The sequence below is a fragment of the Thiohalophilus sp. genome (assembly GCF_034521165.1).
Lineage (GTDB): Bacteria > Pseudomonadota > Gammaproteobacteria > UBA6429 > Thiohalophilaceae > Thiohalophilus.
Genome location: NZ_JAXHMV010000002.1, coordinates 56,791 through 114,461, shown reverse-complemented (window position 1 = coordinate 114,461; position 57,671 = coordinate 56,791). Strand labels below are relative to the sequence as shown.

The 57,671-nt window shown below is 58.5% G+C and carries 45 protein-coding genes, 2 tRNA genes and 1 pseudogene (1 of these 48 running past the window's edge); 31 read left to right on the top strand and 17 right to left on the bottom strand.

Annotation, left to right across the window (positions count from 1 at the left end):
- Positions 1 to 124: 124 nt before the first annotated feature.
- Positions 125 to 209, bottom strand: a tRNA-Leu gene (locus U5K34_RS02285).
- A gap of 87 nt (positions 210 to 296) precedes the next feature.
- Here U5K34_RS02285 and queA point away from each other — a divergent pair.
- The 5 genes from queA (at position 297) to secF (ending at position 5,943) form a co-directional block, all read left to right on the top strand.
- On the top strand, positions 297 to 1,337 hold the full coding sequence (gene queA, locus U5K34_RS02280) for a tRNA preQ1(34) S-adenosylmethionine ribosyltransferase-isomerase QueA (RefSeq protein ID WP_322566897.1): 1,041 nt from the start codon (positions 297 to 299) through the stop codon (positions 1,335 to 1,337).
- Positions 1,338 to 1,577: 240 nt separating this feature from the next.
- Positions 1,578 to 2,693: a tRNA guanosine(34) transglycosylase Tgt gene (gene tgt / locus U5K34_RS02275; protein WP_322566896.1), complete on the top strand. Its 1,116-nt coding sequence runs from the start codon at positions 1,578 to 1,580 to the stop codon at positions 2,691 to 2,693.
- A gap of 40 nt (positions 2,694 to 2,733) precedes the next feature.
- On the top strand, positions 2,734 to 3,075 hold the full coding sequence (gene yajC, locus U5K34_RS02270; protein ID WP_322566895.1) for a preprotein translocase subunit YajC: 342 nt from the start codon (positions 2,734 to 2,736) through the stop codon (positions 3,073 to 3,075).
- 60 nt (positions 3,076 to 3,135) lie between these two features.
- Entirely contained in the window at positions 3,136 to 4,989 is a 1,854-nt protein-coding gene (gene secD, locus U5K34_RS02265; protein WP_322566894.1) for a protein translocase subunit SecD, read from the top strand.
- Positions 4,990 to 5,007: 18 nt separating this feature from the next.
- Positions 5,008 to 5,943 (top strand): protein translocase subunit SecF, encoded by a 936-nt coding sequence (gene secF, locus U5K34_RS02260; RefSeq protein ID WP_322566893.1) that lies wholly within the window; start codon positions 5,008 to 5,010, stop codon positions 5,941 to 5,943.
- 214 nt (positions 5,944 to 6,157) lie between these two features.
- On the opposite strand, the gene U5K34_RS02255 is transcribed toward secF, so the two are convergent.
- The 3 genes from U5K34_RS02255 to suhB form a co-directional block, all read right to left on the bottom strand.
- Positions 6,158 to 6,517: a hypothetical protein gene (locus tag U5K34_RS02255; protein WP_322566892.1), complete on the bottom strand. Its 360-nt coding sequence runs from the start codon at positions 6,515 to 6,517 to the stop codon at positions 6,158 to 6,160.
- A 194-nt stretch (positions 6,518 to 6,711) separates the two neighbouring features.
- On the bottom strand, positions 6,712 to 6,972 hold the full coding sequence (locus U5K34_RS02250; RefSeq protein ID WP_322566891.1) for a hypothetical protein: 261 nt from the start codon (positions 6,970 to 6,972) through the stop codon (positions 6,712 to 6,714).
- Between the two features lie 153 nt (positions 6,973 to 7,125).
- Entirely contained in the window at positions 7,126 to 7,926 is an 801-nt protein-coding gene (suhB, locus tag U5K34_RS02245) for an inositol-1-monophosphatase (RefSeq protein ID WP_416223996.1), read from the bottom strand.
- A 105-nt stretch (positions 7,927 to 8,031) separates the two neighbouring features.
- Between suhB and trmJ the strand changes: the two genes are divergently transcribed.
- The 15 genes from trmJ (at position 8,032) to U5K34_RS02170 (ending at position 22,140) form a co-directional block, all read left to right on the top strand.
- Positions 8,032 to 8,817 carry a tRNA (cytosine(32)/uridine(32)-2'-O)-methyltransferase TrmJ gene (trmJ, locus tag U5K34_RS02240; protein WP_322566890.1) on the top strand — a complete coding sequence of 262 codons (786 nt, stop codon included), beginning with the start codon at positions 8,032 to 8,034 and terminating at the stop codon, positions 8,815 to 8,817.
- 195 nt (positions 8,818 to 9,012) lie between these two features.
- Entirely contained in the window at positions 9,013 to 9,846 is an 834-nt protein-coding gene (gene cysE / locus U5K34_RS02235) for a serine O-acetyltransferase (protein WP_416224003.1), read from the top strand.
- Positions 9,847 to 9,965: 119 nt separating this feature from the next.
- A complete protein-coding gene (iscR, locus tag U5K34_RS02230; RefSeq protein WP_322566888.1) occupies positions 9,966 to 10,460 on the top strand; it encodes a Fe-S cluster assembly transcriptional regulator IscR in 495 nt (164 codons plus the stop codon).
- Positions 10,461 to 10,627: 167 nt separating this feature from the next.
- Complete coding sequence (ndk, locus tag U5K34_RS02225; protein ID WP_322566887.1) at positions 10,628 to 11,059, top strand: nucleoside-diphosphate kinase; 432 nt, start codon at positions 10,628 to 10,630, stop codon at positions 11,057 to 11,059.
- A 30-nt stretch (positions 11,060 to 11,089) separates the two neighbouring features.
- Positions 11,090 to 12,205 carry a 23S rRNA (adenine(2503)-C(2))-methyltransferase RlmN gene (gene rlmN, locus U5K34_RS02220; protein WP_322566886.1) on the top strand — a complete coding sequence of 372 codons (1,116 nt, stop codon included), beginning with the start codon at positions 11,090 to 11,092 and terminating at the stop codon, positions 12,203 to 12,205.
- Positions 12,202 to 12,975 (top strand): type IV pilus biogenesis/stability protein PilW, encoded by a 774-nt coding sequence (gene pilW / locus U5K34_RS02215; RefSeq protein ID WP_322566885.1) that lies wholly within the window; start codon positions 12,202 to 12,204, stop codon positions 12,973 to 12,975. The genes rlmN and pilW overlap by 4 nt, the downstream gene beginning before the upstream one ends.
- A gap of 10 nt (positions 12,976 to 12,985) precedes the next feature.
- Positions 12,986 to 13,441, top strand: coding sequence for a helix-turn-helix domain-containing protein (locus tag U5K34_RS02210; RefSeq protein ID WP_322566884.1), 456 nt, complete (start codon positions 12,986 to 12,988; stop codon positions 13,439 to 13,441).
- 376 nt (positions 13,442 to 13,817) lie between these two features.
- Positions 13,818 to 15,098 carry a histidine--tRNA ligase gene (gene hisS / locus U5K34_RS02205; RefSeq protein ID WP_322566883.1) on the top strand — a complete coding sequence of 427 codons (1,281 nt, stop codon included), beginning with the start codon at positions 13,818 to 13,820 and terminating at the stop codon, positions 15,096 to 15,098.
- 41 nt (positions 15,099 to 15,139) lie between these two features.
- Entirely contained in the window at positions 15,140 to 15,814 is a 675-nt protein-coding gene (locus U5K34_RS02200) for a tetratricopeptide repeat protein (RefSeq protein WP_322566882.1), read from the top strand.
- Positions 15,811 to 17,004 (top strand): outer membrane protein assembly factor BamB, encoded by a 1,194-nt coding sequence (gene bamB / locus U5K34_RS02195; RefSeq protein ID WP_322566881.1) that lies wholly within the window; start codon positions 15,811 to 15,813, stop codon positions 17,002 to 17,004. The genes U5K34_RS02200 and bamB overlap by 4 nt, the downstream gene beginning before the upstream one ends.
- Positions 17,005 to 17,049: 45 nt before the next feature.
- Positions 17,050 to 18,444 (top strand): ribosome biogenesis GTPase Der, encoded by a 1,395-nt coding sequence (der, locus tag U5K34_RS02190; protein WP_322566880.1) that lies wholly within the window; start codon positions 17,050 to 17,052, stop codon positions 18,442 to 18,444.
- A gap of 242 nt (positions 18,445 to 18,686) precedes the next feature.
- Positions 18,687 to 19,835, top strand: coding sequence for a hypothetical protein (locus U5K34_RS02185; protein WP_322566879.1), 1,149 nt, complete (start codon positions 18,687 to 18,689; stop codon positions 19,833 to 19,835).
- Between the two features lie 11 nt (positions 19,836 to 19,846).
- Complete coding sequence (locus U5K34_RS02180; RefSeq protein WP_322566878.1) at positions 19,847 to 20,284, top strand: hypothetical protein; 438 nt, start codon at positions 19,847 to 19,849, stop codon at positions 20,282 to 20,284.
- A gap of 81 nt (positions 20,285 to 20,365) precedes the next feature.
- Entirely contained in the window at positions 20,366 to 21,091 is a 726-nt protein-coding gene (locus U5K34_RS02175) for a hypothetical protein (protein ID WP_322566877.1), read from the top strand.
- A gap of 26 nt (positions 21,092 to 21,117) precedes the next feature.
- Positions 21,118 to 22,140 (top strand): tetratricopeptide repeat protein, encoded by a 1,023-nt coding sequence (locus tag U5K34_RS02170; protein ID WP_322566876.1) that lies wholly within the window; start codon positions 21,118 to 21,120, stop codon positions 22,138 to 22,140.
- Between the two features lie 142 nt (positions 22,141 to 22,282).
- Here U5K34_RS02170 and U5K34_RS02165 read toward each other — a convergent pair whose 3' ends face one another.
- Positions 22,283 to 22,498 carry a hypothetical protein gene (locus U5K34_RS02165; RefSeq protein WP_322566875.1) on the bottom strand — a complete coding sequence of 72 codons (216 nt, stop codon included), beginning with the start codon at positions 22,496 to 22,498 and terminating at the stop codon, positions 22,283 to 22,285.
- A gap of 106 nt (positions 22,499 to 22,604) precedes the next feature.
- Here U5K34_RS02165 and U5K34_RS02160 point away from each other — a divergent pair, with 106 nt between their 5' ends.
- Positions 22,605 to 24,263 carry a coproporphyrinogen-III oxidase family protein gene (locus U5K34_RS02160; RefSeq protein WP_322566874.1) on the top strand — a complete coding sequence of 553 codons (1,659 nt, stop codon included), beginning with the start codon at positions 22,605 to 22,607 and terminating at the stop codon, positions 24,261 to 24,263.
- A gap of 675 nt (positions 24,264 to 24,938) precedes the next feature.
- Here U5K34_RS02160 and U5K34_RS02155 read toward each other — a convergent pair.
- From U5K34_RS02155 to U5K34_RS02145, 3 genes are all read right to left on the bottom strand, one after another.
- Positions 24,939 to 25,784, bottom strand: coding sequence for a peptidoglycan DD-metalloendopeptidase family protein (locus U5K34_RS02155; protein WP_322566873.1), 846 nt, complete (start codon positions 25,782 to 25,784; stop codon positions 24,939 to 24,941).
- Complete coding sequence (xseA, locus tag U5K34_RS02150; RefSeq protein WP_322566872.1) at positions 25,771 to 27,126, bottom strand: exodeoxyribonuclease VII large subunit; 1,356 nt, start codon at positions 27,124 to 27,126, stop codon at positions 25,771 to 25,773. The genes U5K34_RS02155 and xseA overlap by 14 nt, the downstream gene beginning before the upstream one ends.
- Before the next feature lie 91 nt (positions 27,127 to 27,217).
- On the bottom strand, positions 27,218 to 27,520 hold the full coding sequence (locus U5K34_RS02145) for a hypothetical protein (protein ID WP_322566871.1): 303 nt from the start codon (positions 27,518 to 27,520) through the stop codon (positions 27,218 to 27,220).
- 255 nt (positions 27,521 to 27,775) lie between these two features.
- Here U5K34_RS02145 and guaB point away from each other — a divergent pair, with 255 nt between their 5' ends.
- Positions 27,776 to 29,236 (top strand): IMP dehydrogenase, encoded by a 1,461-nt coding sequence (guaB, locus tag U5K34_RS02140; RefSeq protein WP_416224002.1) that lies wholly within the window; start codon positions 27,776 to 27,778, stop codon positions 29,234 to 29,236.
- A gap of 268 nt (positions 29,237 to 29,504) precedes the next feature.
- Positions 29,505 to 34,364, top strand: a complete 4,860-nt coding sequence (locus tag U5K34_RS02135; RefSeq protein ID WP_322566869.1) for an NAD-glutamate dehydrogenase — start codon at positions 29,505 to 29,507, stop codon at positions 34,362 to 34,364.
- Between the two features lie 105 nt (positions 34,365 to 34,469).
- On the opposite strand, the gene U5K34_RS02130 is transcribed toward U5K34_RS02135, so the two are convergent.
- Positions 34,470 to 35,561, bottom strand: coding sequence for a sulfite exporter TauE/SafE family protein (locus U5K34_RS02130; protein WP_322566868.1), 1,092 nt, complete (start codon positions 35,559 to 35,561; stop codon positions 34,470 to 34,472).
- Positions 35,562 to 35,580: 19 nt separating this feature from the next.
- Positions 35,581 to 35,853 (bottom strand): hypothetical protein, encoded by a 273-nt coding sequence (locus U5K34_RS02125; protein ID WP_322566867.1) that lies wholly within the window; start codon positions 35,851 to 35,853, stop codon positions 35,581 to 35,583.
- 216 nt (positions 35,854 to 36,069) lie between these two features.
- On the opposite strand from U5K34_RS02125, the gene U5K34_RS02120 reads away from it, so the two are divergent.
- Positions 36,070 to 36,981, top strand: a complete 912-nt coding sequence (locus U5K34_RS02120) for a LysR family transcriptional regulator (protein ID WP_322566866.1) — start codon at positions 36,070 to 36,072, stop codon at positions 36,979 to 36,981.
- Positions 36,982 to 36,987: 6 nt separating this feature from the next.
- Here the strand turns inward: U5K34_RS02120 and U5K34_RS02115 are convergent, their stop codons facing one another.
- Positions 36,988 to 37,731, bottom strand: a complete 744-nt coding sequence (locus tag U5K34_RS02115; protein ID WP_322566865.1) for a ferredoxin--NADP reductase — start codon at positions 37,729 to 37,731, stop codon at positions 36,988 to 36,990.
- Between the two features lie 497 nt (positions 37,732 to 38,228).
- Entirely contained in the window at positions 38,229 to 39,068 is an 840-nt protein-coding gene (nfo, locus tag U5K34_RS02110; RefSeq protein ID WP_322566864.1) for a deoxyribonuclease IV, read from the bottom strand.
- Between the two features lie 151 nt (positions 39,069 to 39,219).
- Here nfo and guaA point away from each other — a divergent pair, with 151 nt between their 5' ends.
- The 3 genes from guaA (at position 39,220) to U5K34_RS02095 (ending at position 50,093) form a co-directional block, all read left to right on the top strand.
- Complete coding sequence (gene guaA / locus U5K34_RS02105) at positions 39,220 to 40,797, top strand: glutamine-hydrolyzing GMP synthase (protein WP_322566863.1); 1,578 nt, start codon at positions 39,220 to 39,222, stop codon at positions 40,795 to 40,797.
- A 347-nt stretch (positions 40,798 to 41,144) separates the two neighbouring features.
- Entirely contained in the window at positions 41,145 to 49,730 is an 8,586-nt protein-coding gene (locus U5K34_RS02100; protein WP_416224001.1) for a GH36-type glycosyl hydrolase domain-containing protein, read from the top strand.
- Positions 49,731 to 49,934: 204 nt separating this feature from the next.
- Positions 49,935 to 50,093: an ACT domain-containing protein gene (locus U5K34_RS02095; RefSeq protein WP_322566861.1), complete on the top strand. Its 159-nt coding sequence runs from the start codon at positions 49,935 to 49,937 to the stop codon at positions 50,091 to 50,093.
- 58 nt (positions 50,094 to 50,151) lie between these two features.
- Here the strand turns inward: U5K34_RS02095 and U5K34_RS02090 are convergent, their stop codons facing one another.
- Together U5K34_RS02090 and U5K34_RS02085 are read right to left on the bottom strand one after the other, a co-directional pair.
- Complete coding sequence (locus U5K34_RS02090; RefSeq protein WP_322566860.1) at positions 50,152 to 50,478, bottom strand: type II toxin-antitoxin system RelE/ParE family toxin; 327 nt, start codon at positions 50,476 to 50,478, stop codon at positions 50,152 to 50,154.
- On the bottom strand, positions 50,475 to 50,756 hold the full coding sequence (locus U5K34_RS02085) for a type II toxin-antitoxin system Phd/YefM family antitoxin (protein ID WP_322566859.1): 282 nt from the start codon (positions 50,754 to 50,756) through the stop codon (positions 50,475 to 50,477). The genes U5K34_RS02090 and U5K34_RS02085 overlap by 4 nt, the downstream gene beginning before the upstream one ends.
- A gap of 224 nt (positions 50,757 to 50,980) precedes the next feature.
- Between U5K34_RS02085 and serB the strand changes: the two genes are divergently transcribed.
- Positions 50,981 to 52,210, top strand: coding sequence for a phosphoserine phosphatase SerB (gene serB / locus U5K34_RS02080; RefSeq protein WP_322566858.1), 1,230 nt, complete (start codon positions 50,981 to 50,983; stop codon positions 52,208 to 52,210).
- A gap of 162 nt (positions 52,211 to 52,372) precedes the next feature.
- Positions 52,373 to 52,870, top strand: coding sequence for a tRNA adenosine(34) deaminase TadA (gene tadA, locus U5K34_RS02075; protein WP_322566857.1), 498 nt, complete (start codon positions 52,373 to 52,375; stop codon positions 52,868 to 52,870).
- Between the two features lie 37 nt (positions 52,871 to 52,907).
- Here tadA and mltF read toward each other — a convergent pair whose 3' ends face one another.
- Both mltF and U5K34_RS02065 read right to left on the bottom strand, forming a co-directional pair.
- Positions 52,908 to 54,323, bottom strand: a complete 1,416-nt coding sequence (gene mltF, locus U5K34_RS02070; protein WP_322566856.1) for a membrane-bound lytic murein transglycosylase MltF — start codon at positions 54,321 to 54,323, stop codon at positions 52,908 to 52,910.
- 174 nt (positions 54,324 to 54,497) lie between these two features.
- Positions 54,498 to 54,644, bottom strand: coding sequence for a hypothetical protein (locus tag U5K34_RS02065; protein WP_322566855.1), 147 nt, complete (start codon positions 54,642 to 54,644; stop codon positions 54,498 to 54,500).
- A 45-nt stretch (positions 54,645 to 54,689) separates the two neighbouring features.
- Here U5K34_RS02065 and U5K34_RS02060 point away from each other — a divergent pair.
- Positions 54,690 to 54,780: transfer RNA gene (locus tag U5K34_RS02060), tRNA-Ser, on the top strand.
- A gap of 745 nt (positions 54,781 to 55,525) precedes the next feature.
- Here the strand turns inward: U5K34_RS02060 and U5K34_RS02055 are convergent.
- Positions 55,526 to 56,866 (bottom strand): annotated as a pseudogene (locus U5K34_RS02055) (IS4 family transposase).
- A gap of 454 nt (positions 56,867 to 57,320) precedes the next feature.
- Between U5K34_RS02055 and prxU the strand changes: the two are divergent.
- On the top strand, positions 57,321 to 57,671 hold the start of the coding sequence (gene prxU, locus U5K34_RS02050) for a thioredoxin-dependent peroxiredoxin (RefSeq protein WP_322566854.1). 369 nt of this gene lie beyond the right edge of the window; 351 of the gene's 720 nt are visible here — the first part of the coding sequence; it begins with the start codon at positions 57,321 to 57,323; its stop codon lies off the right edge, out of view.

Below are 57,671 nucleotides of genomic sequence, written 5' to 3'. Positions count from 1 at the left end.
CAGCACTACATCGTTGTTGTCAGGTAAAGTGATTATATATCGACGGGAAATTAAAGAATGAATCAGGGGCAGGAGCTTGTTTCCTCGTCCCTCGTCCCTCGTAACTCGTCCCTGTGTTTTAAGTTGGTAGCGCTCCCCGGACTCGAACCGGGACGGGTTGCCCCACGGCATTTTGAGTGCCGCGTGTCTACCAATTCCACCAGAGCGCCATTGCGGCGGCCATTATAGGCAAATCGGGCCGCGGTTGTAAGGGCGTTTGGCGTCGAAGGCGCGCAAATCTGCTACTATGCGCCGCCATGCGACGCCAGGATTTTCATTTTGATCTGCCCGAGGAGCTGATTGCCCAGGTGCCCGCCGCCCAGCGACGGGACAGCCGTTTGCTGTGCCTGGAAGGCGCGACTGGCGAGATAGCGGATCGGCAGTTTGTCCAGTTGCCGGACCTGCTGCAGGCCGGCGATCTGCTGGTGATGAACGATACCCGGGTGATTCCGGCGCGGCTGTTCGGGCGCAAGGCGACCGGCGGACAGGTCGAGGTGCTGGTGGAGCGGTTGCTCGATGACACTGATTTGCTGGCTCACGTGCGTGCCAGTAAAAGCCCGAAGGCGGGCACCACGCTGCACCTGAGCGAGACCGTGAGCGCCACGGTACTGGGACGTGAAGGGGATCTGTTTCACCTGCGGCTCGCCGATCGCGACGATCCCCAACGCCCCTTGCTGACGATACTGGACGAGCTGGGACACATGCCGCTGCCGCCCTATATTCGTCGCGCCGATGAAAGGGTCGATCGGGAACGTTACCAGACCGTCTTTGCCCGCCGCCCCGGCGCGGTGGCCGCCCCCACCGCCGGACTCCATTTTGATGAAGCCATGCTGGTCCAGCTGGCGGCGCAGGGGATCGAGACCGCCTGGGTCACGCTGCATGTCGGCGCCGGCACCTTTCAGCCGGTACGGGTGGAGGAAATTCACGAACACCACATGCACGCCGAATGGGTCGAGGTGAACGAGACCGTTTGCCAGCAGGTGGCACAGACCCGCCAGCGAGGCGGGCGGGTGATCGCCGTGGGCACCACCAGCGTGCGCTGTCTGGAATCGGCGGCGCGCGACGGCCAGCTGCGACCGTTCACTGGCGACACGGACATCTTTATCTATCCGGGCTACGAGTTTCAGATCGTTGACGGGCTGATCACCAACTTCCATCTGCCCGAATCGACCCTGCTGATGCTGGTCTGCGCCTTCGCCGGCTACGACAACGTCATGCGCGCCTACCGCCACGCCGTCGAACAGCGCTACCGCTTCTTCAGCTACGGCGACGCCATGTTACTTACCCGAGCCAGGTGAGTTGGTAGATAGGATGCTGGAAGGAACGCAAAGGACGCAAAGACGCAAAGGTCGCAAAGTTTTGAATGAGTAAGTAAAACAATGCGGAGTTTTTGTTTGGGTTACATGATTAGTCAGTAATGGTCATCAGGGAAAGGAAATGTATAGATATCATTATTATAATTTTGATTTTCTTTGCGTTCTCCGCGTCTTTGCGTCCTTTGCGTTTTTTCCAGTACGCTTAAGAAATGAAGGTTTCAGGTGAAATTTGAATTATTACAATCCGATGGCGAGGCGCGGCGCGGGCGGTTGACGTTTGATCGGGGAACCGTGGAGACGCCGGCGTTCATGCCGGTGGGGACGTACGGCACGGTCAAGGCGATGACGCCGGAGGAGTTGCGTGAGCTGGGCGCGGAGATCGTGCTGGGCAATACCTTCCATCTGATGCTGCGCCCGGGCACCGAGGTGATCGAGGCGCACGGCGATCTGCATGATTTTATGCACTGGGAAGGGCCGATTCTGACCGACTCGGGCGGGTTTCAGGTCTGGAGCCTGGGCAAGTTGCGCAAGATATCCGAAGAAGGCGTGTATTTTGCCTCGCCGGTGGATGGCAACCGGGTCTTTATGGGACCGGAGGAGTCCATGGCGGTACAGCGCGCACTGGGCTCGGACATTGTCATGATCTTTGATGAATGTACCCCCTATCCGGCAGCTGAAGAGGAAGCGCGGGTGTCGATGGAGCTGTCGCTGCGCTGGGCCGAGCGCTGCAAGACGGCCCATGGCGACAGCCCGGCCGCCCTGTTCGGTATCGTGCAGGGGGGCATGTACGAATCGCTGCGCCAGGCCTCGCTCGAGGGGCTGACGCAGATTGGCTTCGACGGCTATGCCATCGGCGGCCTGTCGGTGGGTGAACCGAAAGACGATATGCTGCGGATTCTGGACTATCTGGGCCCGCGCATGCCGACCGCGCATCCCCGCTATCTGATGGGCGTCGGCAAGCCGGAGGATCTGGTCGAGGGGGTGCGCCGGGGCATCGATATGTTCGACTGCGTGATGCCCACCCGCAACGCCCGCAACGGCTTCATTTTCACCTCTACCGGGCTGCTGCGCATTCGCAACAGTCAGTTTCGCACCGACACCCGGCCGCTGGATCCGGACTGCGATTGCTATACCTGCCGTCATTACAGCCGGGCCTATTTGCGCCATCTGGACAAGACCGGCGAGATTCTCGGCGCGCGGCTCAATACGCTGCATAATCTCCATTATTATCAGCGCCTGATGGCGCAGCTGCGCGAGGCGATTGCGGCCGGCCAGCTGGAGGCGTTCGTGGCCGATTTCTACGCCAAACGCTCGCAAGCCGTGCCGGCTATGTCATAATAGCGGGCCTCAAACCTCCAAACGACAAGGGACAGAGATTATGAGCTTTTTCATTTCCGATGCCATGGCGCAGGCGGCGCCGGCAGCCCAAGAACCCAACATCATGTCGCAGCTGATTTTCTTTATCGGGATTTTCGTCATTTTCTATTTTCTGCTGATTCGTCCACAGCAAAAACGCGCCAAGGAACACCGCAATCTGGTGTCGGCCTTGTCCAAGGGGGATGAAGTGGTGACCAACGGCGGTCTGGCCGGCAAGGTGACCGAAGTGGGTGATGAATATGTGAATCTGGAACTTACCGACAATGTCGAGGTCAAGTTACAGAAGCAGTCGGTCGTCAACGTCCTGCCCAAGGGCACTCTGAAGACCATCAATAAAGAATAACGTCGAACGCTTTGTGCGGCCGCCTGGTGCGGCCGCCGCCTCAATTCGGAATCGAGTCTCATGCTCAATCAGTACCCATTGTGGAAATATCTTTTAATCCTGCTGGTCCTGGTCACGGGAGTGCTCTATGCGCTGCCCAATGTCTATGGCACCGACCCGTCGATCCAGATATCGGGCAGCCGGGGTACGACGGTGGACAGTTCGACCCAGCACCGCGTGCGCGAACTGCTGGAAGGGCATGAGATCGCGTATCGCCGGATTACCCTGGATGACTCGGGCCTGCTGGTCCGTTTCTCCGATGTGGACGAACAGCTCAAAAGCAACGATGTGCTGCGCGAGAATCTGGACGACGGTTATGTGGTCGCGATGAACCTGGCACCGGCCGCCCCCGGCTGGCTGTCGGGCCTGGGTGCCTTGCCCATGTATCTGGGGCTGGATCTGCGCGGTGGCCTGCACTTTTTGATGGAAGTGGATACCGGGACGGTCATGGAGCAGACCTACGAGGATTTGAGTAATGAACTGCGCACGATTCTGCGCGAAGCGAAGGTGCGTTATCAGTCGGTGACCCAGCAGGAGGAAGTGATTGAACTGCGGTTTCGCGATGCCGAGGAACGCGAGGCGGCCGATGCGGCTATCAGTCGTGAACGGCGTAATCTGCAATTGCGCGAGCGTGAAGCGGACGGTGCCTATTATCTTATAGCCGCATTGACCGAGGACGCCATCACCGAAATCAAACAGGCGGCGGTCAAGCAGAACGTTACGACCCTGCGTAACCGTATCAACGAGCTGGGGGTGGCCGAGCCGATCGTGCAGCGTCAGGGTGACCAGCGAATCATCGTCCAGCTGCCGGGCGTGCAGGACAGCGCCCAGGTGAAAACCGTGATCAGTGCCACGGCCTCGCTGGAGTTTCGTCTGGTGGATACGCAAAACGATGTGCGCGAAGCCCTGCAGGGCCGGGTACCGTTTGGTTCGCGCCTTTACGAGGAGCGTAGCGGGGATCCGATTCTGTTGAAAAAACGGGTGATTATCACCGGCGAGCGCATTACCAACGCCACCTCCGGTTTCGATCAGGAGACCGGTTCGCCGGCGGTGTTTGTCAATCTCGACGGCGCCGGTTCCAGCCGTATGGCTAACACCACCCAGCAGAACATCGGCAAACCGATGGCCGTGGTGTTCATCGAATACAAGCCGGAAATCATTCGCGAAGACGGCGAGGAAAAAGTCGTCAACCGCAAGGTCGAGGAAGTGATTAATGTCGCCACCATTCGTGGTGTGTTCAGCAAACGTTTCCAGATTACCGGTCTGGAGCCGGAAGAGTCCCGCAACCTGGCCCTGTTGCTGCGTGCCGGCGCACTGGCGGCGCCCATCCGGATTATCGAGGAGCGCACCATCGGCCCATCCCTGGGGCAGGACAATATCGAGCAGGGCACCAGTTCGGTGATCATCGGCATGATTCTGGTGCTGGCCTTCATGGCGTTCTGGTACAAGGGCTTCGGTCTGGTGGCCAATGTGGCGCTGGTGGTAAACCTGGTCCTGATCGTCGCCGTATTATCAATGTTGCAGGCCACGCTGACCCTGCCGGGGATCGCCGGGATTGTCCTGACCGTGGGGATGGCCGTGGACGCCAATGTATTGATCTTCGAGCGTATTCGCGAGGAATTACAAAATGGCAATTCGCCGCAGGCCTCGATCAGTGCCGGCTACGGCAAGGCGTTGTCGACCATCGCCGATGCCAACATCACCACGTTGATCGCCGCGATGGTATTGTTCGTCTTCGGTACCGGGCCGATCAAGGGCTTTGCCATTACCCTCTCCATCGGGATCCTCACTTCGATGTTCACCGCGATTATGGGAACCCGGGCGATCGTCAACCTGTCGGTCGCTGGCAAGAAATTGCGCAAACTGTCTATCTAGGGCAACAGGACACGCGTTATGCAGATTTTTCAGAACACCAACTACAACTTTGTCGACAAACGCCGGTATGCGTTACTCGTGTCGGCGGTCCTGCTGCTGATCGCGATTGGCTCGCTGGCCACGCGCGGCCTGAACTTCGGCCTGGATTTCACCGGCGGGACATTGCTGGAGGTCGGCTACAGTGAATCGAAGGAACTCGAGCAGGTTCGCGACGCGCTTGAGGGTGCCGGATTCGAGAGCGCGGTGGTCCAGCATTTTGGCAGTTCGCGGGATATCGTTATTCGTCTGGCGCCCCAGGCCGAGCAGGTCAGCGCCACGCTGAGTGACGACATTCTCAAGGCATTGCGCGTCGAGGACGAGTCGGTCGAGATGCGACGGCAGGAGTTCGTCGGCCCGCAGGTTGGCGACGAATTACGCGACGATGGCGGCCTGGCGATGATTATTGCACTGGGCTTTATCCTGATCTATGTCATGGCCCGTTTTGAATGGCGCTTTGCCGTCGGCTCGATCACGGCCTTGATCCATGATGTGGTGATCGTGATCGGGTTTTTCTCCGTGACCGGTATGGAATTCGATCTGACGGTATTGGCGGCCGTACTGGCGGTGATCGGTTACTCGCTCAATGACACCATTGTGGTCTTCGATCGTATTCGGGAAAACTTTCTGCGCATGCGCAAGAGCCAGCCGCCGGAAGTCATCAATATCTCGCTGAACCAGACCCTGTCGCGCACCGTCGTCACTTCACTGACGACGCTGCTGGTCGTGCTGGCGATGTTCTTCCTCGGCGGGGAGCTGATTCACTCCTTCTCCGCGGCATTGCTGGTCGGGATCATTATCGGGACCTACTCGTCCATTTACGTGGCCAGCACGGCGGCCCTGGCGCTGAACGTTAACAGCACCAACCTGATCCCGGTGGAAAAAGAAGGCGCCGACCAGCCTGGCCACGAGCTCTGATTTCAGGCTTCTGGAATGAACGCAGAGGACGCAAAGTATAAAATCTATTGATTAATGGCGCTATTCAAGCAAAACGACTGATTATCGTTTTATTCATTTGCGAGTACTGAACCATACAAGAGCAATCTCTGCGTTCTTTGCGCCTTTGCGGACTTTGCGTTACAAACCAATCTGAATCATAGATGCAAAAGCCCGCAGAAGCGGGCTTTTGGTTTTAGCGGGAATGGAATTTTTTGACGTCTTCCATGGGGTCATGTTCGTCAGGCCGGGGCCGGACCATGCGGCAGACGGTGCTGCTGCGCGTTTCGCATTCGGGATCACTTTCGTCCTGTTCGACGCTCTTGATCACGGTTTCCGCCCAGATTGAGGCGATCCCCCACAGCGCCGCGCCCAGTGCCAGGGTGCCAAGGCTGATACCTTCGCTGGCGACCGGGCCGCCGAAAAAGGCGTAGATGATACTGATAATACCGGCAATCCAGAACACGGCAATCGGCGCGGCGCAACAACTGGCACAGCCATAACGACAGACCGCGACCGGCGGTGCAAGCAAGGCAAAAATACTGCGTTTCACCATCCCCCTCCTGATTATTCCTGTGGAATATGCTGGTGTAACGTAAGGTTACTGCCTAGTAAGCATGAATTTTTTATGACGGTCAAATGAATTTTGCATCGCCTGATCGCAAAAGGGAATAAAACCACGAGATTGATAAGGGCGTTAGGGCGTTAGGGCGTAAGAGCGGGGGCTCGTGCTGGAACAGAGGGCCGCGATCAGGCAGCCGATTCGCGTCGAATCAGGTAATCGACAATATCCGCACTGCGTTCGGGGCCCGACAGAGGATGCACGGTGGCGGGCGTGCTGCGTTGCTGATACGGATCCGGGCCGGGGGCCTCAATGGAGAGAATCTCCATATTATCCAGTCCCGGCTGATAGCCGAAATAGCTGGCCGACTCCTCCAGAGCATCGAGAACATCACGCATGGTGATCTCCAGGGCCTTGCTGCCGTTGTTGTTGCGTTTGGGCTGCGCCATCACTGCCGCCGTCTGTGTCCATGAATTGAATGGGCCTGTCCCAATAGCGGACCCGTTCCGGGATATTGAAGGGGGGAGGGGAGAAAATTTTGAATGTTGAATAGTTAATTTTGAATGGGATCACTCCTCAATTCAAAATTCAACATTCAACATTCAAATGAGGTCGTCGGGGACGTGGGGGCGGATTTTTTGCAGCATGGCCTTGAACAGGCGCGGGTTGGCGGCGACGATGTTGCCGTTTTTCATATGGTTGGCGTTGCCGCTGAAGTCGCCGACCAGTCCGCCGGCCTCTTCGATGAGCAGCACGCCGGCGGCCATGTCCCAGCTGTTGAGGCCGAATTCCCAGAAACCGTCCAGGCGGCCGGCCGCCACATAGGCGAGATCCAGCGCGGCCGAGCCGGCGCGGCGAATCCCGGCGCTGCCGGGGATCAGCGCCTGCATCATCTGCAGGTAGGCTTCCATGTAGGGCATATGCGCCTCATGAAACGGAATCCCGGTGCCGAACAGGGCGCCTTCGATGCCGCGCCGGGGTGTGACCCGGATGCGTTTGCCGTTGAGCTGGGCGCCTTCGCCCCGGCTGGCGGTGAACAGCTCCTCGCGCAGGGGATCGTAGACCACCGCCTGCTCCAGGCGGTTTTTATGGCGCAGGGCAATGGAAACGGCGTATTGCGGAAAGTTGTGCACGAAGTTGGTGGTACCGTCGAGCGGATCGATAATCCACTCGTAGTCGTTGCCGGCATGGCTGCCGCTTTCCTCGGCGAGGATGCTGTGGTCCGGATAGGCCTTGTGCAGCGTGCGAATGATCACCTGCTCGGCACGGCGGTCGACTTCACTGACAAAATCGTTGTCGGCTTTTTCGGTAATGGTCAGGGTGTCGATCTGGTCCGCGTTACGGGCGATGATAAAACCGGCATCACGCGCCGCGCGGACCGCGATATTTAACATCGGGTGCACAAGTTTTTCCTTAATCCGGTTGCCAAAGAACAAAACGCCGGCGGCGCCGGACGTCAAGGTGCGCTATTGTAACAGGCTCAATTCAAACTGACAGGATGATTTGTAATGTCGGCAAAGCAGGACGATGACCTCAACGCCCGCCTGTCCCGGGTCAGGGTGGTGCTGGTTAACACCAGTCACCCGGGCAACATCGGCGCCGTGGCCCGGGCGATGAAAAACATGGGCCTGACGCAACTGGTGCTGGTCAATCCGGCGGAGTTTCCCAGCGGCGAGGCGCGCGCCCGGGCCTCCGGCGCCACCGATCTGCTCGAGCAGGCACGGGTAGTCGACTCCCTGGATGCGGCGGTGGCCGACTGTGCGGTAGTGCTGGGCGCCAGTGCCCGCCTGCGCAGCATCCCCTGGCCAAGCCTGGATCCGCGGGCTGCGGCCGAACGGGTCCTGGATACCACCGAATCGGCCCAGGCGGCCCTGGTGTTCGGCCGCGAGAACAACGGGCTGACCAACGAGGAGCTGGACCGCTGTAATTATCTGGTGCATATCCCGGCCAATCCCGAATACAGTTCTCTGAATATCGCGGCCGCCGCCCAGGTGCTGGTCTATGAGCTGCGTATGAGTCTGCTGGATCAACTGGGTCGGCGGGATAACCGCTTTCACAGCGATCAGCCCCGGGCCACCGCCGAGGATCTGGAACGGCTGTATGCGCATTTGCAACAGACCCTCACCGAGCTCGACTTTCTCAAGCCCAGTGCGCCGCGTCAGATCATGCGTCGCCTGCGCCGGCTCTACGGCCGGGCCGAGCTGGACCGGATGGAGATCAACATCCTGCGCGGCATCCTCAACGCCACCCGGGACAAACTGGCGCAGGCAAAGACTGAAGAATCAGAGCGTTAGTGGTAAAGTCTTTAATTCAGGAACGCTCTCGCCGAGGCGCGGAGCCCGCCGGGTTTGAAAATGACAGTGTCCAGCGTTCTGGCACTGCGCTTGATTGAGCCACTGCCGCAAAACGAACATTTTTCTTGCTGCTGCTCTGCGCCTTGGCGAGCGTTTAATACCACCAACAGACAGGTCGGTGTCGGTAAACAGATGATGTTTGGACGAATCAGAGAAGATATCCAGTGTGTGTTCGAGCGGGATCCCGCCGCGCGCAATACCTTCGAGGTGCTGACCACCTATCCGGGGTTGCATGCGGTGGTGCTGCATCGGTTCACTCACGCCCTGTGGACTCACCACCTCAAATGGCTGGCGCGGTTGCTCTCCAATCTGGGTCGCTGGGTGACCGGGATCGAGATCCATCCCGGGGCGCAAATCGGCCGGCGCTTTTTTATCGACCACGGCATGGGCGTGGTGATCGGCGAGACCGCCGAGATCGGCGATGATTGCACCCTCTACCATGGCGTGACCCTGGGCGGCACCACCTGGCAAAAGGGCAAACGCCATCCCACTCTGGCCAATGATGTGGTGGTCGGCGCGGGCGCCAAGGTGCTGGGGCCCATCACCCTGGCCGAAGGGGTGCGGGTCGGCTCCAACGCGGTGGTGGTCAAGGATGTGCCGGCCGGGGCGACGGTCGTCGGGATTCCCGGACGCGTCGTGACCAAAGTGGAATCGGGCGGGGAACCGGGGCCGGAGGATGAACGACGCAAGGCCTTCGCCGCCAGGATTGGCTTCGATGCCTATGGCACCACCCAGGATATGCCCGATCCGGTGGCCAACGCCATCAATTGCATGCTGGATCACATTCATGCCATGGACCAGCAGATGGAAACGATGTGCCACTCGCTCAAGACCCTCGGTATGGAGGAGGAGGTGGAGCTGCCCGATCTCGGCGCCTGCGAGATCAGCGCCCGCGATCTGAAGCAGGCCGATGAATTCGCCGCCAGCGCGGAGTCGGCGGAAGAGCCTGACAAGTCTGAAAAGTCCTGAGTATAATAGGGTTAAAAATCGACCATAAAGCTGCCGTCAGATTCTTGACTAAAATAGTAGGGCTTGCTAAGTTAGCAGAACGTTGATGGTAAACCCACATTACGAGACAGGACTGAGCAATGAGACTGACTACCAAAGGCCGCTACGCCGTGACCGCCATGCTGGATCTGGCGCTGCATTATAAAGAGGGTCCGATCACGCTGGCGGATATTTCCCAGCGTCAGGGCATTTCCCTCTCCTATCTGGAGCAATTGTTCTCCAAGCTGCGCAAAAACGGCCTGGTCGACAGCACCCGGGGTCCGGGCGGCGGCTATCGTCTGAGCCGGGATGCCCATGAAGTGGCCGTGGCCGATGTCATCACCGCGGTGGATGAAAAGGTCGAAACCACCCGTTGCGGTGGCCTGTCCAATTGCCAGGACGATCAGCAGTGCCTGACCCACGAGCTGTGGACCGACCTGAGCGAGCAGATTCACGACTTCCTCAAGGGCATCAGCCTGGGGCAACTGGTCGAGCGTCAGGGGGTCCAGGAAGTGGCCGCTCGCCAGGAACGCCAGCAGCAGGTAACCTTCCACTCGCCCCAGGGCGAAGACAGTAAGGTCGCCTCCGGCAGCTGAATCCCGGCCCGCCCGGCTTCGCACCGGGCGGCGCATGTCGGCCACACCTGTGGATTGCCTGTCACCCCGGCATGGGGATAAAATTCCCTATTACCATTTGTGATTTAAACCCGCGCCCCGGTGCGGGTTTATGCTATCTTGCTAATCGAATTCAGGAGACACTGTGCATGGCCGTTGAACGTACGCTTTCCATTATCAAACCCGATGCCGTCGCCAAGAATGTGATCGGCGAGATTTACAGCCGCTTTGAAAAAGCCGGTCTGCAAGTCGTCGCCGCGCGGATGCTGCACCTGAGCCAGGAGCAGGCCGGGGAGTTCTATGCCGTGCACAAGGAACGTCCCTTTTATAATGAACTGGTCGAATTCATGACCTCCGGTCCGGTCATGGTTCAGGTGCTCGAAGGCGAGGAGGCCATTGCCAAAAACCGGGAAGTGATGGGCGCCACCAATCCGCAGGAAGCCGCACCGGGCACCATTCGCGCCGACTTTGCCAGGACCGTGGATGAAAATGCGGTACACGGTTCCGATGCGCCCCAAACCGCCAAAGCGGAAATCGCGTTCTTCTTCAAGGACGATGAAATCTGTCCGCGTACCCGCTAATACGACGCACCCCGAGGAGCATATATCACTTTGAGCGAGCACGATAAAGTCAATCTGCTGAATCTGGATCAGGCAGGCTTGCAGGCCTTTTTCGCCGAACAGGGCGAGAAGGCCTTTCGTGCTACCCAGGTGATGAAATGGATCTATCAGTTTGGTGTCGACGAGTTCGGCGCCATGACCAATCTTGCCAAGGGACTGCGTGAAAAACTTGACCAGGTGGCGGAAATTCGCCCGCCGCAAGTGGTCAGTGAACAACGTTCCGAAGATGGCACCGTCAAGTGGCTGTTGCAGGTAGATAACGGCAACTGTATCGAGACGGTATTCATTCCCGAGGATCATCGCGGCACCCTGTGTATCTCTTCCCAGGTCGGTTGTGCACTGGACTGCACCTTCTGCTCGACCGCGCAGCAGGGTTTTAACCGCAATCTCTCCAGCGCCGAAATTATTGGCCAGCTGTGGGTCGCCAACCAGCGCCTGCATGCCATTCCGCGCCAGCAACGCACGATCAGTAACGTCGTGTTGATGGGGATGGGCGAGCCGCTGCTGAATTTCGACAATGTCGTGCGCGCCATGAACATCATGATGGAAGATAACGCCTACGGCCTGTCCAAGCGACGCGTGACCCTCAGTACCTCCGGTATTATCCCGGCGCTGGATCGTCTCAAACAGGTCAGTGACGTCAGTCTGGCCGTGTCGCTGCATGCACCGAATGACGAACTGCGCGATCAGCTGGTGCCGATCAACCGCAAGTATCCGATCAGGGAACTGATGGCCGCCTGCCAGCGTTATCTGGCCGACGACTCGCGGCGCAAGATCACCTTTGAGTATGTGATGCTCGATGGCATTAACGACAGCCCCGAGCATGCCCGGGCGTTGATCCGCTTATTGCGCCACGTTCCCTCCAAAATTAACCTGATTCCGTTCAATCCGTTCCCCGGTACCGACTATCGCTGTTCCGATGCGGCCACCATCAACCGCTTTCGTGATATCTTGATGGAAGCCGGGCTGATGACCGTGACCCGCAAGACCCGGGGTGAGGATATCGATGCCGCCTGCGGCCAGTTGGCCGGCAAGGTACAGGATAAAACCAAACGCAAACTTCGTCGTGCGAGCGAGCCGATGCCAATCAACAGGGTGGGAACATGACTCAAGAGCTGCGTTATGGACTGTTACTGATCCCGGCGCTGTTGCTTGGCGCCTGTACCACCACCGGTAAACCGGAGCTGTCCGATGAACGTCTGCAACGGGCTTCCGAACTCAATGCCGAGCTGGGCGTTCGATACATGCAGCAGGGCGATAACGAACGCGCCATGGGCAAGCTGCAAAAAGCGATAAGCCAGAACGAAGATAATGCCCGGGCCCACCACTATCTGGGTGAGCTGTATCGCCGGGTCGATCGGCCGCAGAAAGCCGAAGACCATTTCAGGCAGGCGTTGGAGATTACCCCCAACGATCCCTCGTTGCTGAACAATTACGCGGTATTGCTCTGCGATATGGAAAAATATGCCGAGTCGGATCGCTATTTCAACAAGGCGCTCGAAGATCCGGTTTACTCCGGCAAGGCCGGCGTGTACGGGAACATGGCCCAGTGTGCCGAAACCCAGAACAATCTCAAGCGGGCCGAGGAGTATTACCTGCAGGCGCTGCGCCTGGATCCCAAACTGCCCGCGGCCAATCTGGGCATGGCCCGGATGACCTTCGACATGAGTCTGTACACCCAGTCCCGCCAGTACCTGGAACGGTTCCTGGAGCGTCGTCAGCATAACGCCCAGAGCCTGTGGCTGGGGATTTTGCTGGAACGCCAAGCAGGTAACAGAAATCGGGTCGCCAGCTATGCGATGTTGCTCAAGGGACGGTTTCCCGATTCCGAGGAAGCCAGCAAGCTGAGAAAACTCGAACGCCAGGGCAAATTATAAAGGAGCGAACATGGAGCGGGAGGCGTCACAACAACCGGAAATGCCGCCCGCCGAACCGCGCATGTGGCCCGGTAAGCGTTTGCGCGAGGCCCGCGAAGCCCGGCAACTGACCCGCGAAGAGGCCGCCCGTCAGTTGCATCAGGAAGTGACCATCATTCAGGCCCTGGAAGAGGACGACTATGCCAGCTTGCCGGGGCAGACCTATGTTCTCGGCTACCTGCGCAGTTATGCCCGCTTGCTGAAACTGCCGGAGGACGAAATCGTCGCGGCGGTCCAGATCGAGCAGGCCGAAACCAGTGAACTGCTTCCCGAGAATATTGATTACGACAAACCGGTCCGCCTGGGGACACGCGGACATCGCACCTGGCTCTATCTGGTGTTGATTGTGTTGATCCTCGCCGGGCTGGCCGGGCTGTTTTTCAGCATTCCCCTGCCGTTTGACCTCGGGCTGTTGCCATCGCGCTAAATCAGCGTTCCGAATACCCGTCCATTTTACCGAGTCGCCTGGATCAAGGCGCAACGCGACGGATCCCGATTTTGCGGGGGGCAGGTGGAACCGCTTCGCTTGTTCCACCCTACAGAGGGGGTGATCGGCTATTGGGAACTTTTATCTAGATAGCGGATTTGAAACAGGCGCCACTGACAAGTCGAAGTGGCCCTGCCGGGCCCTGTCTGACGCGTAATTTGGAACATCTATCCAGCCTGTCTTGCTCCGGAATGGTCGAGGCGCAGAATTTACGCCGATCCCTCGCCTCATCCCGACCCGAATCGCGTATAATGGCGGCCGTTTTTCAGTGCCGGAAACAGACTTTTCGGCCCGACAACCCGCACAGGATATCAACGTGGCAAACGCAGTCCAGGCAATCCGGGGTATGAACGATATTCTGCCGGCAGAATCCCCGCGCTGGCAGTTTGTGGAGGCCCGCTTCGGGCAGTTGATGGCCGGCTATGGCTATCAGCAGATCCGCCTGCCCATCGTCGAAAAAACCGAGCTGTTCAAACGCTCCATCGGCGAGGTGACCGACATTGTCGAAAAGGAGATGTACACCTTCGCCGATCGCAACGGCGACAGCCTGAGTTTGCGCCCCGAAGGGACTGCCGGTTGTGTGCGTGCCGCCATCCAGAATGGCCTGCTGAACCAGGGCACACAGAAGCTGTGGTATGCCGGCCCCATGTTCCGCCACGAGCGACCGCAAAAAGGGCGTTATCGCCAGTTTTACCAGCTCGGGGTCGAGGTCTTCGGTCTGCCGGGGCCGGATATCGATGCCGAGCTGATCATCCTGACCGCCCGGCTCTGGCAGCAGCTTGGGCTGGCCGACGATGTTCGCCTGGAACTCAATACGCTGGGCACCAGCGAAGCACGACGTGCCTATCGTGAGGTCCTGGTCGAGTACTTCAGTGCCCATCAGGCGCAGCTCGATGAGGACAGCCAGCGGCGGCTGCACAGTAATCCGCTGCGGATTCTCGACAGCAAGAACCCGGACCTGCAGGCGCTGATCGAGGCGGCACCGCGCCTGCAGGATCATCTGGACAGTGAATCGGCCGAGCATTTTGCCCGCCTGCGGGAACTGCTGGAGGCCGTTGGCATCGAATACCGGGTCAATCCACGGCTGGTCCGCGGGCTCGATTATTACGCCAAAACCGTGTTTGAATGGGTCACCGATCGGCTCGGCGCCCAGGGCACGGTGTGTGCCGGCGGCCGCTTCGACGGTCTGGTCGAGCAACTGGGCGGCAAGCCGACCCCGGCGATGGGGTTTGCCCTGGGAATGGAACGGCTGGTGGCCTTGCTGGATGAGCACCCCTTCGATGAGACACCGTACCGGCCCCATGCTTATCTGGTATTACCCGGTGCCGAAGCCGAGGTAGCCGGCTTGCGGTTGGCCGAGCAGCTGCGCGATGCCTGCCCGTTGTTGCGGCTGCAGGTTCATTGCGGTGGCGGCAGTCTGAAAAGCCAGATGAAAAAGGCCGATCGCAGTGGCGCGGCCCTGGCGCTGATTCTGGGCGAGGAGGAACTCTCCAGCCAGCATGTCATGGTCAAGGACTTGCGTGGCGATACACGGCAAAAGGGAGTGGCCCAGGCTCAACTGGCCGCGTTTTTGGCCCGGCACTTTTCGCTGGCCTGACGCTTCGTCGCCAATCTCGCATTAATTAATAGGATACAGTAATGGCACAGTTTGAACGTAGCGAAGAAGAAACCATCCAGGCGATCAAGGACTGGTGGGCGGAAAACGGCCGGGCGGTCATCGCCGGCGTGGTGCTGGGCATCGGCGGGATCGTCGGGGTGCGTTACTGGTTCGACGCCCAGGCAACGAGCCGGCAAGAGGCCTCGCAGCTCTATAGCCAGGTAATGATGGCCGTGCAATCCGGCAACCGGCAACAGGCGCTGGAACAGGTCGGGACCCTGACCGATGAGTACGGTTCAACCGTGTATGCCAGCCTGGCAGCCCTGGGCATGGCCCGGCTGGAACTGGAAGCCGGTGAGGCGGACAATGCCGAACGTCATTTGCGCTGGGCGCTGGAGAACAGCAAGACCGATGAATACGCGCATCTGGCCCGCCAGCGGCTGGCCCGCCTGCTGATTGCCCGGGAGCAGCCCGGGCAGGCCGCCAAACTGCTCGAAGGCGTCGACGAAGGAGGCTACGCGTCGATCTACGCCGAAATCCGGGGCGATATCGAAGTCGCTCGCTCGCAGCCGGAGGCGGCGCGCAGCCACTATCAAACTGCGCTTCAGCAGGCCAGCCAGCCGCTGCGCCTTCAGCTGCTGGAGATGAAACTGGCCGAGCTGTCCCCCGACAGCGCGGGTCGAGACCCGATCCAGAATAACGAGGTGCAACCGTGAGATCCTTGCTGTTGATGGTCGGCGCGGCGCTGGTACTGAGCGCGTGCAGTTCCGCCAATCTCAAGCCGCCGCGTGAGCTGGAACCGCTTGCCGAACCCGAGGTGCGTATCGAGAGCCTCTGGTCGGGCCAGGCCGGTCGCGGGGTGGGAGAGCAATATCTGCATTTGCCGGTTCGCCACCATGAGCAAACAGGCTACGCGGCCGACTATCAGGGCTATGTCAAAGCCTTCGAGCTGGCTACCGGCAAGCTCCAGTGGGAACGTCAGACCGATCTGGAACTGGCCACCGGCGCCGTGTATGACAACGGTCGCCTTTATTTCGGGACCCGCCAGGGCGAGGTGGTGGCCCTGTCCGCCGATGATGGCGAGATCCTCTGGCGCGCCGAGGTCTCCAGTGAAGTGATCGCCGCACCGGCCGTGGCCGACGGGACGGTGGTGGCGCGCACCAACGACGGCAAACTGTTCGCCCTGGAGGCCGACAGTGGCGCGCGCCGATGGGTTTACGATCGCAGCGTGCCGGCGCTGACTCTGCGCGGTAACAGCGCACCGGTGATAGCCAACGACCTGGTGATTGCCGGCTCCGACAACGGCCGCCTGAGCGCCCTGGTGTTGAGCAACGGTTCGGTATTCTGGGAGACGGCGATCAGTTATCCCTCGGGCAAGACCGAACTGGAGCGTATGATCGATATCGATGCCGATCCGGTGGTGGTCGGCGACGTGGTGTATGCCGTGACCTATCAGGGGCGGCTGGCGGCGGTCGACATCAGTTCGGGGCGCATTGTCTGGGCCCGGGATATGTCTTCCTATACCGGCATGGCGGTGGATGATTACCGGATTTATCTCAGTGACAGCGAGGGCCAGGTCCTGGCGCTGAACCGGCGTAACGGGGCCACCCTGTGGCGCCAGGACAAGCTGCTGCGGCGCAGTGTCACGCGCCCGCAACTGGATGGGCCCTATCTGGTGGTGGCCGATTACGACGGCTATTTGCACTGGTTGCTGCGCGAAAGCGGGGAGCTGGCCGGGCGCGCCCGCATCAACGCCGGGTTTTATCTGATGACCGATGAATACGACGGTTACGATCCGGCGTTTCGCAAGGAAAACAACGTGTTGACCCGGCCGCTGGTGGCCGGCGAGCGGGTCATCGCGGTGGATCGCAAGGGTTATCTGGCCGCCTTCGGGCGGGCCGAATAACGGTGTCGCATTTCAACTTGTCAGCACTCTGATTCAGGAACGTCCATGCAACCGGTCATCGCGCTCGTCGGTCGTCCCAATGTCGGCAAGTCCACCCTGTTCAATCGCCTGACCCGCTCGCGGGATGCGCTGGTGGCCGATCAACCGGGGCTGACCCGGGATCGCCAGTTCGGCGATGGCAAGCTGGGTGACAAGCCCTATATCGTGGTGGATACCGGCGGTCTCAGCGGCGAGGACGACACGCTGGACAGCCTGATGGCCAGCCAGGCCTGGCTGGCGGTGGAACAGGCCGATGTGGTGCTGTTTATGGTCGATGCCCATGCCGGGCTGATGCCGGACGATCAACAGATTGCCGAGCGTCTGCGTCAAACGGGCAAGCCGGTTTATCTGGTGGTCAACAAGGCCGACGGTCGCGATGCCGATCTGGTCTGTGCCGAGTTCCATGCCCTGGGGCTGGGGGCGCCCTGCGCGATCGCCGCCAGCCAGGGGCGTGGCCTCAAGCCGTTGATCAACGCCGTGCTGGCGAGCCTGCCCGAAGCCGAGACGGTGCCGGCGGCGGAACCGGCCGGCATCAAGGTGGCGATCATCGGCCGGCCCAATGTGGGCAAATCGACCCTGGTCAATCGCATTCTCGGCGAGGAGCGGGTGCTGGCCTATGATATGCCGGGCACCACCCGGGACAGTCTCTATCTGCCCTTCGAGCGCGACGGTCAGGCCTATGTGCTGATCGACACCGCCGGGGTGCGGCGCCGCAGCCGGGTCAAGGAAACGGTGGAAAAGTTCAGTGTGATCAAGACCTTGCAGGCCATCAAGGATGCGCATGTGGTGTTGATGCTGCTCGATGCCCACCAGGGCATCAGCGAACAGGACGCCAGCCTGCTCGGGTTTGTGCTGGAGTCCGGCCGGGCGCTGGTGCTGGCGGTCAACAAATGGGACGGCCTGCAGCAGGAGCAGCGTGACTGGATCCGGCGCGAGCTGGAGGCCAAACTCCCGTTTCTCGGTTTTGCCGAGGTGCATTTCATCTCGGCCCTGCACGGCACCAATGTCGGGCACCTGTTTGAATCGATCATCACCGCGTATGAGTCGGCGACCCGGACGCTCTCCACGGCGGCCCTGACCCGGCTGTTGCACGATTTGGTCGAGGCCCATCCGCCGCCGCTGGTGCGCGGTCGCCGCATCAAGCTGCGGTTTGCTCATCAGGGCGGGCAGAACCCGCCGGTGATCGTGATCCACGGTAACCAGACCGCGTCCGTGCCGGACAGTTACCGCCGTTATCTGATCAACGGCTTTCAAAAACATCTGAAACTCGAGGGTACACCGGTCCAGATCGAGTTACGCAGCGGCGACAATCCCTTCGCTGGCAAGAAAAACAAACTCACCGCGCGCCAGGTGCACAAGCGCCAGCGCCTGCGTCGCTTTGTGGCCAAACGCAGCAAATAACCCTCTCGCGGGCAATGTCATAACCCATCTCATGACTCAGGGAAAACCCTAACCCTGTGATATTCGGGCAGATATTCCGGTTTCTTTTGTCACATAATTGTTACACTCTGGTTTAATTCTAACCAGCGTTTCGCTAGAATGAACGCCGTTTGGGGTAATACCATTGGGTATTTCTTGTCCGACGGTTCGTGCACTTGCCTGGTTGACGATCCGGCCCGGATACACACATTGGGAGAACAACAATGAATAAGCACATCCTTGCCCTGGCGGGCGGGTTGCTGGCGTGCGTTTCACTGCCGCTCCAGGCGGTGGAAGTGACCGTCAGCGGCTATGCCTCCTTTGCCGGCACCTACAGCGACAGCGAAGACTCGAACGGCAATCCGGTTCCCTATTATTTCGAACTGGCGGACGATACCGCCCGGTTCGACACCGAAGATAACGATATTGGTCTGCAGTTTTCGGCGGCGGCTTCTGACAAGGTCGACATGACCGTGGTTCTGCACGCCCAGGGCGGTGCCGATAACTACGACATCGACACCCAGTGGGCCTACGCCTCCTACCATTTCAATGACGAGCTGGAACTGCGAATGGGCAAATACAAGGGCCCGTTCTACATGATCTCCGACTACAAGGACGTCGGTTACGCTTATCCCTGGGTGCGGCCGCCGCTGGAAGTCTACAGTACCAACCCCATCGAGGCGTTGAGCGGGCTGGATCTGATCTGGCAGAAAAACGTGGGCGATCTGCGCTATCTGTTCGAGATCTATGCCGGTAACGGGACACATGATGCACGAATGTTACCCGAGTCAGCTGACTTTATGGACGCAATGTTCTCGACGGGTTCAAAACCTGGTGATCCAGTTAGTTTTGAAACCCCGAATTCTCGTGGGCTCAATGTTTCAGTTTCCGGCGATATAGGTAGCTTCCGTTTGGGTTACTATGAAACTGATGTTAATGCTCAAGTCGGTCCATTTACCCTGGATGAAGCGCCCGGTTCATTTACTTCTGCCGGGTTCACTATCGACTGGAACGACATGGTGGCCTACAGCGAATACATCATTCGTGATACCGATGACAGTCAGGCCATGCAATTTGCTTTCCCTGATCAGGAAGCCTATTACCTCACCCTGGGTTACCGGGTGGATCGCTTCCTGCCTTATGTGACTTACGCCAAAATCGACGAAGGTGATTTCAAATCGCCGGTTGCCCAGGTCCAGGAGTCCGTAGCTCTGGGGCTGCGCACCGAAATCGGTGACGCTTCCGCGATCAAATTTGAAATCATGAATGCGGAGCCGCAAGCGAACTCGGCCGGTAGTACCTACGGCCTGTTCAATGCCGGTACCGTGGAAGACGGCAATATCTATACCGTCACCTTCGATACGATTTTTTAAGAGAGAGTCCAATGCGTAAGTTACAGAATGTCTTTAGCAAGGCGGCGGTCCTCGTATTGCTGCTGGCCGGGATTCAGACCGTCCAGGCGGAGATTGCGGTCATCACCCACCCCGGCGTCAAGGAAATCGGTGTTTCCCGTGAACAGGTGGCCGATATCTATATGGGCAACAGCAAAAGCTTTCCCAACGGCGTATCCGCCAAACCGGTGGATCAGTCTACCAACAGCCCGGTCCGCGAGAAGTTCTACAAGGCGGTGGTCAGAAAGTCGGCCAGCGAGGTGAATCGCCACTGGTCCAGACTCAAGTTCACCGGCAAGGGCAAACCGCCCCGGGTGATCGCCGGCGATGAGGCCGTGAAAGAGTGGGTGGCCCGTAATCCGGGCGCCATTGGCTATATCGATGGCAAGTACCTCGACAAGAGCGTCAACGTGGTACTGATCATTCCCTGATTAACGTTCGATCGGCCCTCCAGGGAGGGCCGATACTTTTCTTCAACCGCTTAATTAACCGACTGGCGAAGTCTTTCGAGAATGAAAAAGTCGCTTTTAATTATCTTGCTGGGTTTTGTACTCGGCGGTGTTGCCGTGGCGCAGGACGATCCGCTGAAAAGCCTGTTTTCGTTTCAGCAAAAGATGGCCAACAACGGCAGTGCCGGTGCCATGATGAAGCTCGGCGAGATGTATGAACAGGGCCAGGGCACCGAGCAGAGTTACGACAAGGCGCTCGAGATGTATGAAAAAGCCCGCGCGGCCGGACATAGCGATGCCCAGGCGGCCATCGCGCGCGTGAAGCGTGCCCGTCAGGCGCAAAGCCAGGCCGCCAGCGAAGAGGCCGAGCGAGCCCGTGAAGCCCGGCGTCGCGCCGAGGAGGCAAAACGCCGCGCCGAGGCCGAACGCAAGGCACAGGAGGCGCGTCAAGCCCGGGAAGCCGCCCGGCAAAAAGCCCGTCAGGAGGCCCAGGCCAAACAACGCGCCGAGGAGCAGGCTCGCCGCGAAGCGGAGGCAAAGGCCCGGCGTGAAGCCGAGGCCCGGGCCAAAGAACTCGCGCGTCAAAAAGCCGAAGCTGAAGCCCGGCGCAAGGCCCGGGAGCAGGCCCGGCTGGAAAAAGCCCGCGCCGAAGCCGAGGCAAAGGCCAAAGCGGCTGAAAAACCCACACCGTCAGAAAGCCAGCCCGAACAGGTCGAGACCAACGATGAGCGTTTCAAGTCGGATCCCTGCAAGGGGCCGGCTGCCCGGGTGATGTCAATCTGTAAATAAGTCGTACGCACAGCAGGCAGAAGACGATGACAAATTATTTTTACAAGGTTCTGATTCTGGTGGCCGCCCTGGCGGGTGCCGGGTTTTCCGCGCCGCTGATGGCCGATATGGGCCAGTTCAAACTGGATATGATTCTGGCCGAGCGGGGCGATGCCGATGCCCAGTATTATGTGGCCAATGCCTATGAAGAAGGTCGCGGTACGCAGGAGAATATGAAAAAAGCCTTTGAGTGGTATCGCAAGGCCGCTGCACAGCAGCATGGTGCCGCCCAGTACAAGCTCGGTGTGATGTATGAAAACGGGATGGGGGTGGAAGAGGATCTTAAACAGGCCATGGAATGGTACAAGCAGGCCGCGGAAAACGGCAGTACCCTGGCCGAGGAGCGCATGAACAAGGCGGCCTTTGCCCGCAGCGAGGCGGTCATGAAACGCCGTATCGCCGCCATGAAAGAAGAGCAGCGGCAGCAGGAGCAGGCCGAAAAGCAGCGCCGCGCCGAAGAGCAAAAACGCAAACAGGCGGCCGCGGCGGCCCGTGCCCGGGAAGCCGCGTTGCGCAAACAACGCGAGCAACAGGCCAGAGCCAGAGCCGCGCAGCAAAAACAGGCGGCTGCCGCCTCCAGCAAACCGGCAGCAACCCGGCGCGTCAATATTCCCAATCTTGCCGAACTGGTGTTAAACAACCAATGGCAGCGGGACGCACAGCCGGCCGACTTTTTACCGTCTGCCAGCACCCACTGTCTGAGTGCCTCGGATGCCGAAGTCGTCTGTTTCTCCAGCGAAAAACAGCGGGTCATCAACGGGATGCGCGTGACCTATACGACCAAGGCAACATTGACCGACTTCAACGCCGACGGCAGTTTCCAGGTCAAATACAATTACAATGCAATCAAGCTGGATCAGGCGGACTCACGCGGCATGCAGGCCGATCCGCATGGTCTGAAACTGGAGCAGGGCTGGCAGGAACCGTCATTGACGGCCCGTTGCCAGACTTCGGATCGGAGCAACCTCTATTGCCGACGGGGCAATATCAGGCTGCATTATCAGCGCTGATACCTTACTGATCTCCCGAAACATCACACTTTTTATATTCTGATCTGGCTGCGAGTTTGTTGATTCTCACGACAAACTCGCCGCTTGCCATTTTTGATTGTTGCAAGCCTGCCGTGTCATCGATTCATTCCCCGGTGATTCGTTAATCCGTGGTGTCAGCAAGTGCCCGATGCGGCACGTGCGCTAATGTGTCCTGCCAGTTCGAATTGGGCTGGTCCGCCCCCAGCAGCTGACACCGACCGACTTCGTTTTCATACCAGCCCCGGTCATGTTGAAGGGGTTCGACACTGTAACCCCACCAGTTGCCATTGGCGTCCTGTGCGATCCAGTTGACCCAGTCGGGGATCGAAAAATTCACTGCAGACATAAAAACGTGATGAGGTTGACGGACACGGCTTTCGGAGTTGGCTAGTTTAATTGTAGGAAGGATATCGGACAAGACAACTCAACACAGGGAGGTGGCCATGAAACGTTTTCGCCCCGACTTCAACAAGCAATCCCGACTGACCCGTACGCCACAGGTGGTATCCGGCGATTCGACCCCCGCCGCGCTGGCGGAGATGCATGATCTCGAAACACGCCTGCCGGAACTGTTGCAGGTGCAAAATGATTTTTATCCCTGTTTTGACTGGACCTTTCCGCCGCCGATTTTGCCACCGGCCTCGCAGCCGGGATCGGTGGCGCAACTGCTGTCTGAACCCTCGGTTATCCCGGAGCGTTACAGCCTTTATTTACATACCCCGTTTTGTAAGACCCTGTGCAATTTTTGTTATTACACCGTTTTCCCCGGCAAAGGGATAGAGCAATCGGCCCGGTATGTCGATTATCTGCTGCGTGAAATGCAGTTATATGCGCCACATATGCAAGGACAGACCTGTGAATCGGTTTACCTGGGCGGGGGGACCCCGACCTACCTGGATGATTATCTGTTAATCCGGTTGATCGAGGGAATTCGGCAGCATTTTGATCTTGCGCCGGAGGCGGAGATTAGCATCGAGGCTTCGCCGGGGACCTTGCCAGCGAGCAAGGTGGATCTGCTTCGGGCACTGGGCGTCAATCGTCTGAGTTATGGTATCCAGAGCCTGGATGAAACGCTGCTGGCCGGGATGAACCGCTATTACTCGGTCAGCGAGGCCATCGAAGAGCTGACTTATGCACGGAGGGTTATCGGTAACGTCAATGTCGATACCATGTACGGTTTCGATGGCGAATCGGAGCATGCCCTGCGTAACACGCTGGAAACCTTTGTTGAACTGGATATTCCCAGTCTTTCTATCTACGCGCTGGATCGTCAACGTTGTCAGACACATGCCGGCGAAGGGCCACCGGAGGACGAGCACTATCAGCGCAAGATTGAGCTGTTTGCCGGAGCCAGCGATTATCTGGACAGTCAGGGCTATCGGGCGGTATTACAGAATATTTTTGTCAAACCAGATGCCGCGTCTTATCAGCATCAGTTGCGTCGCTGGGATAATCTGACCTTGCTGGCTCTGGGGATCTCGTCCCAGGGCTATGCACCACGCAAACCCTATCAAAATGCCATGACACTTAAATCCTATTATCAGCTGCTGGATGAAGGCAAGCCGCCGATTGTCAGCGTTGATGCCTTGTCGCCGGAGATGGAAATGGCGCGCGAAATTACCAGTAAACTGCGCTTTACCGAAGTCTCGCTACAGACGGTGAGGCAGAAATACAGTGTTAATCTGGAGGAGGTGTTCGGAGAACTGGTTCGGGTGTTGAAACAGCTGGGCTATCTGGCGCAGGAGGGGGATAGTCTCAGAATGACCCCGCAAGCCAGTTACTATAATAATATTATTCCCATGCTGTTCGCCCCCGACGAGTTCAAGTCCCGCTTGCTGGAACTGCCCGCGGAATATCTGGCGCAGTTTCCGCTGCCGCGTATCCTGACACAACTGGGCAAGACCCAGAGCCAGCCCATCGAAGTGACAGGCCCGGAGCCGACCAGCCGGCCCCGGCGCGAACGTCGCCAGCGCCGGGATCGGCGCCTGTGCAGCCGGACCGATTATCGACAGCTGACCGGTGGTGTCGAACGTCGCCGCGGTCACGGACGACGCCTGGAGGATTATCAGCGAGGCAAATCATTTGTGGGGGAGTTTGTCTGAACGAGATCCCGAATCGGTTATAACAGGTCTTCTGACCTGCAGGCCATATACCAGGTAGCAATATCGGGCCTCTATCGGGTTGCTGGTTCGGGTGTTCGGTGTTTCGGTGGTGTATCTATTTGGGTCCGGTGTGCAGTAGAAGGAAAAGCTTATCTCTCGCCAAGACGCCACGGCGCAAAGAAATCGGATATTGCTCATACTCTGTGCGCTCTGCGTCTCTGCGAGAGTATTAAAGCTGGGTACCCTGTCGACCAGGATCTGCAGGCCCGATATGGCGCAGCGGTATCTAAAATACAGGGCCCAGGGACGAGTGACGAGTGACGAGGAAAATACCTTGAACCGACGGCCTGCAGGAGCGCCTTTGGCGCGATAGATCGTGCCGCGCGGTCAGGTTTATCGCGGCGCAGCCGCTCCTACGGTCGATGGGGACGAGTTTTGATCTTCCTCGTCCCTTCCCTGTGGCTGACGGTTCTGGCGAAGGGTCGGGACGAGGAAAATAGCTTGAACCGACGGCCTGCAGGAGCGCCTTTGGCGCGATAGATCGTGCCGCGCGGTCAGGTTTATCGCGGCGCAGCCGCTCCTGCGGTCGATGGGGCGAGTTTTGATTTTCCTCGTCCCTTCCCTGTGGCAGACGCGGCTGTTCCGCTTGCCTGTATTGCTATTCGAAACGCTTGTTTACTCTTCCAGCTGGCTCATGAAGAGCTTGGGATCGACCTTGAACTGATTGAGAAAGACCGCCCAGTGCAGGTGGGGGCCGCTGACCCGGCCGGTCATGCCGACTTCACCCAGTTGTTGACTCTGGTTGATGTGCTGGCCTTCCTCGACATCAATTTTATCCAGATGGCAATACATGGTGACCAGTCCCTGACCGTGGTCGATGAAGACGGTATTACCCGTAAAAAAGTAATCGCCCGTGCGGATGACCGTGCCGCTGGCCGGGGCGAGTATGGGCGTGCCCACCGGGGCGGCGATATCCAGCCCGGTATGACGGCGAATGCGATCCTGATTGTTATAAATACGCTTGAGGCCGAAGGGGCTGCTGAAGCGACCCTCAACCGGGGTGATAAACGCCGCATCAACCTGCTCCCGCTCGCTCCAGCTGTGAATGGCGGCAATGATCTGTTTCTTTTCCCGGTAATGGCGCTCGATGTCTTCCTTGGTGGGTGAGACCATGCGCTGGTTGGTTATCGTGATATGGGTGGTTTCATAGTCCTTGTCCACCACGCGAAATTCCTTGCTGAATTCGCGCTGGCCATTATCCACTTTGAGGCGATGAATACCGGCTTTGGCGGACAGGGGAATCCCCACCACGGCTTCCCAGCGCCGATTATTGGCGCGCACCATGACCTGTTTTTTAAGATAAGTGACCGCCGGTTTCGGTTGTCCCGGCTCGCCCAACGGGATGACGGCGACACCGCCGGGTATTGCCTGGTGACGGGGCAATGTGGCCGCGCTAACACTGGTGGTATAAAACAGAACAGCAACAACAAGAGCAAACAGACGCAAACTAGCTTTTTTCATCTTCGATCCCATCGACAACAGCGGTGAAACGACCCCGATGCAGCCGGCCACGGATTCGGCCTTGCAACGTGATCTGGTTAACATCGGTAATCACTTTATCTTCGGCTTCTGTGGTGACAATAGCATATCCACGACTCAAGGTGGCAAGCGGACTCACGGTTTCCAGTGAGCGCGCCAGATACTGCAGGCGCCGGTTCATGTCCTGTAAATCGCGATGCATGGTGTGCTGCAGGCGGGTGGCAAGTTGTCGGCAGTGGGCGTCGTGACGCTGCAGGGCATGGCGTGGATTGTGCTGCTGCAAGCGCTCGCGCAGGGTGTTGAGTTGCGACTGGCGTTGCTGCAACTGATAACGCAGGGCCTGGGTGCGACGAATCTCCAGCTCATCCAGCCGCTGGGCGACCGACTGCAGATAGCGCCGGGGATGGGGCAGGCGCCGGGCGAGCCAGTTCAGCTGCTGCTCCCGATGGCGCAGTTGTTGCTGCAGCTGTCGGGTCAGGCGACCGGCCAGCTGGGCGAAGCTCTGTTGCCATTCGTACTGACTGGGGCTGACCAGTTCCGCCGCGGCCGTGGGGGTCGGCGCCCGGACATCGGCGGCAAAGTCGGCGATGGTGACATCCACCTCATGGCCGACGCCGCTTACCACCGGAATCGGACAGTCGTAAATCGCACGCGCCACCACTTCCTCGTTGAAGGGCCACAAGTCCTCCAGCGAGCCCCCGCCGCGGGCCAGGATCAGGACATCGCACTCATCGCGACGGGCGGCGGTGCGCAGGGCGGCGGCGATGGCCGGGGCGGCGTTTTCCCCCTGCACCGGCACCGGGTAGATCACCACCGGCAGGCCGGGAAAGCGTCGCCGCAGGGTAGTGACAATATCGCGGATGGCCGCGCCGCTGGGAGACGTGATCACCCCGATACGCTGCGGGAAACGGGGCAAGGGCTGTTTGTGCGTGGCGGCAAACAGCCCGGCCGCTTCCAGTTTGACCTTGAGTTCGTCAAACGCGCGGCGCAGGGCGCCGTCCCCGGATTCCTCCATATGTTCGACGATCAGCTGATAATCGCCGCGCGCCTCGTACAGGCTGACCCGGGCGCGGACCATGACCTGCAGGCCGTTTTCCGGACGGAATTTAAGCAGCAGGTTGCGATTGCGGAACATGGCGCAGCGCACCTGGGCGGCCTCGTCCTTGAGGGAGAAATAGAGATGGCCGGAGGCCGGTCGGGCCAGGTTGGAGAGTTCCCCCTCCAGCCAGATGGCCGGAAAGCCCGTTTCCAGCAGGGTGCGAATCTCGCGGTTGAGTCGCGAGACGCTGTAGATATCGCGTTGCGGGGAGGTCAGTTCAGCCATAGCGGGAGGATACCGCAGCGGGAGAGATTTGGGCAGGCAATAAAAAAAGGCCGGGCGAACCCGGCCTTTTTAACACAGCGTTGGCCGTGATTCAGAAGCGCGGACCCGCACCCTCTTCTTCACTTTGCTGGACCTGGGCCAGTTCGCTCTGCTTGCGAGCTTCATTGGCCAAGCTGACGGCCTTGCCATATTCGCCTTCTTTGGCGGCTTTTTCGGCAGCCTTGATCATATTGCCGGTTTCGCGCCAGGCGTAGTTGATGCTGGCAGCCTTGTTCAGTTCGGATTTGGCGGCACTGATGGCACTGTTGGCATCCTGCTGGGTCATGCTCGGGCCGGTGGCACACGCGGCCAGGGACAGGGCTGCAGTCATCGCCAGAATTGCAATCTTTTTCATGGGCTCCTCCGATGGAATCACTTGTTTTGAGTTTATGGGGGTTTGTTATTAACCGGCCCTTTTGCGGACCTTCATTGTTATTAATGTTGGCCGGAGCGACATGTAGCCACCACGCCATACTTGAAAGCCATTATGCGGCGTCAGAATCGAGATGGCAACCGCTGATTTTTGCTAAAATCAGCTACTGGCCCGATTTACCGGTCCGGCAAAAGTCTTTATAATTCGGCGATTTACCTCAACCGGGACCCCAAGATGCTGCGAATTGCCCAAGAAGCTCTCACCTTTGATGATGTCCTGCTGCTGCCCGCTCACTCCGATGTCCTGCCCAGGGAGGTCTCTCTGGCGACCCGCCTGACGCGGGAGATCGAGCTGAATATTCCCCTGGTGGCGGCCGCCATGGACACCGTGACCGAGGCCCGGCTGGCCATCGCCATGGCCCAGGAAGGCGGGATCGGGATCGTCCACAAGAATATGGATACCCGGACCCAGGCCGAGCATGTCCGGCTGGTCAAAAAATTCGAGAGCGGGGTAATCAAGGATCCGACCACGGTCACACCCGACACCACCATCCGCGATGTGCTGGCTATCACCCGGGCCCAGAACATCTCCGGGGTGCCGGTCGTCGATGGGGGCGAACTGGTGGGGATTGTGACCAGCCGGGATCTGCGCTTTGAAACCCATTACGAGCAGCCGGTGTCCCGCATCATGACCCCCAAAAACGAGCTGGTGACGGTCAAGGAAGGTGCGGCCCGGGAGGAAATCCTCAATCTGCTGCACGAGTATCGCATTGAGAAGGTGCTGGTGGTCAACGACGATTTCGAGTTGCGCGGTCTGATTACCGTCAAGGATATCCAGAAAGCCAGCGAATACCCCAATGCCTGTAAGGATGAATACGGGCAACTGCGCGTCGGGGCGGCCGTCGGGGTCGGTGCCGGTACCGAGGAGCGGGTCGAAGCCCTGGTCGAGGCCGGGGTGGACGTCATCGTGGTGGACACGGCCCACGGCCATTCCCAGGGCGTACTGGATCGGGTGGCCTGGGTGAAAAAGCACTTTCCCGCTGTGCAGGTGATCGGTGGCAATATCGCCACCGGCGCCGCCGCCCGGGCCCTGGTGGATGCCGGCGCCGACGGGGTCAAGGTCGGTATCGGTCCGGGCTCCATCTGTACCACCCGCATCGTGGCCGGGGTGGGCGTTCCGCAGATTACCGCGGTGGCCAACGTGGCCGAGGCACTGGACGGCACCGGGGTCCCGTTGATCGCCGATGGCGGTATCCGCTATTCAGGGGATATTGCCAAGGCGCTGGTGGCCGGATCCTATTGTGTGATGCTTGGCTCCATGTTCGCCGGCACTGAAGAATCGCCCGGCGATGTTGAGCTGTTCCAGGGCCGCTCCTACAAATCCTATCGCGGTATGGGCTCCATCGGCGCCATGGGAGCCCGGCATGGTTCCTCGGATCGCTATTTCCAGGAAGGCGGCGAAACCGACAAGCTCGTGCCCGAAGGCATCGAGGGCCGGGTGCCATTCAAGGGCCCGCTGAGTCCGGTCATCCACCAGTTGCTGGGCGGGATTCGTGCCAGCATGGGCTATACCGGCTGCCGCAGCATTGACGAGATGCGGACCCGTCCCGAGTTCGTGCGTGTCACCGGCGCCGGGATGCGTGAAAGTCACGTCCATGATGTACAGATCACCAAGGAATCCCCCAACTACCGGGTTTAACTCAACACTGCCGGGTATCGCTGCATACCCGGTAGCTGTTCCATCCTTCTTCCTCTTCCCGAATTTTCAGTTATTCGCCGGACGCCTCGGTCTGTCATGATGCTTTGCGTAGCCCCAAAGCGATTGAAGCCGGTCCTGTTGCCTGTTATCGCGGTCTGAACTCTGATACGCACGGCTGTCGCTGGCCGGAATTTTTTTGTAGACTCGGCAGAGAATCAATCCGTTTTGTCGAGTACGACTCCCTCTTCAGAGGCCATCAGCCATTACCATGTCTATTCCTGTAACCCTGACGCATGATGCCCACCACATGATAGAACAAGTGGTAGAGCGTGCCCGCAACAGCTTTCCCGCAGAGGATCATGACAATATCGAACGGTTTATCCGTCAGTTTCTGGCCGGTGTGTCCCTGGAAGATCTGTCAGAACGCCAGCTGGAGGACCTGTACGGTGCGGTGATTTCGCACTGGAATCTGGCGCGCCAACGTCGTCCACAGCAGGTGCGGATCCGGGTTCATAATCCGGATCTTGAAGAGCATGGCTGGCAGTCGATTCATACGATTGTTGAAGTGATCCAGAAGGATATGCCCTTTCTGGTCGACTCCGTGCGAATGGCTCTAAACCGGCAAGGGTTGACGGTACATCTGATCATTCACCCGGTGATGCGCTTTGAGCGTGATGCAGAGGGTTCTCTGAGTAAAGTATTCGATGTGGAAGAAATCGGTGATGAGACCGCCAATGAAGCCTGCATGTATTTTGAGGTGGATCAGCAGAGTGATCCGGTTGTATTACAGGAGTTACATGATGACATCGCCCGGGTGCTGGCGGATATTGAAGCCTGTGTTGATGACTGGCAACCGATGCGGGAACGTTTGCGAACCATTATTGAAGAAGTCAAAGCCATTAGACCTCCGCTGGACGATGAGCAAGTAGAGGAAGACCTGGCTTTTCTGGAGTGGCTGGACAAGAATCATTTTACCTTTATTGGCTATCGTGAATACCAGCTCGAACGTCGTAAAGGCAATGATTCTTTAAAAATCATCGCTGACAGTGGGCTGGGCATTCTGCGAAATGCAGAGAATAATACCTATTCGCGCAGTTTTGAGCAGTTACATCCCCAGGCAAAACAAAAAGCCCACGAGCCGGCCTTGCTTATTCTGACCAAGAGTAATTCCCGGGCGACCGTTCATCGGCCAGGCTATCTGGATTATGTCGGCATCAAGCGGTTCGACGCCAATGGCAAGGTGATCGGAGAATGGCGTTTTCTCGGATTATACACTTCCGCGGCCTATATTCGTCGTGCCACGGACATCCCGATGTTGCGACGCAAAGTACAGTTCGTGATGCGCCGCTCCGGTTTTCGCCCGCATAGCCATTCACAAAAAGCGCTGTTAAATATCGTTGAAACCCTGCCGCGCGATGAGCTGTTTCAGTGTGCCGATGATGAACTGTATGAGATTGCTCGCAGTATTTTACAACTGCAGGAGCGCCAGCGAGTACGGGTAATTGTACGTCCCGACGCCTATGGACGGTTTGTCTCCAGCCTGATTTATATGCCGCGCGATCGCTTCAATACCGATATCCGGCTCAAGGTGCAGGACATTCTTGTTAACCTGTTCAATGCCCGGGAAATGGATTTTACGGTCTGGTTGACCGATTCGGTACTGGCCCGTCTGCATCTGATCCTGCACCTGCCACCCGGTAAGTTACCCCGCTATGACATTGCCGAAATTGAAAAACGGGTGGCTGATACTATTCGCAGCTGGAAGGACGATCTGCATGCCGCGCTGACTCATGAATATGGCGAGGAGCAGGGTAACAAACTGTTGCAGGACTATAATACGGCCTTTCCGGCCTCCTATCAGGGGGACTATTCGGCCGAAATCGCCGCGCTCGATATCCACAAACTGGAAGCACTGGCAGACGGTCTGGACCTGGGAATGGGATTATATCATCCGGTAGAGGCACCACCGGAGAAAATCCGCTTCAAGCTGTTTCACACCGAAGAACCGTTATCCCTCTCTTTATTATTACCGATTCTGGAGAACATGGGGCTCAAGGTGATTGACGAGCGGCCGCATCGTCTGCGGCCGGCCGGGCGCTCCATGGTCTGGTTGCACGATGTCGGGATGGTCTATGCCTATGAAGGACAACTTGATACCGAACAGGTTCGGAACATTTTTCAGGATGCCTTCGTACGTATCTGGTACGGCGTAGTCGAGAATGACGGGCTCAATACTCTGGTGTTGCGTGCCGGGCTTGACTGGCGTGAAGTCGTGGTGATTCGAAGCTGCGTCAAATATCTTAAACAGACCGGGTTCCCGTTCAGCCAGAACTATATGGAAAAGGCCCTGGTGGAGCATCCCCAGATTGCCCGGATGCTGGTGGACCTGTTTCTCGTGCGCTTTGATCCCGACGGGCAGGAACAGGCTGCCGAACGCGGTGAGCGGATTCGCGATGCGATTCAACGCTCGCTGGATGAAGTGCCAACACTCGATGCGGACCGGATATTACGCCGCCTGTTCGTTCTGATTCAGGCCATGCTGCGGACCAACTATTTTCAGACAATGGCGGGGCAGGTGCCTCGACCCTATCTGTCATTCAAACTGGATCCGCACAAGATCCCCGATCTGCCCAATCCGCAACCCCAGTTCGAAATATTTGTTTACTCGCCGCAAACCGAGGGGGTTCACCTGCGGGGCGGTAAAGTCGCGCGCGGCGGTATTCGCTGGTCCGATCGCCAGGAAGACTTTCGTACCGAAGTCTTTGGCCTGATGAAGGCCCAGATGGTGAAAAATGCCGTCATCATTCCCGTTGGCGCCAAGGGCGGTTTCATTGTGAAGGAGAATTTGCGTGAGCTCGATCGCGAGGAGGTAAATCGGCGGGTTATCAGTTGTTACAAAACCTTTATTCGGGGCTTGCTGGATTTAACCGACAATCTGGTCGATGACAAACCGGTCCCGCCACCCCGGGTGGTCAGCTATGATGATCCGGACCCCTATCTGGTAGTCGCGGCCGACAAGGGAACCGCGTCTTTTTCCGATACCGCCAATACCATCGCCCGGGAGTATAACTTCTGGCTGGATGATGCCTTTGCTTCCGGCGGGTCCACCGGCTACGACCACAAGAAAATGGGGATTACCGCACGCGGTGCCTGGGAGTCGGTCAAACGTCACTTTCGGGAAATCGGCAAGGATATTCAGGAGGAAGAGTTTAGCGTGGCCGGGATCGGGGATATGGCCGGTGACGTCTTTGGCAATGGCATGCTGTTATCCCGTCATATCCGGTTGATAGCGGCTTTCAATCACAAGGAAATTTTTCTGGATCCCGAACCGGACGCCGAGATCAGCTTCAGGGAGCGCGAGCGGCTTTTCAACCTGCCGCATTCCAACTGGTCGGATTATGATCCTGCACTTATCTCGAACGGGGGTGGCGTTTATTCACGCTCGGCAAAATCCATTACCCTCTCCGCGCCGGTTAAACAAGCGCTGCAAGTGGAAGTCACATCACTGACGCCTAACGAACTGATTACGGCGATCCTCAAAGCACCGGTCGAAATGCTCTGGAATGGCGGTATCGGGACTTTTGTTAAAGCCAGTGATGAAAGTCATGATGATGCGGATGATCGGGTTAATGACGCGCTGCGGATTAATGCCGATGAGCTGCGCTGTCAGGTGATTGGGGAAGGAGGGAATCTGGGACTGACGCAGCGTTCCCGTATTGAGTTTGCCCGACAGGGGGGGCGTCTCAATACTGATTTTATTGACAACTCTGGCGGAGTCGACTGTTCTGACCACGAGGTCAACATCAAAATCCTGCTCAACAAGGCAATGCGCGAGGGGCTGCTTGACGAGCCTCAGCGTAACCAGCTACTTGGCAGTATGACCGAGGATGTCGCGCGACTGGTTCTGATTAATAATTATCAACAGAGTGAGGCACTTTCACTCAGCGAGTACCTGGCACCGACATTGCTCGATGAACACATCCGGCTGATGAGAGCAATGGAGCACAAGGCGCTGTTACAACGCCAGACCTGGAACCTGCCCGATGATGCAAATCTGTCGGCACGACGCAGTACCGAACAGGGATTGAGTCGGCCAGAACTGGCCGTGTTGCAGGCGTTTAGCAAAATTAATCTCTATCAGGAATTGCTGGCTTCAGAAGTTGTTGACGAGCCATATCTGGTTAATGAACTGCCGATTTATTTTCCCGAGGCGATTGCCCGGGAATATCCGCAACATATGTATAACCATCCATTGCGCCGGGAAATTATCGCCACGTTTATCGCCAACAGTATGATTAATCGCATGGGGATGGCTTTTCCGTTTCGCCTGCATGAACACACCGGTGCCCCGGTTCCCGAGATTGCCTGTGCTTATCTGGTAACCCGCAAAGTCTTTGAATTACCCGGCTTGTGGCAACAAATCGCGTTACTGGATAACCAGGTCAAGGCTTCTGTACAGTTCGACATGTTAAGTACGATCCGCCGCCTGGCCAATCAATGTACATTGTGGTTGCTGCAAAATGTTCCGCGTCCTTTCGATATCGGAGACACAATTGATAAATACATGGACAGTATCACGTCCCTGATCGATGCGTTGCCGGGCCAGATTGTTGAAGAGGATAGTGAGGCGCTGGCGACAGTGGCACAGGATTATCAGAGACAGGGTGTTCCCGAATCCTTTGCCTGGCGTATGGCGGGACTGCCCTACCTGTTTCCGGCGCTGGATATGGTTGAAGTTACCTTGCAGACGGGGCAAAGTCCGGTATTCGTCGCCCAGGTATTCAATCGGGTTGGGGCGGCATTGGAGTTACACTGGTTACGGGATCAGCTCGATCGGTTATCGCGTAAAGAGCACTGGACCCGTCTGGCACGCTCCGCCCTGCGCGATGAGCTGTATCGCCTGCAGCGCCTGTTGACTGCCAGTGTTTTGGACTCCGATGTGACAAATAATACCGATGCGAAACGACTGTTGGAAAACTGGCGGGAGACTCATCAATCGGTGCTGGAGCGCTACAGTCGACGTTTTGTGGAATTCAAATCAGCCCGTGTGGATCTGGCTCTGCTCAATGTGGCGTTGAATGAACTGCAGAAGTTGATTCGTCATCTTGATGAAGCCGGCGAATCTTGAAAAGGGCGGTTTCCTGCTGTTCGCTATGTAACTGCCGCTCTGAAACCAGTACGCACAAAAAAGCCCGGCACACAGGCCGGGCTTTCAGTGATATTGTGAATCGACTTATGATTCTGCCACCGAGGCGGCGTATTCTGCATCCGCCTGTTGTTTCTTATGTTGTTTGATACCCTTGAGCAGTGCGGCAAGGATTGCAAACGCGCCACTTAATAATGCCAGCGCCAGAGTAGCAAAGCTGATGTTACTCAGTAGCGAGCTGGTCCCCTCGGAAATAGTGCTGATGAGATCCAGATCAGACAGGTAAACCGGCATCTCGAACAGCCGGCTGAACAGCACGATGATCATGATCATGCCCATGATCATCTTGACCGTGTAGTCCCGGACATAGGTGGTGCCGATGGCACCGATCTGCACGCCAAACAGGGAACCGGCCAGAATAATCATCGCCAGGCGAATATCCACGAAGCCTTCCCAGGCATAAAAAAGACTGCCACCCATGCCCATGACAAAGGCTACGACCAGTTCGGTGGCCGAGGCCATGATGGCCGGGACACCCAGTACATACATCATGGCGGGAACGCCGATGAAGCCACCGACCGCAATCGAGGCGGCCAGCAGACCGGTAGCAAAGCCCAGCGGGGCGATGAACAGGACCGAGACCCGTTTGCCGCCGATGGAGTGGAAGCTCATCATGGTGCCGGGAATGTTGACCGACTGCACCCATTTGGCCAGACGCGGGGTGATATGTTCAGCGCCTTCCACATCGCCGCCTTCGCGTTTGCACCTGAAAGCATCGCGCAATACATAACCACCCACCAGCGCCAGAACAACAATAAACACGATGGAGACATACAGATCGGTGCCGGTATTCCCGAAGTTGTCGCGAATGCCGGTCATGAACTCCTTGCCGACAAAGACACCCATTTCGGCAAAAATGCCCATGACGAGGCCCAGCTTGATATCAACCTGGCCATACTTGTTTCGCTTGATGGAGGCGACCAGGGCCTTGGGGAATTTGTGGGCCATGTTACTGGCCACGGCGACGACACCCGGGGCACCCAGGCTCATCATCGCGGGAGTCAGGACAAAGGCGCCACCGGAGCCGATGAAGCCGCTGACCATGCCGCCGATGAAGCCGACCAGGAACAGCAAAAAGACGGTCGTCGCATTGAGATCAAGAAAATTGACAGCTTCCACGAGATTAACCTCTTAAAAATTATTTCTTCTTGGCACTGATACCCAGCGCTTCCCAGAAATATCCTGTGAAGGCGCCGTGCACCAGGGAGAAAACCAACGCGATGATGATAGGGACAAAAAACAGGGTTTTGTCGCCGCGGCTGGTCGCTTCCGCCATGTGGCGGATTTCATCGTTGTATACATATAACAAACGAAAGAGTTCCAGGCTCAGGACGCCATACAGGATGGCGAAATGGGTGGTCGTTGAGATTATTCTGCGCTCTGGTGTTGGTTTGTCTGCAGGTTTGGTCATCGATGCACTCCATGGATGCTTGCGGGTGTTTCCCCAGGCCGCTGATATTGCCCTGTGGAATATCACCCGGAGTTAGTCTGTTCAGTCTGGTTGCCGGCGAACTGACCGGCTGACAGAAAACTACAGGAAATTAGTAAGATATGCTTATCAAGGGCGCGCATTATGCGACAGGGTTTCAGTGTTTACTAATGAAATTCTTTATGTAAATATTCCTATATGGAATACCAAGTTCTCCCCGATATCAATGGCTGGGCGACTCTGCGGGCGATCGTTGAGCAGGGCGGTGTCTCCGCGGCGGCTGTGGCGCTGAATATCGGCCAGCCGGCGGTGACCAAGCGCCTGCGGGCCCTGGAAGCCAGTTACGGGACGCGGCTGATGGAGCGGGTCAGCGGGCGGCTGCGACTGACGCCGGCGGGGGAAAAGGTGTATCTGCTGGCGGTCCAGACCCTGGATCGCCAGAGGGCCCTCTATGACGAGTTGCGGAATCTGCATCTGGGGCAAAACACCCTGGCTCTGGAGGTAACGTTTTCCATCGGAGAACACCTGCTGCCGGATCTGCTTTTCCAGTTTGCCGAACGCTACCCCGATTACAAGATCGACAGTCGCATGGCTTATGGTCGCGATATCCAGTCTCATCTGGTGACCGGGCGCACCGACCTGGCATTGATGGAAAACGCGCCGGATCATCCCGATGTGCTGGTGCAAAAATGGGCCGACGATGAGTTATGGCTGGTCTGCGGCGCCAGTCATCCGCTGGCAGGGCGTGAATGGCTGGCTGTGGAGCAGCTGACCGAACTGCCCTATGTGTTGCGGGAAAAGCATGCCTCCAGCCGCGAAGAGCTGGATCAGGCGTTAACCGGCATCGGGATTGAGAAACTGGACGTGGCGTTGGAGGTGGGGTCCACCGATACCATTGTCGAGATGCTGGGGCGGGGCAAGCACGTCAGCTTTCTGCCGCGCTTCGCCGTCAAAGAGAAGGTTTCTGCCGGCGATCTCTATCACCTGAAAGTCACCGGTTTCAGGATACAGCGAACCCTGTGGATTGCGCGCAATCGCTCGCGGCTGGATCACCCGGTGGCGGAGGCGTTTATCGATATGTTGCTGCGCTCGCCGATCAGCTACGTCTGAACGCTTTTAGTGCTGCAGCACGAAGGCCTGTTCCACGGTGAAGTTACCCACGCCCTTGTAATTGGTCATCGTCCAGCCGTTGTCTTCCAGATGCTCGCTCATGTCCTTGTTCATTTGCGGATTGCCGCACAGCATGACCCGATCCTGCTCGGGATCGGCGGCCGGCAGGCCCAGCTGTTCGGCCAGTTCACCGGAGCGGAACAGATCCGCGCCGCGCGTCCGGTTGGGGAACGTTTCCCGGGTGACCGTCGGCACATACAGGAATTCATCGCCATGCCGGGCTTCCAGCTCGTCGCGGTAGGCCAGGGCCGGGGTATGGCGCACGCTGTGGACCAGGATAACCCGTTCGAAATGGTTGAAGGCTTCGCTGGAGCGCACCAGTGACATAAACGGCGCCAGTCCGGTACCGGTGGCCAGCATGTACAAATGGCGTCCCGGTTGCACGTGATTCAGAGTCAGGGAGCCGGTGCTTTTGGTATTGATCCAGATCGAACTGCCGGTATCGGCTTCGGCCAGGTGGCTGGTCAGCGGGCCGTCCGGCACCGCGATGCTCAGAAATTCCAGCTGGTCATCGTCATTGGTGGAGACGATCGAATAGGCACGCGGTATCAGTTTGCCTTCCGGGCGCAGGCCCAGGGTCACAAACTCGCCGTTTTTGAATTCAAAGCCTTCCGGTCGGGTGGTGGTGAAGGTAAAGATATTCTCCGCCCAGGGGCGTTTGGACGTAATTGTCTGTTCTGAATAAGGCATACTGAAATCCGTTTAACCTGAGAGATACCTATTATGTCAGGTCTGACGGGGGGCGAATCAACCCCTGCCGTGAGGTGTTATTACGATGAGTCTGGCGAATTCCATTTTTTCGGTTCTCTGGAATGGAACGCAGAGGGCGCAAAGGCGCAAAGTACGCGGAGGGGGGCAATATATGATTACGGCGAAATGGCGATATGAGCGTGGAACGAATCATGCGGCCTGTGCCAGTGAATAGCTTGATTTTCTGACATGCAAGCAATCAATCGTCAGCGGTAGGCCGGACATAGCAACGCGGTGTCCGGCAATCGGCGGTGTTGCCCGATACCGCTTCGCTTTATCGGGCCTACGACGGCAAAAATTATTTTCACTTTGCGTTCTCCGCGTCTTGGCGTCCTTTGCGTTATTTCCGGTAACAGAAAAGTGGTAGGCCGGACATAGCAACGCGGTGTCCGGCAATCGGCTGCCTGCAATCTGTCTGCCCGGGAATATCTGCCCGATCATTGCCAGCTGTACAGCAATTCGATCTCATGCGCCCAGTTATCCGGATCGGGTGTTTCCAGGACCATGGGAATAGCGTCGAACCGCTTGTCCTGCATGATGTACTGAAACACGGCCAGTCCCAGTTTGCCTTTCTCCAGCGATTCATGCCGATCGACCCGATCGCCCAGATCCGGTTTTGATCCGTTAAGATGCAGACCGCGCAGGGTGTCAAAACCGACGATTCGATCGAATTCTTCAAAGGTGGCTTCACAGGTTTCGGTAGTGCGCAGATCGTAACCGGCCGTGAAGGTATGACAGGTATCGATGCAGACTCCGACCCGGGACTTGTCCTCGACCTGCTCGATGATTTCGGCCAGATGCTCGAACCGGTAGCCGAGGTTGGTGCCCTGGCCGGCGGTGTTTTCGATCACCGCGGTGACGCCCCGGGTCTGTTCCAGTGCCTGGTTAATGGAATCGGCCACGATGGCCAGGCTCTGGCTTTCACTGATCTTGTTCAGGTGCGAGCCGGGATGAAAATTCAGCAGTTTCAGGCCCAGCTGTTCACAACGCTGCATCTCGTCGACAAATGCGGCGCGGGATTTTTCCAGCGCGGCTTTGTCCGGATGACCGAGATTGATCAGATAACTGTCGTGCGGCAGGACGTGCTCGGCGGCGATACCGACCTGTTGCAAATGGGTTTTAAACGCGTCGATCGCCTCGCGGGTCAGCGGTTTGGCCTGCCACTGGCGCTGGTTTTTGGTGAACAGGGCAAAGGCCCGCGCCCCGATGGCCTGCGCATTGAACGGGGCGTTCTGCACGCCGCCGGCGGCACTGACATGGGCACCGATATATTTCATCCCTCTATTATGTAGAGTGTCGCGGGCCAGTCACCAGCAGCGGTGTTAGTGCATAAGTTACTGATTTTAGTAAAAATACTTGAAATTTCAGGCGATTTCCGGGATCATCGCCGCTCTATTGTCCATCCCGGCCCATTTTGAGAGTTTGCCCATGTCCCAGGATATCCATTCGGATCGCGTCTTGATCCTCGATTTCGGTTCCCAGTACAGCCAGTTGATTGCCCGCCGGGTGCGCGAGGCCGGCGTTTATTGCGAGCTGCACCCCTGGGACATGGCCGAAGCCGAGATTCGCGACTTCGCGCCTAATGGCCTCATCCTCTCCGGCGGGCCGGAGAGTACGACCGCCGAGGATGCGCCTTTGGCCTGGCCGCTGATCTTCGAGCAGGGCGTGCCGGTACTGGGAATCTGTTACGGCATGCAGACCATGGCCCGGCAACTGGGCGGCAAGGTGGAAACCAGCGATCGGCATGAATACGGCTATGCGCAGGTGCGTGCTCACGGTCATACCCCGCTGCTCAAGGATATCGAGGATCATGCCAGTCCCGAAGGCTATGGGCTGCTGGATGTGTGGATGAGTCACGGCGATCGGGTGATCGACCTGCCAGCGGGTTTCAAACTGATGGCCTCCACCGACAGCGCGCCCATCGCCGGCATCGCCGATGTGCAGCGGCACTTTTATGGCCTGCAGTTTCATCCCGAGGTCACGCATACCAACCAGGGTCAGCGGATTATCGAACGCTTCGTGCACGAGATCTGCGGCTGTCGCCGGTTGTGGACGCCGGAGAACATCATCGATCAGAGTATCGACGACATTCGCGAGCAGATCGGCGAGGACGAAGTGGTACTCGGTCTTTCCGGCGGTGTGGATTCCTCGGTGGTGGCGGCCTTGCTGCACAAGGCCATCGGGGATCAGCTGACCTGTGTGTTTGTTGACAATGGCCTGTTGCGTCACCTTGAAGGTGAGCAGGTCATGGCGACCTTTGCCGAGCACATGGGGATCCGGGTGATCCGGGTAGATGCCGAGGATCTGTTTCTGGGCAAGTTGGAAGGCGTCAGTGATCCGGAAGAGAAACGCAAGATCATCGGCAACACGTTTATCGACGTCTTCGATGATGAAGCGAGCAAGCTGACCAATGCCACCTGGCTGGCGCAGGGTACCATCTATCCCGATGTCATCGAATCGGCCGGCGCCAAAACCGGCAAGGCGCATCTGATCAAATCCCACCATAACGTGGGCGGTCTGCCGGAGAACATGAAACTCAAGCTTTGCGAGCCCCTGCGCGAGTTGTTCAAGGATGAAGTACGCAAGATCGGCGTGGAACTCGGCCTGCCGTTTGATATGGTCTATCGGCATCCGTTTCCCGGTCCCGGTCTGGGTGTTCGCATTCTCGGTGAAGTAAAAAAAGAGTACGCCGATCTGCTGCGCCTGGCCGATGCCATTTATATCGAGGAGCTGCGCAAGCACGAGCTGTATGACCAGGTCAGTCAGGCCTTTACCGTCTTCATGCCGGTCAAATCGGTCGGCGTGACCGGTGACGGCCGGCGTTATCAATATGTAGTGGCATTGCGCGCGGTGGAGACCATCGACTTTATGACCGCCCGCTGGGCGCATCTGCCCTATGAATTTCTGGATCATGTTTCCCGGCGTATCGTGAACGAGATCGACGGCATCTCGCGCGTGGTCTACGATATTACCGGCAAGCCGCCCGGCACCATCGAGTGGGAGTAGGGAGCATCCGGCAATGGTGATAGATGGCAGTTCGGTCTGTTTCTCTCGCCCGGAATGCGGTGCCTTTGAATGCACGGGTCTGGCTACCGGAGACGAGGTTGGCACTTTCTTTTTACCCTGGCGACATCAATTCTTGCCAAAACAGCATACAATCAATTGTTAACGAATCAGTCCATAAAGGCTGAGGGTTCGCAAGCACAAGGGGTGTATTTTCGGTAATTGCCGGTCGTATAGCCAGAGCGGCCTTGACCATCCGAAGTTCGAGCAAGGAGCATGTCATCATCACCAACGCGTTCAGATTTTCGCCGCACACATGGAATGCGTTACGCCATCATCGGGATACCGAGTTGCTGCGTGCGGAGTTGTTCAGTATCGAGCAACTGAAACGTCACGCAGTCACGCTGGCCGGCCAGCACGTGATCGATCCGCGTCCAGGTCCGGACCGGTTGCTGCCACGGCTGGCGGACAACGCCCGTGTTCTGCTGGCGGCGTATGACGTCGTCACCGCCGTTGCCACCCAGGGGCAGCGGATTGTGCCGGCAGAGGCCTGGTTGCTCGATAACTTCTACCTGATTGAGCAGCAGATCACCCTGGCGCGTCGGCACCTGCCGCGCGGCTACAGCCGGCAGTTGCCGCGACTGGCCGATGGCCCGTCGGCCGGATTCCCCCGCATCTACGACCTGGCGCTGGAGCTGATCTCCCACATGGACGGCCGCGTCGACAGCGACAACGCCACCCAGTTCATTGCCGCCTACCAGACCGTCGAGCCCCTGAAGCTGGGCGAATTGTGGGCCTTCCCGATCATGCTGCAGCTGGCGCTGCTGGAAAACCTGCGTCGCGTCGGGGTGCGCATCGCCCGGCGGCGTGAGGAGCGCGATGCGGCCATCACCTGGGCGGACCGCATGCTTGAGGCGGCCGAAACCGAGCCCAAACAGCTGATCCAGTTGCTGGCCGAGTTTGCCCATGCCGATGTGCCGCTGACTGCCTCGTTTGTGGAAGAGTTTTACGACCGGCTGCAGGCGCAGGGACCGGCCATGGCCTTCGTGCAAACCTGGGTCGAGCACAAACTGCTCGAGCAGGGGGTGACCGCAGCCGGCTTGTCGGAGGCGGCGGGGCGCACCGCCGCGGCCAACCAGATTTCCATCGCCAACAGTATCAGCAGCCTGCGCTTCATCGGCGCCATGGACTGGAAGCAATACGTTGAGTCGCTCAGCGTCGTCGAACAGATCCTGCACGAAGATCCAATGGCGATGTACGCCAGCCAGGATTTCGCCACCCGCGACCGCTACCGGCACGTCATCGAGGATGTGGCGCGACGCAGCAGCTGCAGCGAAATGGCGGTGGCACGCGAAGCCGTCGCGCTTGCGCAGGCCGCTGTCACGCAACAGGGCACGCAGGATCGCAGCGCGCATGTGGGCTACTACCTGATCGATCAGGGCCGACCACAGCTGGAGCATGCGGTCGATTGCCGACTGTCGTGGAAAACCAGGCTCAGCCGGATGGGCCGGCATTTCCGCCTCCCGCTTTATCTCGGCCCGATCCTGCTGCTCACGTTGCTCGCGACAGCGGTCGTGCTTGGCCTTGATACGGGCGGTGTCAATGTGGATGGCTGGCGGATCGGGTTGCTGGCGCTACCCCTGGTCATCGGCGCCTCGGCGCTGGCCGTGCCGCTGGTGAACCTGCTGGTCACGCTCGTCCTGCAGCCGCGCGCGTTGCCACGACTGGATTTCTCTACCGGGATCCCGGACCGCCACCGCACCATGGTGATCGTCCCGACCCTGCTGACGAAAGCGCAAGACGTCGACGATCTGCTTGAAGCAATGGAGATCCGCTACCTCGGCAATCGCGACCCCAATCTGTACTTTGCTCTGTTGACGGATTTTGTCGACGCGCCCGAACAAACGCTGCCGGACGACGAAGCCCTGCTCGAATATGCGCGCGCCGCGGTCGAGGCGCTCAACGCGACCTACCGCGAGGATCGTCCGTGCATCTTCTATCTGTTCCACCGGCCACGGGTGTGGAACCCGTTCGAGCGGGTGTGGATGGGCTACGAGCGCAAGCGCGGCAAGCTGGAGCAGTTCAATGCCCGGCTCAGGGGCGGGGCGCAAACGGCCTTCTCGGACATCGTCGGCGATCAGTCCCTGCTCGGATCGATCCAGTACGTCATCACCCTGGATACCGATACGCAGCTGCCGCGCGACGCGGCACACACCCTGGTGGGCAACCTCGCGCATCCACTCAATCGCCCGGTGTACGATGCCGGCAAGGGCCGTATCGTTGAAGGCTACGCGATCCTGCAACCGCGCGCCTCGATCAGCCTGATCAGTGCCGGCCAATCCCGCTTCACGAAATTGTTCGCGGGTGAGGCCGGCATCGATCCCTACACGCGCGAGGTGTCGGACGTCTACCAGGATGTATTCGGGGAAGGCTCGTTCATCGGCAAGGGCATCTACGACGTCGATGCGTTTCGCCAGGCCGTCGACGGCCGCTTTCCTGAAAATCTCATCCTCAGCCACGACTTGCTGGAAAGCGGCTATGCACGTTCCGCGCTGGTGACCGATGTCGAACTCATCGAGGAGCATCCGGCCAGCTATGCCATCGAGGCTAGCCGGCACCACCGCTGGATACGCGGTGACTGGCAACTGGCCGGCTGGCTGCTGCCACACGTGCCGGGCCCCCCCGGCCTGGATGGTGTGAAGGCGACGCGGCAGACGAACCCGCTCTCGGCGCTGTCGCGCTGGAAACTTTTCGACAATCTGCGGCGCAGCCTGGTGGCGCCTGCGCTGCTCGCCCTGTTGGCCGGTGGCTGGCTGTTGGGCCCGGGGCTCGGGTGGCACTGGAGCTTGCTGGTCATGGCGGTGATATTTCTGCCCAGCCTGCTGGCTGCCGCCATCGAGCTGGTTCGCAAGCCCGAAGAATCCGACTGGCGAGTACACCTGAACCTGACCGGCCGATCCGTGGGGCGCCCGCTCGCACTCGCCGTCCTGACCCTGACCTTTTTGCCCTACGACGCGCTGATCTGCCTGGGGGCAATCCTGCGCTCGGGGTTGCGCATGCTGTTCACGCGACGTGGCCTGCTGCTGTGGAAACTGCCGTCCTACGCACGCCGTAACGCAACCCGCACGCTCGCCGAATTTTTCCGGGAGATGTGGGTCGCGCCGGTGATTGCGCTGGGGCTGGGCGTGGCATTGGCCATGGCAAGCCAGCCGGCGGTGTGGCTTTATGCCGGCCCCATCCTGCTGCTGTGGTTGTTGTCGCCCGTCGCCGGCTGGTGGATCAGCCGGCCGCTGGCCGCCCCCGCCCCGGGCCTGAGCGTCGACCAGGAAGCCTTCCTGCGGACGTCGGCGCGGCGCACCTGGCGCTACTTCGCGGACTTCGTCGGCCCGCAGGACAACTGGCTGCCGCCTGACAACGTCCAGGAATACCCGGCAGCGGCCATCGCCTCGCGCACCTCGCCCACCAACATCGGCATGTCGCTGCTGGCCGACCTGGCGGCGGTCGATTTTGGCTACATCACGGCCGGGGAATGCCTGCAGCGCCTCGGCAACACGCTCGACTCGATGGAAAAGCTGGAACGCTACCGCGGCCATTTTTACAACTGGTACGACACGCGCACCCTGGAGCCGCTGCACCCGCAGTACGTCTCGTCGGTGGACAGCGGCAACCTGGCCGGCTGTCTGCTCACCCTGCAGGCCGGGCTGGCCGAGCTCAAAGATCAGCCGGTGCTGTCGTCCAACGCATTGCAGGGGCTGCAGGATACACTGCAGGTGTTCGCTGAACAGCTGCCTGCGTCGTCCGATCCGGATCTTGCAAACAGGATCACGTCGCTGCAGGACACACTGTGCTCGTTGACACAGAACGGCTCGCTCCGGACACTGGCTGGTGCCGGGCACGCCCTGGATGAGATTCACCGTGTCGGCGGGGAGCTGGTTGACTGGCTGCCGGCGGATAGCGATATCGATGGCGAACGGGTTTACTGGGCACGAGCCTTCGACCGGCAATGCCGGGCGCTTCGGGATGAGCTTCGGTTGCTGGTCTGTGAGCCGCAACACTTCAGCACAATCCCGACACTGGCGGAACTGGCTGGCGCGCACGCAAAGGTGACTGGGGCGCGCTCGTCCGTCGCGGCCGAACGGCTTGGCGTAATCGACGATCTGGTGCAGCGTTGCCGTGCTCTGGCGGCAATGGACTTTGACTTTCTCTATGATGCGGCCTGCGGCCTGCTGGCCATCGGCTATGACGTGGGCGAACGGCGCCGCGATCCGTCCTGTTACGACCTGCTGGCATCGGAAGCGCGCCTGGCCAGTTTTCTGTTGATTGCGCAGGGACAGCTGCCGCAGAAGCACTGGTTCTCGCTCGGCCGCCTGCTGACCAGTCATGGTGGCGACGTCAGTCTGATTTCGTGGAGCGGCTCGATGTTCGAGTACCTGATGCCGCAGCTGATCATGCCGGGTTACCCCAATACCCTGCTGGAGCAGACTTGCAAGGCCGCGGTGTCGCGCCAGATCGAATACGGTCGACAACGCGAGGTGCCGTGGGGCATTTCCGAGTCCTGCTATAACGCCACCGACATGCATCAGATCTACCAGTACCGGGCATTCGGTGTGCCCGGCCTCGGTTTCAAGCGCGGACTGGGCGACGATCTGGTCATCGCGCCCTACGCCAGTGCCCTGGCGCTGACGGTGATGCCGCGCGAAGCCTGCCGTAACCTGCTGACGCTGGCCAATCAGGGATTTCTCGGCGCCTACGGCTTCTACGAGGCCATCGACTACACGCCCTCGCGGGTACCGCGCGGCAAGCCGCACGCCGTCGTGCAGGCCTTCATGGCGCATCACCAGGGCATGAGTCTGCTGGCGTATGCACATGTCTTGCTCGACCAGCCGATGCAGCGCCGTTTCATGTCCGACCCGCTGACGCAAGCGACCGAACTGCTGCTGCAGGAGCGGGTGCCGAAGAAGGGCGCCACCCTGCATCCCCACGCCGCCGAAGTGAGCGCCGCCGCCCGTCCCCCCGGTGCGGACATCGGCGCGATCATGCGCGTGTTTACCAATCCGAACACGCCGATCCCTGAAGTCCACCTGTTGTCGAACGGCCGCTACCATGTCATGGCGACCCATGCCGGCGGCAGCACCAGCCGCTGGCGGGACCTTGCCATCACCCGCTGGCGCGAGGATGCCACTGCCGATGACTGGGGCACCTTCATCTACCTGCGCGACCGCGACAGCGGCAAGTACTGGTCGAGCGCGCACCAGCCGACCCTGCGCCGCGCCGACCACTACGAGGCGATCTTCGTGCAGGCGCGTGCTGAATACCGGCGACGCGATCAGGCAATCGAAGCACACACCGAGATCAGCGTGTCGCCCGAGGACGACGTCGAGATCCGTCGCGTCACGCTCACCAACCAGTCGGCGCGCACCCGTCACATCGAGGTGACGAGCTACGCGGAAGTGGTGCTGGCGCCGTTGAATGCCGATCTGGCGCACCGCGCCTTCAGTAATCTGTTCGTGCAGACCGAAATCCTGCCCGAGCGGCAGGCGATCCTCTGCACCCGGCGTCCCCGCACACCCGGCGAGCAGGTGCCCTGGATGTTTCATCTGCTGGCTGCCCCCGGCGCGGTAGCCGATGCGCCGTCCTACGAGACCGACCGCGCCCGCTTCATCGGGCGCGGCCGCACCGTGGCCAATCCGCAGGTGCTGGACAGCGGCGACAACCCGTCTGTTCTGCCGGGCCATGAATTATCCAACACCGCGGGGCCGGTGCTCGATCCCATCGTGGCGATCCGCCGGACTCTGACCCTGGCACCCGACGAGTCGGCGAGTGTGCAGATTATTTCCGGAGTCGCGGACACCCGCGAGGCCGCACTGGCCCTGCTGGAGAAATACTGCGACCGTCACTTCGTCAAGCGTGCATTCGAAATGGCCTGGTTCCAGAGCCAGGAGGTGCTGCGCCACCTCAATGTCACCGAAGCGGATGCGCAGATCTATGGCCGCCTGGCCAATTCCGTGATCTACGGCACGGCACTGCGCCGCGCGACACCCGACGTCATTGCGCGCAACCAGCTGGGGCAGTCCGGGTTGTGGCGCTTTGGCATCTCGGGTGATTTGCCCATCGTCCTGCTGCACATCGGCGACCTCAACCGCATCGTTCTGGTCAAGCAGGTGCTGCAAGCGCATGCCTACTGGCGCATGAAAGGCCTGGCCGCCGACCTGGTGATCGTCAACGAGGATTTCTCGGGCTACCGGGCGGAGCTGCAGGATCGGATCGTGGGTCTGATCAACTCGGGTCCCGAAGCGCAGATGATCGACAAGCCGGGCGGCGTCTTCGTGCGCCGCACCGAGGAACTGACCGAAAACGAACGCGTGCTGCTGCAGACAGTCGCCCGCATCGTCTTCAGGGATACCGCCGCGACCCTGATCGAGCAGGTGGAACGCCGTATGTCGCCAGAACGTGCGTCGGATCTGCTGGAGCCCTCGCAGCAGGCGGGCGTCGAACCGGTTTATCCGCTGGCCCCGCGCGAGCGCATTTTCTGCAATGGTCTGGGTGGCTTCACGCCCGACGGCCACGAATACGTCGTCACCCTCGAACCCGGACAGACCACGCCGCTGCCCTGGGCCAACGTGATCGCCAGTCCGCACATCGGCACCGTCGTCAGCGAGAGCGGCAGCGCCTATACCTGGGTGGAAAACGCGCACGAATTCCGCCTCACCGCCTGGCACAACGACCCGCTTTGTGACAGCAGCGGTGAAGCGCTCTACATCCGCGACGAGAAAACCGGCGCGTTCTGGTCACCGACGCCGCTGCCCGCGCACGGCCGCGCCGGCTACGTGTGCCGACACGGCTTCGGCTACAGCGTGTTCGAGCATTTTGAGGCCGACATTGCCTCGGAACTGTTCACCTACGTCGCCATGGATGCGCCGGTCAAGTTCGCGGTGGTCAAGCTGCGCAACGCGTCAAAGCGTGCGCGCAGCCTGTCGCTCACCGGGTACTGGGAGCTGGTGCTCGGCGAGTGGCGGCACGCCAATCTGATGCACATCGTTACCGAAATCGATCCGCACACTGGCGCGCTGTTCGCCCGCAATGCCTACGGTCGCGAATGCGCCAACCGGGTGGTGTTTGCCCATGTCAGCAATGAAGGTGCCAGCGAGCGCAAGCGGTCGGTGAGCGGAAACCGCACCGAGTTCATCGGCCGCAACGGCTCGCTGACGCGGCCGGCGGCGATGCGCCGCAAGCGCCTGTCGGGTCGAACCGGCGCCGGCCTCGACCCGTGCGCCGCGATCCAGGCCCGGATCGAACTGGGTGCCGGGCAGGAACGCGAGATCGTGTTCGTGTTCGGCGCGGCTGAACACGCCGATGAGGCACGTCACTTCATCCAGCAATACGGTGGATCGGCGGGTGCGCGCCAGGCATTGGAAGCGGTGTGGGAACACTGGAACCGCACTCTGGGCGCGGTGAACGTGGATACCCCCGACCCTGCGCTCAACGTGCTGGCCAATGGCTGGCTGGTTTATCAAACAATATCGTGCCGGCTGTGGGGTCGCAGCGGCTATTACCAGTCCGGCGGCGCCTACGGTTTCCGCGATCAATTACAGGACACCATGGCGCTGATCCACGCGACGCCGTGGCTCGCCCGCGAGCAGTTGATCCGACACGCCGGGCGCCAGTTCATCAAGGGTGACGTGCAGCACTGGTGGCACCCGCCCAATGGGCAGGGCGTGCGCACCCATTTCTCCGACGATTATCTGTGGCTGCCGTATGCCACCTGTCGTTATGTGCTGGCGACCGGCGACACCGGCGTGCTCGATGAGTCCATCCATTTTCTGGAGGGCCGTGAGCTGTATGCGGAAGAAGAGGCCTACTACGACCAGCCGCAACGTTCGCACGAAGCCGCCAGCCTGTACGAGCACTGCGTGCGTGCTATCAAGCACGGCCTGCGTTTTGGCGTCCATCAATTGCCGCTGATGGGCTGCGGCGACTGGAACGACGGCATGAATCTGGTGGGCAAGGCGGGCAAGGGCGAAAGCGTCTGGCTGGCATGGTTCCTGATCGAGAATCTTGAGTCGTTTGCCGGTCTTGCGCGCAGCCGCGATGACACGGACTTTGCCGAGCTGTGCAGCGATCAGGCCGCCCAGCTGCGCAGTAACATCGAGGCCCAGGCCTGGGACGGCGCCTGGTATCGACGTGCCTGGTTTGACGACGGCACGCCCCTGGGTTCGTCCACTAACGACGAATGCCAGATCGATTCGATCAGCCAGAGCTGGGCGGTCATCTCCGGGGGCGGTGATTCCACGCGCGCCCGCCAGGCGATGACGGCCGTCGGCCAGCGCCTGGTGCGGCGCGACAAACAGATCATCCAGCTGCTCGACCCGCCCTTTGACAAGTCCGATCTGGAGCCGGGTTACATCAAGGGCTACATCCCCGGCGTGCGCGAGAACGGGGGCCAGTATACCCATGCCGCGATCTGGTCCACGATGGCCTTTGCCCTGCTGGGCGACACGGAACGCGCGTGGGAATTATTTGCCATGCTCAATCCGGTCAATCACGGCAGCACGGCGGACGCCATCGAAACCTACAAGGTCGAGCCCTACGTCATGTGCGCGGACATCTATGGCGTGCCGCCGCACATCGGACGCGGCGGCTGGACCTGGTACACCGGTGCGGCAGGCTGGATGTATCGGCTGAGCGTGGAAACCCTGCTGGGGCTGCAACTGGAAGTGGATCATCTGCGCATTGTGCCCTGTATCCCGGCCGATTGGGAGTCCTACAAAATCCACTACCGCTATCGCGAGACTGTCTACCACATCACCGTCAAGCGCGTCGGTGAACCCTCGGGGCAGATCAGCCGCGTGATCGTGGACGGCACCGAATATCCCGACACCCGCATTCCGCTGGTCGATGACCGCCAGGAGCACTTCGTCGAAGCGGACCTGGGCTAAAAGCATCTTGTGGGGTTGCTGGGTCGGACCAGGCAGGGGTGAGTGATATATTCTGCGCAAATTGACATATTTGGGTGATTCCCGGTGGCGATTAGCAGCAAAGCCTTAACATGGTATCTTCCATGGTATCGACGCTTGCGCACACCGGTATCAGATTGATATTACGTGGCAATACTGTCTTATTTATAATCGAGTGGGAATAGCATGAGTGAAGTGGTTCTGATCAATATCACCGGTCGCGATCGGCTGGGACTGACGGCGCGTCTGACCGGGGTGTTGGCCGAATACGATATTCCGGTGCTGGATATCGATCAGTCGGTGACCCATAACAGCCTGGCGCTGGCTGGCAGCGGCGGGCAATAGTGATATCAACAGTATTTGTAGAGGATCGAGCGTGGACTCGGATTTTTCAGCAACAATCTTAGCGAATCAGTCGTCGTTGAAGTAACGAAGGCATATCCCTTCGACCATCAAGAATGCAGTGAATGAAAACGTCGTGACGAATGGCTTCATAGATTACACGGTAGGGTTTGAAGTAGACTTCCCGGTAGTTTGTTACACTGATTCGATCGAGTTCTGGCGGAACGTGTCCTCGTTCGGGCAACTCGACAAGTCTCAAGCAGAGGGATTCCAGCTGAACCAGTACGTAATCCGCATTCTCCGCGGAGTCGTAGAGAGCAATATAGCGGTAGATATCGATGAGGTCCTGTTCTGCATCCTCGGTAAGCCGGACGCGATAGCGTTTCACTCAGTATCTTCCCTGACACGCTTTCGAATATCGGCAAAGGCTTTCTTGAGAGGCTTGCTCCGGCCTTCCTGAATGCTTTTCGAACTTTGGGCCAGTACCTTGAGCAGTGCCAGCGATTCCTGGGTTTGTTCATAACTGGCAATATCCTGCAGCACGGCCCTGGCTTCCCCGTGTTGTGTGATTACCATGGTGCGTTGTCCTTCACTAACGTCTCGCAGAACCTCGGCGGTATGGCTTTTCAGGTAGCTGATGGGTTTAACCGATTCGCTCAGTTTCATGGTCTATGTTCCTTGAGGGCTTTGATGGTACTAAATATAGTCCATATATAGTACTATTGTAAAGGTGGTCGCGCAGGGTATTTACCGGGAAGCTTGAGCTGAAAATTGGCAATTAGCAGTGCAACAGAACATGCTATTATTCATGGTACTGCCATCTATACCAATAACCAAGCCAGTGAAATCAATCCGAAAAAATGGCTGGTTTACAATCCAGCGGGAATAACATGAGTGAAGTCGTTCTGATTAATGTCACCGGCCGCGACCGGCCGGGCCTCACGGCCCGCTTGACCGGTGTCCTGGCCGATTATGATATTCCGGTGCTGGATATCGATCAGTCCGTGACCCATAACAGCCTGGCACTGGGACTGTTAATCGAAGCGCCGGACGAGAATAAAAACTGTTCCCTGTTCAAGGATCTGTTGTTCAGTGCCCATGAGCTGGATCTCGATATCCGTTTCACCCCCATCAATGAACAGGATTACGAGCAGTGGGTAGCCCGCCAGGGCCAGGCCCGGCATATCGTGACCCTGCTGGGACGACAGATTACGGCACGACATATTGCCCGGGTCACCGAAGTGGTGGGAGAAAACGGATTTAATATTGAAGACGTGAGTCGGCTTTCCGGAAGACTCTCCCTGCATCGATCCGAGAAACAGAGCGGGGCGGCGGCCGTGCAATTGACCCTGACTGGGGAAGTTCAGGATATCCCCGGTATGCATGCCCGGTTTTTACAGATCGCCCAGGATATGCAAATCGATGTAGCCGTGCAGGAAGATAACCTGTATCGGCGCAGTCGCCGCCTGGTCTGCTTTGATATGGACTCGACCCTGATTCAAACCGAAGTGATCGACGAGCTGGCAAAAGTGGCCGGCATCGGCGATCAGGTGGCGGCAATTACCGAAGCGGCCATGCGCGGCGAAATCGACTTTTCCGAAAGTTTTCGCCAGCGGATGGTCCTGCTGGAAGGACTGGAAGAGTCGGTGCTGCAGGAGATCGCTGAAAGCTTGCCGATCACCGAGGGGGCGGAACGATTGATTTCGACACTGCGACATTTTGGTTACAAGGTCGCGATTCTCTCCGGCGGCTTTACCTATTTCGCCAATTACCTGAAAGACAAGCTGGGCGTCGATTATGTCTACGCCAACCAGCTGGACTTTGAAAACGGTAAACTGACCGGCAAGGTTAAAGGCGAGATCGTCGACGGGCAGATGAAAGCAAAATTGTTACAGCAACTGGCCGAACAGGAAGGCATCAGCACCGAACAGGTCATCGCAGTCGGCGATGGCGCCAATGACCTGCCGATGCTGTCCATCGCCGGCCTGGGTATCGCCTTTCATGCCAAACCGCTGGTGCGCGAACAGGCGCAACATTCCATCGCCACGCTGGGCCTGGATGCCATTTTGTACCTGCTGGGCATGCGCGATCGCGAACTGCAATCACTCGGTAGTCGATAGGCTCTGGAAGATAACGCGGAGTTCGTAAAGACGTTTATGCCCGTTTTTTGGGTGCAAAGTACGCAAAGTAACAATTTTAAATTTTGTGTTCACATTCAATTCAAAATTCCTTCATCCTCTGTGGTGTAATCTTTTCTGGATTGTGGCGATAGATAATTGAGCATGGATAACGATATTGAGCAGCTGGAGACCGATGCGCTGGATGAATTCTGGATGCAGCGGGCGTTGGAGCTGGCGCGCCAGGCCGGGGCGGCGGGCGAGGTGCCGGTAGGGGCGGTCGTGGTTCGGGATGAACAGGCGATTGGCGAGGGCTGGAATCAGCCGATTGGCAATCACGATCCCAGTGCCCATGCCGAGATGCGCGCCCTGCGCGATGCGGCACAACGGTCGGGGAATTATCGTCTGCCGGGTACGACGTTATACGTGACGCTGGAGCCGTGCGTGATGTGTACCGGCGCGATCATTCACGCACGGGTTGACCGGGTGGTGTTCGGTGCCCGGGATCCGAAAACCGGAGCCGCCGGCAGTGTTTTTGACATATTGAATAGTGATAAACATAACCACCGGGTCGAGATTCGCGGCGAGGTACTGGCCGGAGAGTGTGGGCGTTTGCTGACTGAATTTTTTCAGACCCGTCGCGAGGCCAGGAAAAAAGACTGAGTCGCCAGCGTAAACGTGTGCGATCAGATGATCAGCGTTACAATGCCGGTGAGGAATAAGCCAGAATCGAGCTGGGAATCTGTCCGGGCGACGGGTTGGTGCGCAAGTGCCAGCGCAGGATATCGTAATAACTGCGAATGTTATCGACATAGGTTACCGGTTCATGCCCCCGGGCATAGCCGTAACGGGTTTGCCGATACCATTTTCGCTGGGTTAACAGGGGCAGATTGGTTTTAACGTTGGACCATTTGCTCGGATCGCCACCGCGTTGTTCGGTTATCCTCTGAACATCGCGCACATGACCGAAGCCGACATTATAGGCGGCCAGCGTAAACCACATCCGATCCCCTTCGGGGATGTCATCAAAACGTTGATACAGGCTCTTGATATAACGGGCGCCACCCTGGATGCTCTGGGCCGGATCGGTCCGATCCGCTATCCCCAGCTGACTGGCTGTGACATTGGTCAGCATCATCATACCGCGGACACCGGTCGGCGATATTGCCAGCGGATTCCAGTGAGATTCCTGATAGGCGACTGCCGCAAGTAAACGCCAGTCGAGTTCGGTTTGCGCAGCTGCCTTTTCGAACAGCTTGCGGTAGTTCGGCATGCGACTGCGCATATGGTGCATGAAAAACGGCGTCCCGGCGTAGTCGTAGTTACGCACGTATTCATAGTTCTGCTTTACCCTGTGCGCCAGTTCGCCCGATTCGCGCAGTGTTTCGAAGAAATGTTCCACCTCGTCATAGAGCGAGGTGTCCTTGCTTCGGGGCAGGGCCCAGGCGAGCTGCCGGGGTTCCGACAGATCGAAGGCGACCCGCAGCTCGGGGAAATAGCGCCGGTTAATGGCCACTTCATTGGAATCGGCAATGGTGTAATCGATCAGTCCCTGGGCTACCAGCGACAGCAATTCGGTGCTGCCGGCTTCCGGATTTTCATGCCATTGGAGTTCGGGGTGTGACTGTTGTATCTGGCGTAACTGTTCGGTATGGCTGCTGTTGGCAACCACCTCCAGATAGCCTTGCCGGACATCGGCAAAATCCTGCGGTTCGGGCAAGGTGCCCTGTCGATAGACCAGTTGCGGGGTGATTTGCTGGTACGCCGGCGCAAAGCGCACCTGCCGGCGGCGCTGTTCGGTGACGGTCAGTCCGGCAGCGGCCAGATCGGCACGCCCCTTGCGCAGACCGGTGAACATCTCTTCCAGGTTGTCTTTGACGACCAGTTTCAGGCGCACGCCAAGGTGGTCGGCAAAGGCCCGGGCCAGGTCGTATTCCAGCCCGGCCGGACCCCGGGGCCCCTGATAATAGGTGGTCGGGGCATTACGGGTGTAAACGCGCAACTCACCGCTATCCAGTACCTGTTCCAGCGCACTGTGCTGCGGTGTGCAGGCATTGAGTACCACGCCAATCAGCGCCGCCCCGCCCAGCAATGTTGCGAAAACCCGTCGTTGCATTCCGTCTTACCTTTCAGTCTGTGAACTGGTTATCGGTTGCCTGATCAAATTCTGGAGTACAATTGGCAAACCGCAAGCGCGTCCTGCCGTTTTCGGCCACAGAATAAAAAACTTCAATATTATAACACCCTAATATTGGTCAATCACTCACCAGATTACCCAATCTTCCCGTTATCACGGCTTTAACCACTTGATTTGTAATGAAATGGAGCCGTGCTCCTGCCAGCCCGCCAGTCCAGACCAGCCAATCGAGCCGGATTGACGTTGCACCGCCCGGGCATCTGGTTTAATCTTGCGCGCCTTGTGCAATGCCACTGGCATTGCACAGGTACTAGTACCCAGGACCTGGTGACTAGAAACTGATCAGGAGAGGTGTCCGAGTGGTTGAAGGAGCACGCCTGGAAAGTGTGTATACGGTAACCCCGTATCGAGGGTTCGAATCCCTCCCTCTCCGCCAAAATAAAAAAGGAGGCCTTGCGCCTCCTTTTTTATTTTGTGGATGGGGGAGGCCATGATGAGAACCCTTTGGTTCGACAAATTTGCAGGACAGCAAATTTGGTCGCCGGAGCATAGCGACGGCGCCCGAAGGGCTCGGGGCCAGGGATGGCCCCGAGACAATCCCTCCCTCTCCGCCAAAATAAAAAAGGAGGCCTTGCGCCTCCTTTTTTATTTTGTGGATGGGGGAGGCCATGATGAGAACCCTTTGGTTCGACAAATTTGCAGGACAGCAAATTTGGTCGCCGGAGCATAGCGACGGCGCCCGAAGGGCTCGGGGCCAGGGATGGCCCCGAGACAATCCCTCCCTCTCCGCCAAAATAAAAAAGGAGGCCTTGTGCCTCCTTTTTTATTTTGTGGATGGGGGAGGCCATGATGAGAACCCTTTGGTTCGACAAATTTGCAGGACAGCAAATTTGGTCGCCGGAGCATAGCGACGGCGCCCGAAGGGCTCGGGGCCAGGGATGGCCCCGAGACAATCCCTCCCTCTCCGCCAAAATAAAAAAGGAGGCCTTGCGCCTCCTTTTTTATTTTGTGGATGGGGGAGGCCATGATGAGAACCCTTTGGTTCGACAAATTTGCAGGACAGCAAATTTGGTCGCCGGAGCTGTAGCGACGACGCCCGCAGGGCTCGGGGCCAGGGATGGCCCCGAGACAATCCCTCCCTCTCCGCCATATCAAAAAAGGTTCCTGTCGGCTAATGCCGCTCACTTAAGCCCCCGGTTTTTCCTCGGGGGTTTTTCCACGACGGGATAGCCGGTTTTGCTTTTTCGAACGGCCCTCGGTACCGAGGGCCGTTTTCGTTCCGGCAGAATAAAGGCCTTCACGTTGGCTCTCAGTGCGCGGAGCTTCTTTGGGATGGTCCCGGGTGACGCCACGGCGCACCAGAGAAACTCATCCTGAATATAGCGCATGGCCATCATAAAGCTGATCCGCCGCGGGGATTCCGCCGCTTCTTCGGCAATACGGCTGATTTCCAGTCGTACCAGGTTGTAGGCCAGCAGGATCCCCCACAGCTCCTGGCGGATCCCTTCGGGCTTTTGACTGCGCAGCAGCAACTCGCTACGCAGTTGCCGACGCTTGAGTTCCCCGTAACCCTGTTCAATCTCCCATCGCTCCCAGTAAATGCGCAACAACTCCTCGGCCGGATAGCGCTGAGGGTCGGTCAGGGAGGTGAGAAAACCGGTGATTTCTCCTTGGGGGTTGGCGTAGCTGACCCGGCGGGCCTACCAGGTGGCCGGAAGATGGGGGTATTGCTCACGTGCCTGGGGCGAGACGGGCATTTCAATAAGACAGTCATGTTCAGCAAATTGCTCGACCACTTCGTAGCGCATCTTGCGCTTGACCGGTGTTAGCCAGTGGCTTTCGGGCTGAGCCTGTTGCCAGCAGAGCAGCAGTTCGGCGGAGAAATAGCAGCGGTCAAACAGGGTCAGCGAATGGGCGGGGGCCGTGCTCACCAGTTCACGTGCATAGTTGATTTTGCCCTGTGTACAAGGGCCGAAGGTGGCCTCCCTTACCAGATGGGTGCGTAGTGACATCAACGCCGTCAGGCGAACGCTGGGAAAGGCGCTGGTGTGCCCCTTGCGCGACTCGATAAAGCCAAAAGCCTCGCCATTTTCCTCGGAATCCGGCGCCTCGAATACCGTCCCATCAACACTCAACAGCTTCAGTCCGCGAAAATCATCGTGTCTCTCCTGTCGGCTCCACGCTTCGGCGCTACTGAGAAACAGGTAGCGCATCGGTTCCGCACCCAGGCGCTCACGGGCCTGGGACAGGGCGCTGGTCGCCACCACCGGGCGACCTTGACTGTCCGGCATCGCCAGATCCAGCTTGTCACAGACGTCCTGAATTGAACGGTCACGGTACAGGCCGATCCCCAGTACCAGCCACATGACTTGCTCGGCGGGGAGACGGCGGCGGCGAAGACTGGCCATACCGGTGGCTTCAAGGGCCGTTTCTATCCATTCGCTGGGAATGTCCCGTTGAAAAGTGCTGAGTGACTCAGGTGACCATTCTGCTGTTTGGTCCAGCTCTTCGGAAAATGACATAAAAAAATCCCGTGATCAAAAGTGATCACGGGATTTTGATCTCATCTTACTGATAGTCAAGCAAGTTTTTGCTTAACTGATCGGCATTACCCTATCGGGGCCTTTTTTAATTTCCAGAAGCTAGCTGCCAGGAACTAGTATCTAGTTACTGATATGCGGGGAAGTCGTGATGATCATCTTTTGGTTGGACAAAATTGTCAGGCGTAACAGATGAAGAACTCGGTAGAAGCTGAAAGACGTATTTTTATTAATCCTATAGTCTTTCTCCTGATATCTGATCAATGAACTTTCCAAGACAAACGTTACCAACTGTGAACATTTTAAACAATTCATGCGCACTTGCATCCACTTTTATCATGCCGGGATCGTTTACCTGCGGTTTATTGACAGGAACTGGCTTTAGTTCTAACTTTTACTATGTACTATATGCTCTACGCCAACAAGAGGGACGATTATGGCAGAAGAAGAATCCGTATCATGTGCCAGGGTGACCGGCTCGGTTTCGGGAGAGCCGTCACCGGAAACTCCGGCACCCTCTGAATTAACCAGTCAAGAAGAGAGGTCCAGTATGAGTGTACGTGTCGGGCAGAAAGCCCCCGATTTCACTGCGCCTGCCTATCATAAGGGCAGCTTTACCAGCGTGAAGCTGTCGGATTATTTAGGCAAGTGGGTGATGCTCTGTTTCTATCCGGGCGATTTCACCTTTGTTTGAGCTACTGAAGTGTCGGCGGTCGCCGCGAATTATCAGAAGCTCCAGGATTTAGGTGTCGAAGTTATTTCAGTCAGTGTGGACAGCCACTTTGTC

Excerpts from the sequence above, each read along its gene's own strand:
- queA (WP_322566897.1), top strand. The coding sequence starts at position 297 with ATGCGACGCCAGGATTTTCATTTTGATCTGCCCGAGGAGCTGATTGCC.
- yajC (WP_322566895.1), top strand. The coding sequence starts at position 2,734 with ATGAGCTTTTTCATTTCCGATGCCATGGCGCAGGCGGCGCCGGCAGCC.
- secD (WP_322566894.1), top strand. The coding sequence starts at position 3,136 with ATGCTCAATCAGTACCCATTGTGGAAATATCTTTTAATCCTGCTGGTC.
- secF (WP_322566893.1), top strand. The coding sequence starts at position 5,008 with ATGCAGATTTTTCAGAACACCAACTACAACTTTGTCGACAAACGCCGG.
- U5K34_RS02255 (WP_322566892.1), bottom strand. The coding sequence starts at position 6,517 with ATGGTGAAACGCAGTATTTTTGCCTTGCTTGCACCGCCGGTCGCGGTC.
- U5K34_RS02250 (WP_322566891.1), bottom strand. The coding sequence starts at position 6,972 with ATGGCGCAGCCCAAACGCAACAACAACGGCAGCAAGGCCCTGGAGATC.
- trmJ (WP_322566890.1), top strand. The coding sequence starts at position 8,032 with ATGTCGGCAAAGCAGGACGATGACCTCAACGCCCGCCTGTCCCGGGTC.
- cysE (WP_416224003.1), top strand. The coding sequence starts at position 9,013 with ATGTTTGGACGAATCAGAGAAGATATCCAGTGTGTGTTCGAGCGGGAT.
- iscR (WP_322566888.1), top strand. The coding sequence starts at position 9,966 with ATGAGACTGACTACCAAAGGCCGCTACGCCGTGACCGCCATGCTGGAT.
- ndk (WP_322566887.1), top strand. The coding sequence starts at position 10,628 with ATGGCCGTTGAACGTACGCTTTCCATTATCAAACCCGATGCCGTCGCC.
- pilW (WP_322566885.1), top strand. The coding sequence starts at position 12,202 with ATGACTCAAGAGCTGCGTTATGGACTGTTACTGATCCCGGCGCTGTTG.
- U5K34_RS02210 (WP_322566884.1), top strand. The coding sequence starts at position 12,986 with ATGGAGCGGGAGGCGTCACAACAACCGGAAATGCCGCCCGCCGAACCG.
- U5K34_RS02200 (WP_322566882.1), top strand. The coding sequence starts at position 15,140 with ATGGCACAGTTTGAACGTAGCGAAGAAGAAACCATCCAGGCGATCAAG.
- der (WP_322566880.1), top strand. The coding sequence starts at position 17,050 with ATGCAACCGGTCATCGCGCTCGTCGGTCGTCCCAATGTCGGCAAGTCC.
- U5K34_RS02185 (WP_322566879.1), top strand. The coding sequence starts at position 18,687 with ATGAATAAGCACATCCTTGCCCTGGCGGGCGGGTTGCTGGCGTGCGTT.
- U5K34_RS02180 (WP_322566878.1), top strand. The coding sequence starts at position 19,847 with ATGCGTAAGTTACAGAATGTCTTTAGCAAGGCGGCGGTCCTCGTATTG.
- U5K34_RS02175 (WP_322566877.1), top strand. The coding sequence starts at position 20,366 with ATGAAAAAGTCGCTTTTAATTATCTTGCTGGGTTTTGTACTCGGCGGT.
- U5K34_RS02170 (WP_322566876.1), top strand. The coding sequence starts at position 21,118 with ATGACAAATTATTTTTACAAGGTTCTGATTCTGGTGGCCGCCCTGGCG.
- U5K34_RS02160 (WP_322566874.1), top strand. The coding sequence starts at position 22,605 with ATGAAACGTTTTCGCCCCGACTTCAACAAGCAATCCCGACTGACCCGT.
- U5K34_RS02155 (WP_322566873.1), bottom strand. The coding sequence starts at position 25,784 with ATGAAAAAAGCTAGTTTGCGTCTGTTTGCTCTTGTTGTTGCTGTTCTG.
- xseA (WP_322566872.1), bottom strand. The coding sequence starts at position 27,126 with ATGGCTGAACTGACCTCCCCGCAACGCGATATCTACAGCGTCTCGCGA.
- U5K34_RS02145 (WP_322566871.1), bottom strand. The coding sequence starts at position 27,520 with ATGAAAAAGATTGCAATTCTGGCGATGACTGCAGCCCTGTCCCTGGCC.
- U5K34_RS02135 (WP_322566869.1), top strand. The coding sequence starts at position 29,505 with ATGTCTATTCCTGTAACCCTGACGCATGATGCCCACCACATGATAGAA.
- U5K34_RS02125 (WP_322566867.1), bottom strand. The coding sequence starts at position 35,853 with ATGACCAAACCTGCAGACAAACCAACACCAGAGCGCAGAATAATCTCA.
- U5K34_RS02120 (WP_322566866.1), top strand. The coding sequence starts at position 36,070 with ATGGAATACCAAGTTCTCCCCGATATCAATGGCTGGGCGACTCTGCGG.
- U5K34_RS02115 (WP_322566865.1), bottom strand. The coding sequence starts at position 37,731 with ATGCCTTATTCAGAACAGACAATTACGTCCAAACGCCCCTGGGCGGAG.
- nfo (WP_322566864.1), bottom strand. The coding sequence starts at position 39,068 with ATGAAATATATCGGTGCCCATGTCAGTGCCGCCGGCGGCGTGCAGAAC.
- guaA (WP_322566863.1), top strand. The coding sequence starts at position 39,220 with ATGTCCCAGGATATCCATTCGGATCGCGTCTTGATCCTCGATTTCGGT.
- U5K34_RS02095 (WP_322566861.1), top strand. The coding sequence starts at position 49,935 with ATGAGTGAAGTGGTTCTGATCAATATCACCGGTCGCGATCGGCTGGGA.
- U5K34_RS02085 (WP_322566859.1), bottom strand. The coding sequence starts at position 50,756 with ATGAAACTGAGCGAATCGGTTAAACCCATCAGCTACCTGAAAAGCCAT.
- serB (WP_322566858.1), top strand. The coding sequence starts at position 50,981 with ATGAGTGAAGTCGTTCTGATTAATGTCACCGGCCGCGACCGGCCGGGC.
- tadA (WP_322566857.1), top strand. The coding sequence starts at position 52,373 with ATGGATAACGATATTGAGCAGCTGGAGACCGATGCGCTGGATGAATTC.
- mltF (WP_322566856.1), bottom strand. The coding sequence starts at position 54,323 with ATGCAACGACGGGTTTTCGCAACATTGCTGGGCGGGGCGGCGCTGATT.
- U5K34_RS02065 (WP_322566855.1), bottom strand. The coding sequence starts at position 54,644 with ATGCCAGTGGCATTGCACAAGGCGCGCAAGATTAAACCAGATGCCCGG.